Origin of the sequence: Cronobacter condimenti 1330, assembly GCF_001277255.1 — a bacterium.
Lineage (GTDB): Bacteria > Pseudomonadota > Gammaproteobacteria > Enterobacterales > Enterobacteriaceae > Cronobacter > Cronobacter condimenti.
Genome location: NZ_CP012264.1, coordinates 344715 through 402385, shown reverse-complemented (window position 1 = coordinate 402385; position 57671 = coordinate 344715). Strand labels below are relative to the sequence as shown.

Here is a 57671-nt window from a genome sequence, read left to right as displayed (position 1 = left end):
GAAACCCGCCTGTGGGGGGATACGGACGTCATCGGCCTGTTCGACGCAGAAACCGACATGCAGGACGTTATCGCCATGCTGGAAAACTACCCGCTACTGGGTGCCGGTTTCGCCCATAAAATCGAACAACTGGAAGACAAAGACTGGGAGCGTGAATGGATGGATAATTTTCATCCGATGCGCTTCGGCGAACGGTTGTGGATTTGTCCAAGCTGGCGCGATGTGCCGGACGAAAATGCCGTTAATGTAATGCTCGATCCGGGCCTGGCGTTTGGCACCGGCACGCACCCCACTACGTCCCTGTGCCTGCAATGGCTCGACGGACTGGATCTCGTCGGTAAAACCGTTATCGACTTCGGTTGCGGTTCCGGCATTCTCGCCATCGCCGCGCTGAAGCTGGGCGCGGCGATGGCAATCGGCGTCGACATCGATCCTCAGGCTATTCAGGCGAGCCGTGATAACGCCGAGCGTAACGGCGTTTCTGAGCGCCTTGAACTGTATCTGCCAGAGGATCAGCCAGCCGATATGCAGGCGGATGTTGTGGTTGCCAATATCCTCGCCGGCCCACTGCGCGAACTGGCGCCGCTTATCAGCGTATTGCCGGTTAAAGGCGGTCTGCTGGGGCTTTCCGGTATTCTGGCAAGCCAGGCGCAGAGCGTGTGTGAAGCCTATGAGCCGCTGTTTACGCTGGATCCAGTCGTAGAAAAAGAAGAGTGGTGTCGTATCACTGGCATGAAACGCTAAGGTTTCCCGACCCTGTTAAGAGGTCAGCACTTACAAAAAAGCGCGGCATTGGCCGCGCTTTTTATTTTTTTATACACCGTTTTGATTTTTGAGTGCGCCGCCATAACCTTATAATGAGTGCGTGAATTTCTTTCACGAATAAAAACACATTTATTATTCACGCAGGGAATTTGTTTATGGCTACGAAAATTGCTCGTTCCGTTATGCTCGCGCTGAGCATGGTGCCCGCACTGGCGATGGCTTCGCACTGGAGCTATGAAGGTGAAGGTTCTCCTGAACACTGGGGAGACCTGGACCCGGATTTTAGCCTGTGCCAGAAAGGCATGAACCAGTCACCCATTGATATCGACGCTACGTTAAAAGCCCATGTCGTTCCGCTGAATACACACTATATTGACGGGCCGTCGCTTATCCTTAACAACGGTCATACCATCCAGGCAAGCCTGCCCGATACCACGCACGATAGCGTCATGATCGACGGCGTTGCGTATCGTCTCCAGCAGTTCCACTTCCATGCGCCGAGCGAAAATACCCTTCACGGTAAGCATTACGATCTGGAAATGCATCTGGTACATAAAACCGAAGCAGGTGACATTGCGGTCGTCGCGGTCATGTTTAAAACCGGGGCGGCGAATGCGGAGCTTGAGAAACTCTGGCAGGCGCTGCCGGACCACGCCGACGCCAGCCAGCCGCTCAACGTGCCTGTTGATATCAATAAGCTATTACCGAAGGATAAAACCTATTATCGCTTTAGCGGTTCGTTGACCACCCCGCCGTGCAGCGAGGGGATCGCCTGGCTTGTGCTTAAGCACCCGCTGACGCTCTCCGCAGAGCAACTCAATAAATTCAAACAGATTATGCATCACGACAATAATCGTCCTGTTCAGCCGCTTCATGGACGCGTGATCGTAGAATAATTCACTACGGGCGGAAAACTCCGCCCGCCTTTTCTCCAGCATTGACGCCTTTCAACGAAGGATTCACCGCCCTGATAACGAGAGCCAGATCGCATTTTATCGCTAATTTCGCACATTTTATCGCCGTTTATCCCGTCTCTTATCCTGTCGTTTCGTTAAAAAAAGCATGATTTCCGGGATTTTTTTAGCGCGCACTTTTTCACCACCCTTCGTTAAGATAATGATTGTTAAGCCTAATTTATTAGGGGAATCGGTACAGGCACCGATTCATTGATCTGCCGCATCGGATTGTTCAAAGTTTGGCCTTTCATCTCGTGCAAAAAATGCGTAATATACGCCGCCTTGCAGGCACAGTATGGTCATTTCTTCACTCATGCGTATCGGACACTACCAGCTCAGAAATCGCCTGATCGCAGCCCCGATGGCTGGCATTACAGACAGACCGTTTCGGACGCTGTGCTACGAGATGGGAGCAGGCTTAACCGTTTCTGAGATGATGTCCTCTAACCCGGAAGTGTGGGCGAGTGATAAATCCCGGTTGCGGATGGTGCATGTGGATGAGCCTGGTATTCGTACCGTGCAAATCGCCGGCAGCGTACCAGAAGAGATGGCGGAAGCCGCACGTATTAACGTGGAAAACGGCGCCCAAATTATTGATATCAATATGGGCTGCCCGGCTAAAAAGGTGAATCGCAAACTGGCAGGTTCAGCCCTTCTGCAATACCCGGAACTGGTGAAGTCTATCCTGACCGCGGTAGTTAACGCAGTGGACGTTCCCGTTACGTTGAAGATTCGCACCGGCTGGGATCCCGCTCACCGTAACTGTGTAGAAATTGCCCAATTGGCTGAAGAATGTGGTATTCAGGCGCTGACGATACATGGCCGAACCCGTGCCTGTTTGTTTCAGGGTAACGCGGAATACGACAGCATTCGGACAGTTAAGCAGAAGGTTTCCATTCCGGTTATTGCGAATGGCGACATTACTTCCCCGCATAAAGCCAGAGCTGTACTCGACTATACAGGGGCGGATGCTCTGATGATAGGACGTGCGGCTCAGGGAAGACCCTGGATCTTTCGGGAAATCCAGCACTATCTGGACACTGGGGAGCTGCTGCCCCCCCTGCCTCTGGCAGAGGTTAAGCGCTTGCTATGCGCGCACGTTCGGGAATTGCATGACTTTTACGGCCAGGCAAAGGGGTACCGGATTGCGCGTAAACATGTGGCCTGGTATCTCCAGGAACATGCTCCAGATGACCAGTTTCGGCGCACATTCAACGCCATTGAGGATGCCAGCGAACAGCTGGAGGCGTTGGAGGCATACTTCGAAAATTTTGCGTAAACAGAAATAAAGAGCTGACAGAACTATGTTCGAACAACGCGTAAATTCTGACGTACTGACCGTTTCTACCGTTAACTCTCAGGACCAGGTGACTCAAAAGCCCCTGCGTGACTCGGTAAAACAGGCACTGAAGAACTATTTTGCTCAACTGAACGGTCAGGATGTGAATGACCTGTATGAGCTGGTACTGGCTGAAGTAGAACAGCCCCTGTTGGACATGGTGATGCAATACACCCGCGGCAACCAGACCCGCGCTGCGCTGATGATGGGTATCAACCGCGGTACGCTGCGTAAGAAATTGAAAAAATACGGCATGAACTAAGTTCGCTTAGTAAATTGCTGATTAAAAAGGCGCTAACCGGCATGGGGAAGCGCCTTTTTTGTTACCCGCCTCCTGCCGCTCCCCTTCTGCCGTCTGGCCTGACAAAACGCGTCCCCGCGCTACACTAATGGCAGTATCGTGCCAGAAATATCGGCGCCGTAGCGGCATCGCTGAACACGTTTATACCTGTCAAATCCATTGTCATTAAGGGGTCTTAAATCGCTTTCGCCGGGTTTTCGCCAGTGATAATGTTCAGCTCCCTTTTTCCCCCTACAGGCCCGCCTGGCAAGGCCTGCGGGTGCAGCGACCCTTTTTTGGATGAGACGCCATGCTGGTTAGTCATTACGACAATGTCCTTGTTGTGACCTCTTTTATTGTGGCCATTCTGGCTTCAAGCACCGCGCTGAATATGGCCGGTCGTGTGACCACCAGCACCGGTTATGTGGCGCGCGTCTGGTTGCTGGGCGGCAGTGTCGCTATGGGGATTGGCATCTGGGCGATGCATTTTATCGGCATGCTGGCGATGAGCCTGCCGGTCACGCTGAGTTATGACCCGCTTATCACCGCCGTATCGCTGCTCATCGCTATCGGCTCCTCGCTGTTCGCCTTATGCCTGGTGTGCGGCACCGAGCTGACTTTTGCGCGGCTTATCCCCGGTTCACTGGTACTGGGCTGCGGGATTGCCGCCATGCACTATACCGGTATGGCCGCGCTGTTGGTGGAACCGGGCATCGTCTGGGCATGGGGATGGGTGGCGTTGTCCATCGTCATCGCATTACTGGCCTCGGTGGCCGCATTATGGCTCACGTTTCGCCTGCGTCAGGACGTCGGTCATGTTGCACTGATGCGCGCAGGCGCCGCGATCATCATGGGTATCGCCATCGCCGGCATGCACTACACCGGCATGCTGGCAGCGAATTTCCCTGGCCATACACACGCGACACATATGGGCGTTAATACGCGCTGGCTGGCGCTGGTCGTGACGCTGGTGACGCTCGCCATTCTTGGCATCACGTTACTGGTCTCTATGTTCGACGCTCGTCTGCAGGCGCGTACATCGCTGCTAGCCTCCTCCCTTGCCGAAGCGAATAAAGAACTGGCCCAGTTGGCGCTGCACGATACGCTGACCCGACTGCCGAATCGCATATTGCTGGAGGATCGTCTCGATCAGGCTATCCATAAAGCCGATCGTGAAGGGAGCCGCTTCGCGCTGATGTTTATGGATCTTGACGGTTTTAAGGCGATAAACGACGCCTATGGCCATAATACAGGCGATCGGCTGCTGGTGGCGGTAACAGAACGCCTCTCGGTGCTGTTAAAGGGACAATTTACACTGGCGCGCCTTGGCGGGGATGAGTTTGTACTGCTTGCCGAAACCGATCAGCCCAACGACGCGGCGGCACTCGCCGACGCTCTGGTGCATGCGATCGATAAGCCATTCGCCATCGCGCCTTATGAACTGGTGGTGACGCTAAGTATCGGCATCGCGTTCTACCCAAGTGACGGAAAAAATGGCCGGGAGCTGATGTTCAACGCGGATGCCGCGATGTATCACACCAAACATACGGGCCGGAACCACTACAGTTTCTTTCAGCCGTCAATGAACACCCAGGCGCAAACGCAGCTGCAATTGATGAACGATCTGTGGCTCGCACGCGATCGGAAAGAGCTGCGCCTGATGTACCAGCCGAAATTCCAGGCACCGTCGGGGCCGGTTATCGGCTTCGAGGCGCTGCTGCGCTGGCAACATCCGCAGTACGGCCTCCTCTCGCCCGATGCCTTCCTGCCCCTTGCGGAAAAAACCGGCATGATTATCAGCATCGGCGAATGGGTGCTCGATGAGGCCTGTCGCCAGCTTAATGAATGGCATCAGGCGGGCCATGAACACTGGTCGGTTGCGGTTAATCTCTCCACCATGCAGTTCGAACAGCCGGGTCTGGTGGAAGTTGTCATGGGGTGCCTTGAACGCCACCGGGTCGCGCCGGATAAACTGATTCTGGAGGTCACGGAAACTACCGCCATGAGCAATCCGGATGAGAGCGTGCGCCTGCTGACGCGACTGACCGAACTTGGCGTAAAAGCCTCGATTGATGACTTCGGCACTGGCTATTCCAGCCTGCTCTATCTGAAGCGGCTACCCGCCAGCGAGCTGAAAATCGACCGGGCGTTTGTGAATGAATTACGTGCTGAAGGTGAAGATGCCACGATTGTTTCTGCTATCGTCGCGCTGGCGAAAACGCTTAATCTGCGCGTCGTCGCGGAAGGCGTGGAAACGGTCGAACAGCAACAGTTTCTCACACAACTGGGCTGCAACACCTTACAGGGTTATCTCCTGGGCAGGCCACTGGCACCGGAGTTCATTACGCGCGAAGGTGATAATCTGGCGCACCCGCAGCCGGCACGCGAAACAGAGCACAACGATCCGGTTTAATGCAGCCGCCAGCCGCATGGCTGGCGACAAGTTTTACGCGATGTCAGGCAAAAATATCCTGTTTTTCCGGGCGCGGCAGCATGCGCAACATATTGTCCACCAGCGCGGGCGCTTGTCTGAAAAGATCGCAGGCGTCGGGCTGGAATAACCAGTTTTTAAGAATACCACTCAGGCAACCGTGCAAAATGGTGAGCGTAATATCGATATCCATCGTCTCGGCAAACTCTTTTTCCGCTATCCCCTTTCGCAGCAGCTCACCTATATAACGTCGATTAAATCCAATTCGCTCACGGATTTCACGTTCCGGCATCATCTCGTCATCAAATTCGCATTTACGGTAAAGAATTTGTAATAGCGCACGCTGTCGCGCATCGCGGGCGATATATTGCAATACCGCAATGAACGTTTCCCGCAATAACCGTAACGGATGTGGCCAGACTTCCTCAGGAATGGAAGCGCGAATAATCTCCCTCACCGGCACCTGTTGCATCCAGATTTCATTAAATAATTCGGCTTTACTGGCGAAGTGCCAGTACACCGCGCCGCGCGTCACCTGCGCGGCCTGCGCGATATCCGAGAGCGTGGTGTGCGCGACGCCGCGCTCGGCAAAAAGATGAATAGCGGCTTCAATCAGCTGCTGGCGCGTTTTCAGCGCTTCCTGTTTCGTTCTCCGGGCCATAAGTCACCTTGCCTTTTCCTGGCGGGCAATAAATTAAAAGGGGAGCGCGAATTTTTTATCACACCTTTTCTTTTACAGGATCTGATTTTTATATATAGATTTAAAGAATACATTTAAAATTAAAATAGATAATAAAAATATATTTCCTGCGTGCGAGATTTTCCGCACTCCGTAACAAACCCTTTTCAGAAATCATCAAAAGAAACACAAATGAAGTAGTTCCTTTGCCTTCTGGTGCTTTTACGCGTCCGAATAAATAAGGATGACTGACATTCGCGCACAATTATTTGTACGATAGCGCTCTGTTATTTCATCTCACCCTTATTCCTGCTACCGGCCTGACGGTGGATATCGTATTAATGCTAATAAAGGAACAGCAATGACCAATTATGCCAGGCTTTTGTTTATGCCTCTTGGCCTGTACCTCTGTGTGTCAGGGATGACAGGCTGTGATAATCAAACCGATAACACGCCTGCAGCGACTGCACCGCAGGTCACCGTACATATCGTACATCCCTCCGCGGTGGCGGTCGTTACCGAACTGCCGGGCCGAACTCGTGCGTTTCGCGTAGCGCAGGTTCGCCCACAGGTAGGCGGCATTATCCTCAAACGCCACTTTACCGAAGGCGCAGATGTTCAGGCGGGCGATTCGCTCTATCAGATCGATCCGGCGATGTATCAGGCGGCATGGCAGAGTGCAAAAGGCGCGCTCGCTAAAGCGCAGGCTGCGGCAGAAATGGCACGCCTCACAGTACAGCGCTACGCGGCGCTAAACGATACGCAATACATCAGCAAACAAGAGTATGACCAGGCGGTGGCTGACGCGCATCAGGCTGAGGCGAACGTTGTGGCAGCGCAGGCAGCACTCGAAAGCGCCAGAATTAATCTCGCGTGGACCAAAGTCACCTCACCCATTAGTGGCCGCATCGGCAAATCCAGCGTCACCGAAGGCGCGCTGGTCACCAGCAGCCAGGCAAGTGAACTCGCGACCGTTCAACAGCTCGACCCGATTTATGTAGATGTGACGCAATCGAGCACCGATTTTCTGCGCCTGAAACAGGCCATGGCGCAAGGCCAGGTCGAAAAAGAGAGCGCTGACGGTAATGTCGATCTGGTTATGGAAAATGGCGACAGTTACCCGCTGAAAGGTAAGTTGCAGTTCTCCGACGTGACGGTTGATGAAAGCACAGGCTCCATTACGCTGCGTGCAATTTTCCCAAACCCACAGCATCTCCTGCTGCCAGGCATGTTTGTCCGCGCCCGCATTCATGAAGGCGTCCAGCCAGACGCTATCCTTGTGCCGCAACAGGGTGTCACACGCACCCCGCGCGGTGAGGCGATGGTCATGGTGGTGAATGAGAAAAACGAAGTGGAAAACCGCACCGTGACCACAAGCCAGGCTATCAAAGAGGACTGGCTTGTCACCCACGGGCTGAAAACGGGCGAGAAAGTCATTATTAGCGGCCTGCAAAAAGTCCATCCGGGTGCCGTGGTCACGCCAGTGACTGCGCCTGTGAAGTAAGGTGACGCTATGGCTAACTTTTTTATTCAGCGTCCCATTTTCGCCTGGGTGCTTGCCATCATCATGATGATGGCTGGCGCACTGGCAATCCTTCAGCTTCCGGTCGCGCAATATCCAACGATTGCACCGCCTGCCATTGCCGTCTCGGCGACCTATCCGGGCGCAGACGCGCAGACAGTACAGGACACCGTCACCCAGGTTATCGAGCAGAACATGAACGGCATCGATAACCTGATGTATATGTCCTCCACCAGCGATTCCGCAGGCGGTGTCACCGTCACGTTAACCTTTACGTCTGGCACCGACCCGGATATCGCGCAGGTGCAGGTGCAGAACAAACTGCAGCTGGCGATGCCGCTACTGCCGCAGGAAGTCCAGCAACAGGGCGTCAGCGTCGAAAAAGCGAGCAGCAGCTTCCTGCTGGTGGCCGGTTTTATCAGCGATAACCCGCAGCTTACCCAGGAGGATATCGCCGACTACGTCTCTTCGGATGTCAAAGATACCATCAGCAGGACGAATGGCGTGGGTGATGTACAGTTATTCGGCGCGCAGTATGCCATGCGCATCTGGCTGAATACGCATGCGATGAATAACTATCAGCTCACGCCGCTGGACGTTATTAATCAGTTAAAAGCGCAGAATAATCAGATAGCGGCCGGCCAGCTGGGCGGCACACCCGCTCTGCCCGGGCAACAGCTCAACGCGTCGATCATCGCCCAGACGCGCCTGAAAGATCCGCAGGCTTTTGGCCGCGTGATGCTGAAGGTCAATCCGGACGGCTCACAGGTGCGTCTGCGTGATGTGGCGCGCATTGAGCTCGGCGGCGAAAACTACAACATGCTGACCAAAATCAACGGTCAGCCCGCCACGGGGCTTGGGATTAAACTCGCTACCGGCGGCAACGCACTCGATACGGCGCAGGCCATTAAAACTACGCTTGCTGATTTACAGCGCTATTTCCCGCAAGGCATGAAAGTGGTGTATCCCTACGACACCACACCCTTTGTGAAAATCTCTATTCACGAAGTGGTGAAAACGCTCTTCGAAGCCATAATCCTGGTTTTCCTGGTGATGTATTTGTTCCTGCAGAACTTCCGCGCCACGCTTATTCCGACCATTGCCGTGCCGGTCGTGTTGCTGGGGACGTTTGCGGTGCTGGCGGCATTCGGCTATTCCATCAACACCCTGACAATGTTCGGTATGGTGCTCGCAATAGGCCTGCTGGTGGATGACGCCATTGTTGTGGTTGAAAACGTCGAGCGTGTGATGGCGCAAGAGAAACTGCCGCCCAAAGAGGCAACGCAGGTATCGATGGCGCAGATCCAGGGCGCACTGGTTGGCATCGCGATGGTGCTGTCTGCGGTGTTTGTGCCGATGGCGTTTTTTGGCGGTTCTACCGGTGCTATCTACCGGCAGTTCTCCGTGACCATCGTCTCCTCAATGGCGCTTTCCGTGCTGGTGGCGCTCATCCTCACCCCTGCCTTGTGCGCTACGCTGCTAAAGCCTGCGAGTGACGTGGAGCACGCCCATAAAGCGAAGTTTTTCGTCTGGTTCAACGCACGGTTCGATCTTAGCGTGAATCACTACACGCAGAGCGTAGGCGGTATTTTGCGTAAAACCGGGCGCTACCTGCTGCTCTATCTGCTGATCGTGGTGGCAATGACGGTACTGTTTGTCCGCTTACCGACCTCGTTTCTGCCAGAAGAAGATCAGGGCGTTTTCATGACGATGGTGCAGCTACCGTCCGGCGCGACACAGGCCCGTACGCAGCAGGTACTCGATCAGGTAACGCAGTATTACCTCAATGACGAAAAGGCTAATGTGGAGTCGGTGTTTACGGTCAGCGGCTTTAGTTTCAGCGGACAGGGGCAAAACGCCGGTGTCGCGTTTATTAGCCTGAAACCCTGGGAGGAACGCCCCGGCCACGACAACAGCGTTGAGGCCATCGTCGCCCGCTCCGGTAAGGCGTTCAGCAAAATAGAAGACGGGCTTATCTTTCCGTTTAACCTTCCGGCCATTCTTGAACTTGGCACCGCGACCGGCTTCGATTTTGAACTTAAAGACCAGGCTAACCTTGGCCACGACACGTTGACGCAGGCACGTAACCAGTTGCTCGGCATGGTGCGCGAACATCCGGAGCTGCTGACGCGTGTACGCCCGAACGGGCTTGAAGATACGCCACAGTTCAAGCTGGATGTCGATCAGGAAAAAGCGCAGGCGCTGGGCGTGACTATTGCGGATATCAATCAGACAATCATGACGGCGCTTGGCGGTACCTATGTGAACGACTTCATCGACCGGGGCCGCGTGAAAAAGGTTTATGTACAGGCCGATGCGCCGTTCCGTATGTTGCCGTCGGATATTGATACGATTTACGTGCGCGGCAGCGGCGGCGATATGGTGCCGCTTTCCGCCTTTACGACGTCGCGCTGGATTTACGGCTCGCCACGTCTTGAGCGCTACAACGGTATGCCATCAATGGAGATCCTCGGTGAGGCAGCGCCGGGCAGAAGTACCGGCGAAGCGATGGCGCTGATGGAAAGTCTGGCCAGCAAATTGCCCACAGGCATCGGCTACGACTGGACCGGTCTTTCTTATCAGGAGCGACTCTCCGGCAATCAGGCGCCAGCGCTGTACGCCATTTCGCTGGTTGTTGTGTTCCTGTGTCTGGCTGCTCTCTATGAAAGCTGGTCGATCCCGTTCTCGGTCATGCTAGTCGTGCCGCTTGGGATTATTGGCGCGCTACTGGCAGCCACGCTGCGCGGGCTAAACAACGATGTTTATTTTCAGGTGGGCCTGCTGACAACCATTGGCCTGTCGGCAAAAAACGCCATCCTGATTGTTGAATTCGCAAAGGATTTGATGGAGAAAGAAGGCCGGAGCCTGACGGAGGCGACGCTTGAGGCCGTACGCTTACGCCTGCGCCCCATACTGATGACGTCGCTGGCGTTTATTCTCGGCGTAATGCCGTTGGTACTGAATAACGGCGCAGGCAGCGGCGCGCAGAACGCAGTCGGCACTGGCGTAATGGGCGGCATGTTGAGCGCCACATTACTCGCCATCTTCTTCGTGCCGGTATTTTTCGTAGTCATCCGGCGGCGGTTTATCAAGCCTGATCCACAGGCATGATGCGAATAATCGGGGCGTCTGACTGGCGCCCTGTTTTTATTTTGCTTATCTTAATTTTTCGACCGCAACACCTTAAAAGACTCGCAACCCCTTATCATTATTAGTTTATTATTCCCGTTACACTTTCGGTGCCATTATGTCGGTACGCTTTATTCTCCATAATCTCTTCACATTATGCCGCGCTTATCCATCATTTTTACAATCCACATGAATTGCAATTATTGTCTGCTCAACGCCTGCGCAGACGCGTGATAATCTTCTTTTATTGCCAACGCCCGCCCCTTTATTTATTAGCTCATATCGTTTCGGGAAGGCAGTTTATTCTGAAGAGGTGAATAATGAACAAATTAGTTCCCGCCGCGCTGTTATGTACCTTACTGGCCGGCTGCGCACATGATTCTCCCTGCGTACCGGTTTATGACGATCAGGGGCGCCTGGTTCATACCAATACGTGTATGAAGGGCACAACTCAGGATAACTGGGAAACCGCAGGCGCCGTCGCGGGTGGAGCCGCCGCCCTTGCCGGGCTGACAATGGGGATTATTGCGCTAAGTAAATAAGACCACTGGCGGGCCGGTATCGGCCCGCTGCGTTAAAACGGTGCAGCCTTTTGTCATAAGGTAAAATTTTGGCATTGCTTTGGCGCATAATAAAAAATAACGCGTGTGCCGGTTCGCTTTTTTACGGTAGCCTTTTTTATATTTTCTTCGACTGCGTGAGTTATCTCACAGGCTTTCTCATTACTTCTCTTCTTAATATTAACGCCAGAAACCACCTGCCCGTATTCCTGATATCACGCGTATTATTTTGCTCCAAAATGTGGCGTGCATTGTCTTTTTGCACTGTTTCAGTGCGCTTATTTTTTTCTTTTATGTCTACACTTCGCTTAATACATCAGCGCACTGCTTTTCGCGCCTGATGTAAACCTGGCATTCCCTTTGCTTTACCCCCTATGGCTCAGGCCACAGACAGCAAACTGGCGCCTCCCAAACGCCTTATATCTATAACGATAATTCTCGCCACACAGGATGCATTATGAAGAAGATGATGATCGCCACTCTGGCCGCCGCTGGCGCGCTGTTCGCCGTTGCTAATCAGGCCCATGCTGGTGCCACGCTGGACAGTGTGAAAAAGAAAGGTTTTGTGCAGTGCGGCATCAGTGACGGTTTGCCGGGCTTTTCCTATGCGGACGCCAATGGCAAATTTACCGGTATCGACGTTGACGTTTGCCGCGGCGTCGCGGCCGCAGTCTTTGGCGACGCGTCTAAAGTGAAGTACACCCCGCTAACCGCGAAAGAGCGCTTTACGGCACTGCAATCCGGCGAAGTTGACGTGCTTTCTCGTAATACTACCTGGACCTCCTCCCGCGACGCCGGCATGGGTATGTCGTTTACGGGCGTAACGTATTACGACGGCATCGGCTTCCTGACGCATAACAAAGCCGGTCTTAAAAGCGCAAAAGAACTCGACGGCGCCACCGTCTGTATTCAGGCAGGCACGGATACCGAGCTTAACGTGGCGGATTACTTTAAAGCCAACGGTATGAAATACACGCCGGTAACCTTCGATCGCTCCGATGAATCGGCCAAAGCGCTGGAATCCGGGCGCTGCGATACGCTCGCTTCTGATCAGTCTCAGCTTTATGCGCTGCGCATTAAGCTCAGCGACCCGGCTGAGTGGATTGTCCTGCCGGAAGTTATCTCTAAAGAGCCGCTGGGCCCGGTAGTTCGTCGTGGCGATGAAGAGTGGTTCTCCATTGTGCGCTGGACGCTGTTCGCAATGCTGAATGCTGAAGAGATGGGAGTGGATTCCAAAAACGTGGATGCGAAAGCGGCTAACCCCTCAACGCCGGACATGGCGCACTTGTTAGGTAAAGAAGGCGACTACGGTAAGGATCTGAAGCTCGATAACAAGTGGGCTTATCACATCATTAAGCAAGTCGGTAACTATGCCGAGATCTTTGAGCGCAACGTCGGCCAGGAAAGCCCGCTTAAGATCAAACGCGGCCAGAACAACCTCTGGAACAAAGGCGGTATTCAGTACGCGCCGCCGGTGCGTTAAGCCTTTTGTCGTTACGGGCGTCGCAATAGCGGCGCCCAGCCCAGAGTTATGGTTGCCTGAGGTTTACCTATGTTCCATCGACGCCCTGGCGTGAAAGGACCTCTCACCCTTTCCAGCCCTGCGGTTCGCGCATGGCTGTACCAGATTGTGGCGATTGTCGTCGTGCTTGGTATCGCCGCATATTTGATTCACAACACGATTACCAATCTGAATAACCGGGGCATTACGTCGGGATTTGCGTTTCTCGATCGTAGCGCCGGGTTTGGCATCGTTCAGCACTTGATCGATTACGAGGAAGGCGACACCTATGGTCGCGTTTTCCTGGTCGGCCTGATGAATACGCTGCTGGTTTCTGCGCTCTGCATTGTTTTTGCCTCCTTTTTGGGCTTTTTTATCGGGCTTGCGCGCCTGTCCGATAACTGGCTGCTGCGTAAACTTTCCACGATTTACATCGAAACCTTCCGTAACGTTCCGCCTTTGTTGCAGATCTTCTTCTGGTACTTCGCTGTACTGCGCAATCTGCCTGGTCCGCGTCAGGCCGTCAGCGCGTTTGATCTGGCGTTCTTAAGTAATCGTGGGCTTTACCTGCCCTCGCCGGAGGCAGGCGAAGGCGCGCTGGCGTTTGTCGCTGCGGTGGCGATGGCGCTGTTGCTGTCAGCCGGGCTTTACCGCTTCAATAAAAAACACCAGATGAAGACCGGACAACTGCGACGCACCTGGCCTACGCTCCTTTTACTTATCGTAGTGTTACCGCTAATAGCGCATCTGGCGTTCGGCCCGGCATTGCACTGGGACGTGCCCGCATTGCGCGGGTTTAACTTCCGTGGCGGGCTGGCGCTGATCCCGGAACTGGCGGCGCTGACGCTGGCGTTATCCGTTTATACCTCCGCTTTTATTGCCGAGATTATTCGCGCCGGGATTTTGTCAGTGCCGCACGGTCAGCATGAGGCTGCGCGATCGCTGGGCCTGCCAAATCCGGTGACGCTGCGCCAGGTGATTATCCCGCAGGCGATGCGCGTGATAATCCCGCCACTCACCAGTCAGTATCTCAACATTGTGAAAAACTCATCGCTCGCCGCCGCTATCGGTTATCCCGATATGGTGTCGCTGTTTGCGGGTACGGTGCTGAACCAGACCGGGCAGGCAATTGAGACTATCGCCATCACCATGTCTGTTTACCTCATTATCAGCCTGTCGATTTCGCTGTTGATGAACCTCTATAACCGGCGTATAGCTCTGGTGGAGCGCTAAACCATGACGATAAAAGCGATATCGCCAGCCTCTGCTCGCCCCCTAAACCGCGGCGCGGTGGGGTGGATGCGCAAAAATCTGTTTTCCAGCCTGGGTAACAGCCTGCTGACGCTGTTTTGTATCTGGATGCTATGGGAACTGATCCCGCCACTGCTGAACTGGGCGCTATTTCAGGCTAACTGGGTGGGCAACACACGGGCGGATTGTACGAAGGAAGGTGCGTGCTGGGTTTTTATTCATGCCCGCTTCGGCCAGTTTATGTATGGACTTTATCCACATGATGAACGCTGGCGCATTAATCTGGCGCTCGTGATTGGTCTGCTTTCCATTGTCCCCATGTTCTGGAATGCGCTGCCGCGGCGTGGTCGATACATCGCCTGCTGGGCCGTAATTTATCCCGTTGTCGTGTGGTGGCTGCTCTATGGCGGTTTTCTTGGGCTGGAGCGCGTGGAAACCCGTCAGTGGGGCGGCCTGACGCTGACGCTCATTATCGCCTCGGTAGGGATAGCCGGTGCACTGCCGCTCGGCATTCTGCTGGCACTCGGACGCCGCTCCAGAATGCCGGTCGTGCGCGTGCTGTCGGTAATTTTTATTGAGTTCTGGCGCGGTGTGCCGCTTATCACAGTGCTGTTTATGTCATCCGTGATGCTGCCGCTATTTATGGCGGAAGGAACCAGCATCGACAAGCTCATCCGCGCGCTGGTCGGGGTTATTCTCTTCCAGTCCGCCTATGTGGCGGAAGTGGTTCGCGGCGGTTTGCAGGCGCTGCCCAAAGGGCAGTACGAGGCAGCAGAATCACTGGCGCTCGGTTACTGGAAAACCCAGGGGCTGGTTATTCTTCCGCAAGCCCTGAAGCTTGTCATACCGGGCCTGGTGAATACCATCATCGCCCTTTTCAAAGACACCAGTCTGGTCATTATTATCGGGCTATTCGATCTGTTTAGCAGCGTGCAGCAGGCAACCGTCGACCCGGCATGGCTTGGCATGTCGACGGAAGGTTATGTATTTGCCGCGCTAATTTACTGGATTTTCTGCTTTAGCATGTCGCGCTACAGCCAGCATCTGGAAAAGCGCTTTCACACCGGGCGTACGCCGCACTGAGGATAACCATGAGTCAAATAACGATGCAGCCTGCCGACGCGATGATTACGCTGGAAAACGTGAATAAATGGTACGGCCAGTTTCATGTATTAAAAGATATTAATCTGAAGGTAAAACAGGGTGAGAGGATCGTGCTTTGCGGGCCGTCAGGCTCCGGAAAATCGACGACAATCCGCTGTATTAATCATCTGGAAGAGCATCAACAGGGCCGAATTGTTGTCGATGGCATTGAGCTGAATGATGACCTGCGTAATATCGAAAAAGTACGTACCGAAGTGGGGATGGTATTTCAGCACTTTAATCTTTTCCCGCATCTGACTGTCTTGCAGAACTGTACGCTGGCACCGATTTGGGTACGTAAACTTCCTAAAAAAGAAGCGGAAGCGCTGGCGATGCATTATCTCGAAAGAGTGCGGATCGCAGAACACGCGCATAAATTCCCGGGGCAGATTTCTGGCGGTCAGCAACAGCGCGTGGCTATCGCCCGTTCGCTGTGTATGAAGCCAAAAATTATGCTGTTTGATGAGCCTACCTCGGCGCTGGATCCGGAGATGGTGAAAGAAGTGCTGGACACAATGATTGGTCTCGCGGAGTCCGGCATGACGATGCTGTGCGTGACCCATGAAATGGGGTTTGCCCGTACCGTCGCAGACAGGGTGATTTTTATGGATCGCGGGGAGATCGTCGAGCAGGCCCCGCCGCAGGACTTTTTCTCCAATCCGGAATCAGAGCGCACCCGCGCGTTTCTGTCCCAGGTGATTCACTAATCCTTATCTGCCCCGTCGTTCTGGCGGGGCGTTTTTTGCTTTTTTCAGGTATGTGTTGTGGCAGGCATGGCGTTTACTTCAGACAGGCGCGGTTGTCTGTCGCTGCGGGACGTCATGCAGAAACAGCGACGCGCAGCGGATGCACCGGCGCTGGTGTACCCTGAAGCGGCAGGCAGTAAATTAGTGCCTGAGCAACAGCAACGGAAGCCGTATGAAGCGGCTGTGATGACAGGAGCCGGAAGGTAATGACGCCCCGCAGGCCGTACCCCGGGCGCAAAAAGCAAAAACCCCTCAGCAGTGCTGAGGGGTTCTTTATTTGATGCCTGGCAGTTCCCTACTCTCGCATGGGGAGGCCCCACACTACCATCGGCGCTACGGCGTTTCACTTCTGAGTTCGGCATGGGGTCAGGTGGGACCACCGCGCTACAGCCGCCAGGCAAATTCTTTTTAAATGCCGAACTTTAACCGAAAAAGTGGTGCTGATACCCAGAGTCGAACTGGGGACCTCACCCTTACCAAGGGTGCGCTCTACCAACTGAGCCATATCAGCACGCTTAATTTGATGCCTGGCAGTTCCCTACTCTCGCATGGGGAGACCCCACACTACCATCGGCGCTACGGCGTTTCACTTCTGAGTTCGGCATGGGGTCAGGTGGGACCACCGCGCTACAGCCGCCAGGCAAATTCTGTTTCCCGCCGCCTTCCGGCCACAGGATTTATCCGTCACAAGCTGAATTGTCTCTCAACACGCCAGACTTCTTTGGCGTTGTAAGGTTAAGCCTCACGGTTCATTAGTACCGGTTAGCTCAACGCATCGCTGCGCTTACACACCCGGCCTATCAACGTCGTCGTCTTCAACGTTCCTTCAGGAGACTTATAGTCTCAGGGAGAACTCATCTCGGGGCAAGTTTCGTGCTTAGATGCTTTCAGCACTTATCTCTTCCGCATTTAGCTACCGGGCAGTGCCATTGGCATGACAACCCGAACACCAGTGATGCGTCCACTCCGGTCCTCTCGTACTGGGAGCAGCCCCCCTCAATTCTCCAGCGCCCACGGCAGATAGGGACCGAACTGTCTCACGACGTTCTAAACCCAGCTCGCGTACCACTTTAAATGGCGAACAGCCATACCCTTGGGACCTACTTCAGCCCCAGGATGTGATGAGCCGACATCGAGGTGCCAAACACCGCCGTCGATATGAACTCTTGGGCGGTATCAGCCTGTTATCCCCGGAGTACCTTTTATCCGTTGAGCGATGGCCCTTCCATACAGAACCACCGGATCACTATGACCTGCTTTCGCACCTGCTCGAGCCGTCACTCTCGCAGTCAAGCCAGCTTATGCCATTGCACTAACCTCCTGATGTCCGACCAGGATTAGCTGACCTTCGTGCTCCTCCGTTACACTTTGGGAGGAGACCGCCCCAGTCAAACTACCCACCAGACACTGTCCCCACGCCGGATCACGGCGCCAGGTTAGAACATCAAACATTAAAGGGTGGTATTTCAAGGTTGGCTCCACGCAGACTGGCGTCCACGCTTCAAAGCCTCCCACCTATCCTACACATCAAGGCTCAATGTTCAGTGTCAAGCTGTAGTAAAGGTTCACGGGGTCTTTCCGTCTTGCCGCGGGTACACTGCATCTTCACAGCGAGTTCAATTTCACTGAGTCTCGGGTGGAGACAGCCTGGCCATCATTACGCCATTCGTGCAGGTCGGAACTTACCCGACAAGGAATTTCGCTACCTTAGGACCGTTATAGTTACGGCCGCCGTTTACCGGGGCTTCGATCAGGAGCTTCTCTTGCGATAACCCCATCAATTAACCTTCCGGCACCGGGCAGGCGTCACACCGTATACGTCCACTTTCGTGTTTGCACAGTGCTGTGTTTTTAATAAACAGTTGCAGCCAGCTGGTATCTTCGACTGACTTCAGCTCCACCCGCAGGGGCTTCACCTACATGTCAGCGTGCCTTCTCCCGAAGTTACGGCACCATTTTGCCTAGTTCCTTCACCCGAGTTCTCTCAAGCGCCTTGGTATTCTCTACCTGACCACCTGTGTCGGTTTGGGGTACGATTTCGTGTTACCTGATGCTTAGAGGCTTTTCCTGGAAGCAGGGCATTTGTTACTTCAGCACCGTAGTGCCTCGTCATCACGCCTCAGTGTTAAAGTGAACCGGATTTACCTGGAACACACACCTACACGCTTAAACCGGGACAACCGTCGCCCGGCCAACATAGCCTTCTCCGTCCCCCCTTCGCAGTAACACCAAGTACAGGAATATTAACCTGTTTCCCATCGACTACGCCTTTCGGCCTCGCCTTAGGGGTCGACTCACCCTGCCCCGATTAACGTTGGACAGGAACCCTTGGTCTTCCGGCGAGCGGGCTTTTCACCCGCTTTATCGTTACTTATGTCAGCATTCGCACTTCTGATACCTCCAGCATGCCTCACAGCACACCTTCGCAGGCTTACAGAACGCTCCCCTACCCAACAACACATAAGTGTCGCTGCCGCAGCTTCGGTGCATGGTTTAGCCCCGTTACATCTTCCGCGCAGGCCGACTCGACCAGTGAGCTATTACGCTTTCTTTAAATGATGGCTGCTTCTAAGCCAACATCCTGGCTGTCTGGGCCTTCCCACATCGTTTCCCACTTAACCATGACTTTGGGACCTTAGCTGGCGGTCTGGGTTGTTTCCCTCTTCACGACGGACGTTAGCACCCGCCGTGTGTCTCCCGTGATAACATTCTTCGGTATTCGCAGTTTGCATCGGGTTGGTAAGCCGGGATGGCCCCCTAGCCGAAACAGTGCTCTACCCCCGAAGATGAGTTCACGAGGCGCTACCTAAATAGCTTTCGGGGAGAACCAGCTATCTCCCGGTTTGATTGGCCTTTCACCCCCAGCCACAGGTCATCCGCTAATTTTTCAACATTAGTCGGTTCGGTCCTCCAGTTAGTGTTACCCAACCTTCAACCTGCCCATGGCTAGATCACCGGGTTTCGGGTCTATACCCTGCAACTTAACGCCCAATTAAGACTCGGTTTCCCTTCGGCTCCCCTATACGGTTAACCTTGCTACAGAATATAAGTCGCTGACCCATTATACAAAAGGTACGCAGTCACCCTCTTACGAAGGCTCCCACTGCTTGTACGTACACGGTTTCAGGTTCTGTTTCACTCCCCTCGCCGGGGTTCTTTTCGCCTTTCCCTCACGGTACTGGTTCACTATCGGTCAGTCAGGAGTATTTAGCCTTGGAGGATGGTCCCCCCATCTTCAGACAGGATATCACGTGTCCCGCCCTACTCATCGAGCTCACAACCTGTGTGCCTTCGTGTACGGGGCTGTCACCCTGTATCGCCGGCCTTTCCAGACCGTTCCACTGACACACAAGCTGATTCAGGCTCTGGGCTGTTCCCCGTTCGCTCGCCGCTACTGGGGGAATCTCGGTTGATTTCTTTTCCTCGGGGTACTTAGATGTTTCAGTTCCCCCGGTTCGCTTCACAGCACTATGTATTCATGCTGAGATAGTGCAACGAATTGCACTGGGTTTCCCCATTCGGACATCGCCGGCTATAACGGTTCATATCACCTTACCGGCGCTTTTCGCAGATTAGCACGTCCTTCATCGCCTCTGACTGCCAGGGCATCCACCGTGTACGCTTGTTCGCTTAACCTCACAACCCGAAGAAGTCTTCGTGCTGCGAGTTTGAGAGACTCTGACACACCGCGCATTCCTGATTACGGAAGAATGCAACAGCATGTCTGTTTCAATTTTCAGCTTGTTCCGGATTGTTAAAGAGCAAATATCTCAAACATGACCCGCAGGTCAGTTTTGAGATATTAATCGGTAACGCCTTTCACTCATTACCAGCAGGTGGCGTCCCTTAGGGGATTCGAACCCCTGTTACCGCCGTGAAAGGGCGGTGTCCTGGGCCTCTAGACGAAAGGGACTTCGCTTTCGCAGACAACCCTGCTTCTTTACTTTCTATCAGACAATCTGTGTGAGCACTACGAGGTTGTATCTTTACAGGTAAGGAGGTGATCCAACCGCAGGTTCCCCTACGGTTACCTTGTTACGACTTCACCCCAGTCATGAATCACAAAGTGGTAAGCGCCCTCCCGAAGGTTAAGCTACCTACTTCTTTTGCAACCCACTCCCATGGTGTGACGGGCGGTGTGTACAAGGCCCGGGAACGTATTCACCGTGGCATTCTGATCCACGATTACTAGCGATTCCGACTTCATGGAGTCGAGTTGCAGACTCCAATCCGGACTACGACGCACTTTATGAGGTCCGCTTGCTCTCGCGAGGTCGCTTCTCTTTGTATGCGCCATTGTAGCACGTGTGTAGCCCTGGTCGTAAGGGCCATGATGACTTGACGTCATCCCCACCTTCCTCCGGTTTATCACCGGCAGTCTCCTTTGAGTTCCCGGCCGAACCGCTGGCAACAAAGGATAAGGGTTGCGCTCGTTGCGGGACTTAACCCAACATTTCACAACACGAGCTGACGACAGCCATGCAGCACCTGTCTCAGAGTTCCCGAAGGCACTCCCGCATCTCTGCAGGATTCTCTGGATGTCAAGACCAGGTAAGGTTCTTCGCGTTGCATCGAATTAAACCACATGCTCCACCGCTTGTGCGGGCCCCCGTCAATTCATTTGAGTTTTAACCTTGCGGCCGTACTCCCCAGGCGGTCGACTTAACGCGTTAGCTCCGGAAGCCACGCCTCAAGGGCACAACCTCCAAGTCGACATCGTTTACGGCGTGGACTACCAGGGTATCTAATCCTGTTTGCTCCCCACGCTTTCGCACCTGAGCGTCAGTCTTCGTCCAGGGGGCCGCCTTCGCCACCGGTATTCCTCCAGATCTCTACGCATTTCACCGCTACACCTGGAATTCTACCCCCCTCTACGAGACTCAAGCTTGCCAGTTTCAAATGCAGTTCCCAGGTTGAGCCCGGGGATTTCACATCTGACTTAACAAACCGCCTGCGTGCGCTTTACGCCCAGTAATTCCGATTAACGCTTGCACCCTCCGTATTACCGCGGCTGCTGGCACGGAGTTAGCCGGTGCTTCTTCTGCGAGTAACGTCAATGAATGAGCGTATTAAGCTCACTCCCTTCCTCCTCGCTGAAAGTACTTTACAACCCGAAGGCCTTCTTCATACACGCGGCATGGCTGCATCAGGCTTGCGCCCATTGTGCAATATTCCCCACTGCTGCCTCCCGTAGGAGTCTGGACCGTGTCTCAGTTCCAGTGTGGCTGGTCATCCTCTCAGACCAGCTAGGGATCGTCGCCTAGGTGAGCCTTTACCCCACCTACTAGCTAATCCCATCTGGGCACATCTGATGGCATGAGGCCCGAAGGTCCCCCACTTTGGTCTTGCGACGTTATGCGGTATTAGCTACCGTTTCCAGTAGTTATCCCCCTCCATCAGGCAGTTTCCCAGACATTACTCACCCGTCCGCCGCTCGTCACCCGAGAGCAAGCTCTCTGTGCTACCGCTCGACTTGCATGTGTTAGGCCTGCCGCCAGCGTTCAATCTGAGCCATGATCAAACTCTTCAATTAAAGTTTGATGCTCAAAGAATTAAACTGTTAGTTCGTAATGAATTAACTGTTGTTCACTTGAGACTTGATATTCATTTATCGTCCGAAGACGTTAAGATATCAGTGCCCCGAGTGCCCACACAGATTGTCTGATAAATTGTTAAAGAGCGGTGCGACGCGGCCTGCAGCCTGCTGTCGCGAGGTGGCGTATATTACGCTTTCCTCTTTCAGAGTCAACCCTTAATTTCAGGTTTTTCTCTTTCCGACTTACCGTCGCTGTATGATGTTTCGCATCAGCGCCGTGTCGATGGAGGCGCATTATAGGGAGTTCTCTTTTCACCGCAACAGAAAAATGTCACAAAAATGACTGACTGCTGCATTCCCCAGCAAAACCCTTGGTTATACGCATTTGCGCACAGAGTTATCCACAAAGCCCTTATAAACCGAAATTTCGCGAGCGGCACGCAAACGTTTTCGCTACAATATCGCGCTATTATTGATAATGTATCCTCGAGGTGCATTAGCCAGATTTCTGCCCACAAACGCAGGAATTTCGCTCACGCTCTTCTGTAATGATCAAATCCAGGGGATTTATACATGCAACAACGTCGTCCTGTACGCCGCGCTCTGCTCAGCGTTTCTGACAAAGCCGGTATCGTCGAATTCGCCCGCGCACTTTCTGAACGCGGCGTCGAGCTGCTCTCTACTGGCGGCACTGCGCATCTGCTGGCAGAGGCCGGATTGCCGGTGACTGAAGTATCTGACTACACCGGTTTTCCGGAGATGATGGATGGACGCGTTAAAACGCTGCACCCGAAAGTGCATGGCGGCATTCTCGGGCGTCGTGGCCAGGATGATGACATCATGGCGCAGCACGGTATCTCTGCGATTGATATGGTCGTGGTAAACCTCTACCCGTTTGCACAGACCGTGGCGCGCGATGGCTGCACGCTGGAAGATGCCGTAGAGAATATTGATATCGGCGGCCCAACCATGGTGCGCTCGGCTGCCAAGAACCATAAAGATGTCGCGATTGTTGTTAAGAGCAGCGATTACACCACCATCATTGAAGAGCTAGATGCCAATGACGGTTCGCTGACCTTCAACACCCGTTTCGATCTGGCCATTAAAGCCTTCGAACATACTGCCGCCTACGACAGCATGATTGCGAATTACTTCGGAAGCCTGGTGCCCGCCTATCATGGCGAGACGAAACAGCCCGCCGGTCGCTTTCCGCGTACGCTAAACCTGAATTTCATTAAGAAGCAGGATATGCGTTATGGCGAAAACAGCCATCAACAAGCTGCCTTCTATATAGAAGAAGAAATTAATGAAGCGTCCGTCGCAACGGCGCTGCAGGTTCAGGGGAAGGCGCTCTCTTATAACAACATCGCCGATACCGATGCCGCGCTGGAGTGCGTTAAAGAGTTCAGCGAGCCCGCCTGCGTTATCGTCAAGCATGCCAATCCGTGTGGCGTGGCGGTAAGCCACTCGATTCTGGACGCGTATGACCGCGCCTATAAAACCGATCCGACTTCCGCATTCGGCGGCATCATCGCGTTTAACCGCGAACTGGATGCCGAAACCGCGCAGGCGATTATTGCTCGTCAGTTCGTTGAAGTCATTATCGCGCCGTCTGCCAGCGAAGAAGCCCTCGCGATCACCGCGGCGAAGCAAAACGTGCGCGTGCTGGTTTGCGGCGAATGGCAGTCTCGCGTGCCGGGGCTGGATTTCAAACGTGTTAACGGCGGCCTGCTGGTTCAGGACCGCGATCTCGGTATGGTGGCGCAAAACGATTTGCGCGTGGTTACCAAACGCCAGCCGACTGAGCAGGAGCTACGCGACGCTCTCTTCTGTTGGAAAGTGGCGAAGTTCGTAAAATCGAACGCTATCGTATACGCCAAAGAGAATATGACTATCGGCATCGGCGCCGGTCAGATGAGCCGTGTGTACTCCGCAAAGATAGCAGGCATCAAGGCGGGTGACGAAGGGCTGGAAGTAAAAGGCTCTGCCATGGCGTCTGATGCGTTCTTCCCGTTCCGCGATGGCATCGACGCCGCCGCTGCCGTCGGCATTACCTGCGTGATTCAGCCGGGCGGTTCGATTCGCGATGAGGAAGTTATCGCCGCCGCCGACGAACACGGCATTGCCATGATCTTCACCGACATGCGCCATTTCCGCCATTAATAACGGAGCCACGATGAAAGTATTAGTGATTGGCAACGGCGGGCGCGAACACGCGCTGGCCTGGAAAGCGGTTCAGTCGCCGCGGGTTGAAACTGTGTTTGTCGCACCGGGTAACGCTGGTACGGCGCTGGAACCTGCGCTGCAAAACGTCGCTATCAACCCGACCGACATTCCCGCGCTGCTGCGCTTTGCACAACGTGAAAACATTGACCTGACGATTGTCGGGCCGGAAGCGCCGCTGGTTATCGGCGTGGTAGATGCGTTCCGCGCAGCGGGCCTGAAAATCTTCGGACCGACGAAAGGTGCCGCGCAGCTGGAAGGCTCCAAAGCTTTTAGCAAAGATTTTCTGGCGCGCCATCGTATCCCGACCGCGGAATACCAGAACTTCACGGAAACCGAACCGGCGCTGGCTTACATCCGTGAAAAAGGCGCGCCTATTGTGATTAAGGCTGACGGTCTGGCGGCGGGAAAAGGCGTTATCGTTGCAATGACGCTCGCTGAAGCCGAGGCGGCCGTACTCGACATGCTGGCCGGCAACGCCTTTGGCGACGCAGGACACCGCATCGTCGTCGAAGAGTTCCTGGATGGCGAAGAAGCCAGCTTCATCGTGATGGTAGACGGCGAGCACGTTGAGCCGATGGCCACCAGCCAGGATCACAAACGCGTGGGCGACGGCGACACGGGCCTGAACACCGGCGGTATGGGCGCATATTCCCCGGCACCGGTTGTGACCGACGAGGTTTTCCAGCGCACCATGGAGCGCGTCATATGGCCAACGGTGCGCGGCATGGCGGCGGAAGGTAATACCTACACCGGCTTCCTGTATGCGGGCCTGATGATCGATAAACAGGGCAATCCGAAGGTTATCGAATTTAACTGCCGCTTTGGGGACCCGGAAACACAGCCGATCATGATGCGTTTGCAGTCCGATCTGGTGGAGCTCTGTCTTGCGGCCTGCGACGGCAAACTCAATACGGTGAAGTCGCAGTGGGATCCGCGTCCGTCACTTGGCGTGGTCATGGCCGCTGGCGGTTATCCGGGCGATTACCGTACTGGTGATGTCATTCACGGCCTGCCCATTGAAGAGATTGCTAATGGTGACGGCAAAGTCTTTCATGCCGGGACCATGCTGCGTGATGACGACCGCGTCGTCACAAGCGGCGGTCGAGTGCTCTGCGTGACAGCCCTCGGCGACAGCGTGGCGCAGGCACAGGCACGCGCTTATCGCTTAGCGGAAGATATTCACTGGGATAACCGCTTCTGTCGTAAGGACATCGGCTACCGCGCGATTGCGCGCGAACAGGAAAAATAACCCACCGTAGGTCAGACAGGCTTAAACCCAAAAGCGACGGCAATACCGTCGCTTTTTTATTGAGCTCAAAAACTGTCAGGCTTCGGCTGCCAGGCGCAAAAGTCTTCGTTGGCGACCAGCAGAAGCTGAGTCCCTTCAGGCGCTTCGAGCCAGGCGGCGCTGACGCGCGCCTTCGCATGGCGCTGGCGTTCCTCCAGGCGTGAGAGCGCCCTTCTGTCCAGTTCGGGTTGCACCGTTTGCCCCTCGCAGGTGGTCATCGTGCCGTCAGGGTTCCAGCGCCCCTGACGCAACACCACGCGGCCCGCACGCAACGCGTCGCTGGTATTACGCATCTGGGTCGCACGATATTGCCACAAGGCAATCTGGTCGCTTGAGAGCTGCTGCTTTTGCCCGTTCACATCGCGTTGCATAAAGCTCAGCCCGCCATGGTCATCAAAACGCACTTTTACCTGCTCCGGGTGTTTACCCTCAAGACGGTAATCCACGGATGCCAGCGCATCATCCTGCCAGCGGTAATCGCTCAGTGACGTTTTATCACCAGACCACGGGCTGAATGCCGCCAGCAGATGAACAGAGCCATCATTATTATCTTTGCGCCACAGGCGCACGACGCCGTCATCGGCGAGATAGCCGCTGGCGGTAAAGGGGGGAATGTCCGGGGTAGAACGACAAGCACAGAGGAATAGCGCGCCTGCCAGCGCCAGCATACGCCAGCCAAACAAAAGGGGCGTTCTCGCCCCTTCGTTAAAACCTTTCACTGCCACGCGGTTTACTTAACAGCGTCTTTCAGTGCTTTGCCAGAAACGAAAGCCGGCACGTTAGCTGCAGCGATTTTGATTTCTTTACCAGTCTGCGGGTTGCGGCCAGTACGCTCAGCGCGGTGGTTCACTTTGAAGGTACCGAAACCAACCAGCTGTACAGCATCGCCTTCTTTCAGAGACTCAGTAATCGCAGCCAGAGTGGATTCCAGAGCAGCTTTCGCTTGCGCTTTAGACAGGTCAGCCTTGTCTGCAATTACATCAATCAGTTGAGTCTTATTCATAAGTTATCCTTACAATGTGTTTATCGCTTGCTAAGCATCGAGTGCGACGGAAATGCCTTGAAAGCACTCTCCTGCATACACGCACCGATAGCCACTTTTTTTCGCCTCCCAAATGTAGACCAGACGGGGGGCTAATTGGAAGCCTTCAGGTACGACAAAACAGGCTGTAAATCACGTTTTATTGTCTCATTGCTGCAAATTTATACCGATATTACTGGTTCCATCCTCGCGCAGGTCTGCACGCAGACCTTTTATCAGTTCAATATCGCGTTCTTCACAGGCCGCCAGCAGACGGAAAATTTCCCACTGGATATCCCATTCCTGCTCCACCGCCGGGTTCGCTTTCAGCTCGTCGTCGGTCATTTCGCGGCCCGCCTGCGTCATCTCCAGCATCGCAACCGTGGTGATAGAGGTTTCGCTGACGTCAATTGCATGCTCCAGCGTTTCACCGCTAAGACGTGAGTGAACCAGCTCGCTTAACGCCACGCAGGCGTCAATGGCCGGATACACGCCATACAGGTCATAATCTTCTGCCACGGGAATCGCCTCTTCGAGCTTTTCGAGCTGGTTGTCGAAATTCACTTTGGCATCTTTTACCGTCAGCGTTTCCCAGACCAGATCGAGAATGCGGCGGTAAAGCTGCGCATCACCGAAACCGGTCTGCTGGCAAAACATGGCGTAATTCGGGTACATGCGCTCGCACAGCGAGGCCATAAACGTCACATGCTGCCAGGCTTCCAGCTTTTCCAGCCGCAGGTGAATAGGGTTTTGTAACATAGTGGCGTCTCACAAACCGATAATGAGCGGCAGTGTACCTGAATCACCCCTGAATTTCCTGCCATCGTAGAAAGGCAGGCCGACCCGATGCGACCGCATCCGCCCAGCGCGTCGGTTCTGGCAGGCGGTAGCCTTTCGTGCAACGCTGCACCCAGCCCAGCGCGGTATCAATGCTGACCCTGTGCCCTGTGGAGACAAACAGCGGGTTACAGCGCGCCTTGCTGCGCCATACCCATGCCAGCTGCTCGCCTTTATCCATCAGCGGTGCGACAGCACCCGGTTCATCGGAGAGCGGCTCAAACTTACCGCAGAGCCGTTTTTTCGCAACGCCAATGGTTGGCACATCTACCAGCATACCGAAGTGGCTGGCCACGCCGAGACGACGTGGATGCGAAATACCGTGCCCGTCGACAAAGAGTAAATCCGGCTTTCTGGAGAGCATTTCCCAGGCGGCAAGCAGCGCCGGGTATTCGCGAAAGGACAGAAAGCCGGGAATATACGGCATGGTGGTAGGAATACGCGCTACCTGATACTCCAGCAGTTCCAGTGAGGGATATTTCAGTAGCACCATGGCCGCTCGCGTCACTTCGCCGCCCTGTTCAAACCCGACATCCGCCCCGCCGATAATTGTCGGCGGATCCTCATTTAACCGGTCCTCCCGGACCACATTTGAGGCCAGTTCGATTTGTTGTGCGCGTAGCGTCGCGAGATCCATAGTTTCTCCTTACTGATGATAAGGCGCCGATAAGCGGTGAACCGCCTCGACGAAGGCCCCCGCATGTTCCGGAGGCACATCCTGATGAATACCATGCCCCAGATTGAACACATGGCCTTCACCGTGGCCGAAACCAGCAAGTATAGACGCCACTTCTTCTTCGATACGGGCAGGAGATGCGTAAAGCATCGACGGATCCATGTTGCCCTGCAGCGCCACCTTGTGACCCACACGACGGCGCGCATCCGCGATATCCGTTGTCCAGTCGAGGCCCAGCGCGTCGCAACCGGTGTCCGCTATCGCCTCCAGCCACTGACCGCCGCCTTTAGTAAAGAGCGTCACCGGCACGCGACGACCTTCGTTTTCACGCAGTAATCCGTCGACGATCTTATGCATGTAATAGAGCGAAAATTGCTGATAGTCGCGCCCGGTCAACACACCGCCCCATGTATCAAAAATCATCACCGACTGCGCACCCGCGCGGATCTGCGCGTTCAGGTACAGCGTGACGCTTTGCGCAAGCTTATCGAGCAGCAGATGCAGCGTCTGTGGTTCGGCGTACATCATTTTCTTAATAACGGTAAACGCCTTGCTGCTGCCGCCTTCAACCATGTACGTTGCAAGCGTCCAGGGGCTTCCGGAAAAACCAATCAGCGGCACCTCGCCTTTGAGTTCGCGACGAATGGTACGCACCGCGTTCATCACATAGCCAAGCTCCTGCTCCGGGTCCGGCACCGGCAGTTTTTCGACATCCGCTTTGCCCGTAATCGGCGAGGTAAAACGCGGGCCTTCGCCTGCTTCAAAATAGAGTCCCAGCCCCATCGCATCCGGAATCGTCAGAATGTCCGAAAACAGGATCGCCGCATCAAGCGGATAACGGCGCAGCGGCTGTAGCGTCACTTCGCACGCCAGCTCAGCGTTTTTGCAAAGTGACATAAAATCGCCCGCCTGCGCGCGAGTGGCCTTATATTCCGGCAGATAGCGCCCCGCCTGCCTCATCATCCACACCGGCGTGACATCTACAGGCTGGCGTTGCAGGGCACGCAGGTAACGATCGTTTTTCAGTTCGGTCATTTTTCTTATTCCTCAAGCGTCAGGGCGCCATTGTATCACGTCATTCGTAGTCTGCCCGGCAGCGCGCCACCGTATCTTCTATCAGGCGGCGCGCCACGGTGCCTGGCGCGGGCAACAACGGCAACTGGTCATAGCGGTACCAGCCAGCGTCGATAAGCTCTTTCGGGTCGATGTTAATTTCGCCGCTGTCATACTCTGCGGTAAAGGCGGTCATCAGCGACTGCGGGAACGGCCACGGCTGGGAGGTCACGTAGCGCAGGTTTTTTACACGAATGCTGCTCTCTTCCATCACCTCGCGCGCGACCGCCTGCTCAAGCGTCTCGCCCACTTCGACAAACCCGGCCAGCACGGTGTAAACGCCGTTGCGGTGACGCGCATGCTGCGCCAGCAAAATTTTATCGTCACGGCGGATTGCGACGATAATGCACGGCGCGATTTGCGGATAGTAGCGTTCGCGGCAGTGTCCGCAGAGCATCGCCCATTCCGTTTTGCTCGGATGCATCTCATGCCCGCAGTAGCCGCAATATTTATGCGAGCGGTAAAACTCGGCGAGCTGCACTCCGCGACCGGCAAGCTGAAACAGCCCGGCCTCCTGATCGATGAGCTGTCGTACCGAGCCCATCTCCTCGTCACGCTTTTGCAACACCAACCATACCGGCGCGTCTTCCCAGGTGCCGATTTGGAGCGCTTTTTCGCCCACAAGACCAAAATCCGCCGCATGGCCGTAAGGTAATTCTGCTTTTGGCAGCCATAATTTCTGTTCTTGGCTGACTATCCACCAGCCATGGTCTAAATTTTCTAGTGTACGTTCCATAATTGATTGCACTACCTCTGCGTCACTGGCACGTTATTAACATTGTTCTTACATATTTTGGGTCATTTGCGTTTTTACATCTTATATCTCATGGAGTCGATCATGCTAAACCAGCTAAAAAGTCTGACGGAACGCGTTGGTGGGAGTAATGAGTTAGTTGATCGTTGGCTTGGTGCCCGCAACCATCTGTTAGTCACCTATTACAAGATGGTCGGCATCAAGCCCGGCAAGGAGCCGATGACTACGCTGAATGAACAAGCGCTGGACGATTTTTGCCACTGCCTGGTGGATTATCTTTCCGCCGGTCATTTCAATATTTACGAACGTGTCATCAGCGAAATGGAAGGCACCAGCCCGCTGGTCGCCGCCACGCAAATCTATCCTCAGCTGGAATCTAACACCCAGCAGATCATGGATTTCTACGATACCCATCTGGAAAGCGCCATTGATCACGATAACTGCCTGGAGTTTCAGGAAGCGCTTTCCGGTATCGGCGAGGCGCTTGCCGCCCGTTTCGCGCTGGAAGATAAGCTTATCCTGCTGGCGTATGACCATAACCTTAGCGAAAGCGCTAATGACGAAGCAGGCCTTGCCCGTCCGGCTTGAGTTCGGCGGCATTAACGAGTAATTTACCTTTACCCCCGCGGTTGACGCGGGGTTTATCTTGTCGGAGTGCCTAGCGCGTAAGCACAGGCTGAGACCGTTAATTCGGGATCCGCGGAACCTGATCAGGTTAAGACCTGCGAAGGGAACAAGAGTAATTCTATTTTGCCCCGCTCAGGGTGCTTTTCATCCCTGAATCTGCCAGCACGGGCGCGGGCGCATCGCCATTACTCCTCCGTTGTTCTGACAAGCCACTTCCTGACTGATGACTGGAATGCGCTATGTCTGTATCAAACAAACCTGGCCGTCGCGAACAACGCGCCGCCGCACAACACTTTATCGACACGCTGGAAGGCACTGCTTTCCCGAATTCTCATCGCATTTATCTCACCGGCTCGCGCGACGATATTCGCGTACCAATGCGAGAAATCCGCCTGAGCCCGACGCTTGCGGGTGGCACAAAAGACGATCCTCGTTATGAGCCGAACGAACCTGTACCCGTCTACGACACCTCCGGCCCTTACGGCGATCCGGCGGTACGCATCGACGTGCGCGAAGGACTCGAAAAAATGCGCAGCGGCTGGATAGCGGCACGCAACGATACCGAGACCCTCAGCGCGCGCAGCTCGGCTTACACCCGGGAACGACTGGCCGACGACGGGCTGGACGACCTGCGCTTTCACGGCCTGCTGACGCCGAAACGCGCAAAAGCGGGTCAGCGCGTCACGCAATTGCATTACGCTCGCCAGGGCATCGTGACCCCGGAAATGGAATTTATCGCTATCCGCGAAAACATGGGCCGTGAGCGCATCCGCGGTGCCGTGCTGCGCCAGCAGCATCCGGGCGAAGGCTTCGGTGCGCGCCTGCCGGGTAACATCACGCCAGAATTTGTACGTGACGAAGTGGCAGCCGGACGCGCCATTATTCCGGCCAACATCAACCACCCGGAATCGGAGCCGATGATCATCGGGCGCAACTTCCTGGTGAAGGTGAACGCCAATATCGGCAACTCTGCCGTTACCTCATCCATTGAAGAAGAAGTCGAAAAACTGGTCTGGGCTACTCGCTGGGGCGCCGACACGGTGATGGACCTTTCCACCGGGCGTTACATCCATGAAACCCGTGAATGGATCCTGCGCAATAGCCCGGTGCCGATCGGCACAGTGCCGATCTACCAGGCGCTGGAGAAGGCCAACGGGATCGCCGAAGATCTCAGCTGGGAAATGTTCCGCGACACGCTGCTTGAGCAGGCGGAACAGGGCGTCGATTACTTCACCATCCACGCAGGCGTACTGCTGCGCTACGTGCCGATGACCGCAAAACGCCTGACGGGCATCGTCTCGCGCGGCGGTTCTATCATGGCGAAATGGTGCCTGTCACATCACAAAGAAAACTTCCTCTACGAGCATTTCCGCGAGATTTGTGAAATCTGCGCGGCCTATGATGTCTCGCTGTCGCTTGGCGATGGCCTGCGCCCCGGCTCTATTCAGGACGCAAACGACGAGGCGCAATTCGCTGAGCTCCACACGCTTGGCGAGCTGACAAAAATCGCCTGGGAATATGACGTACAGGTGATGATTGAAGGCCCAGGACATGTGCCGATGCAGATGATCCGCCGCAACATGACCGAAGAGCTGGAACACTGCCATGAAGCGCCGTTCTATACGCTTGGTCCGCTGACCACCGACATCGCGCCCGGTTACGACCATTTCACGTCCGGGATTGGCGCAGCCATGATCGGCTGGTTCGGCTGTGCCATGCTCTGCTACGTGACGCCAAAAGAGCACCTCGGCCTGCCGAATAAAGAGGATGTTAAACAAGGGCTCATTACCTACAAAATCGCGGCCCACGCCGCCGATCTTGCCAAAGGCCATCCGGGCGCGCAGATCCGCGATAACGCCATGTCTAAAGCGCGCTTCGAATTCCGCTGGGAAGATCAGTTCAACCTGGCGCTTGATCCTTTCACCGCGCGCGCCTATCACGACGAAACGCTGCCGCAGGAATCCGGCAAAGTGGCACATTTCTGCTCCATGTGTGGCCCCAAATTCTGCTCAATGAAAATCACCCAGGAAGTCCGCGACTACGCCGCGAAGCAAGCCATCGACGCCGGTATGGCGGACATGTCCACCAGCTTCCGCGCCCGCGGCGGCGACATCTACCTGCGTCAGGAGGAGGTGGAATAATGGAACCGCTTTTCGCCCCTGTACCGCGCCGCCTCGGGCTTTATCCGGTCGTGGACAGCGTCGACTGGATTGCGCGTCTGCTGGAGGCGGGCGTGCGCACAATCCAGCTGCGCATCAAAGATAAAACGGATGAGGACGTCGAGGAGGACGTGCGCGCCGCCATTGATCTCGCCCGCCGTTACGACGCCCGACTCTTTATCAATGATTACTGGCGCCTGGCCATTACGCATCAGGCGTACGGCGTTCACCTTGGTCAGGAAGATCTGGAAACCGCAGACCTTGAGGCGATCCGCGCCGCTGGTCTGCGGCTTGGCGTCTCCACCCACGATGATATGGAAATCGACGTGGCGCTGGCGGTGCGCCCGTCTTATATCGCACTCGGCCATGTCTTTCCCACGCAAACGAAACAGATGCCCTCTGCGCCGCAGGGGCTGACGCAACTGGCTGCACACGTGAAGCGGCTCGGTGATTATCCGACCGTCGCTATCGGCGGCATTAGCCTCGCCCGCGCGCCGGCGGTACTGGAAACCGGCGTCGGCAGCATCGCGGTGGTGAGCGCTATCACCCATGCGCCAGACTGGCGCGCCGCCACGCAGCAGTTACTGGAACTGGCGGGGGTGGGTGATGAATGACGTGGACTTTATGCGCTATAGCCGCCAGCTGCTGCTGGAGGATATCGCCATCGACGGCCAGCAAAAGCTGCTTTCAAGCCGTGCTTTAATTATCGGCCTCGGCGGGCTTGGCTCCCCCGCCGCGCTTTATCTGGCGGGCGCAGGGGTGGGCACGTTGTGGCTTGCAGATGACGACGCGGTACACCTCAGTAATCTCCAGCGTCAGATCCTGTTTGGCATGAACGATATTGAGCAGTCGAAATCACTGGCGGCGGTGCGGCGTTTGAAAGCGCTTAACCCCGCCATTGACACCGTGGCGCTGAACCAGCGGCTGGAAGGCGACGCGCTGCGCGAGGCCGTCGCGGGCGTCGATGTCGTGCTCGACTGCAGCGATAACATGACCACCCGGCAGGCCATTAACGCCGCCTGCGTGGCGCACGGCACGCCGCTCATCACGGCCAGCGCCGTCGGCATGGGCGGGCAGATAGCGACGTTCGCTCCCCCTTTCGATTACGGCTGCTACCGCTGTCTGTGGCCCGACGACAGCGAGCCGGAACGCAACTGCCGCACCGCAGGTGTACTCGGCCCGGTCGTGGGTCTGATGGGCACGCTACAGGCGCTGGAAGCCATCAAGCTATTGTGCGGCGTGCTGCCTCACGCCAGCGAGTTACGCCTCTTCGACGCGCGCGCCAACCACTGGCGCACGCTGACCTTACAGCGGGCACCAGGCTGTCCGGTATGCGGAGGCGGTCATGCGCATTGAGTTAAATGAGGAATCGATGCAGTGCGAGGACGGCTTAAGCGCAGCACAACTGCTGGAGCAGTTAACGCTCGACAAGCCCGGCACGGCGCTCGCGGTCAACCAGACCATTCTCCCGCGTCGTCAGTGGCCGGATTATACCCTGCAGGAAGGCGACAGCCTGCTGCTGTTTCAGGTTATTGCAGGAGGCTGAGATGTTACGTATTGCAGATAAAAGTTTTCAATCACGCCTGTTTACCGGCACTGGTAAGTTCGCCTCGTCCTCGCTGATGCTTGAGGCGATACGTGAAAGCGGCAGCGAGCTGGCGACGCTTGCGATGAAGCGCGTGGATCTGATGCGCCGCGATGACGCACTGCTGGGGCCGTTGCAGGCTTCTGGCGTCGCCCTGTTGCCGAACACGTCCGGCGCCAAAACCGCTGACGAGGCAATTTTCGCCGCGCAGCTCGCCCGCGAGGCGCTGGGCACCCACTGGGTCAAGCTTGAGATCCACCCCGATGCCCGCTGGCTGCTGCCGGACCCGATAGAAACGCTGCGGGCGGCGGAAAAGCTCGTCGCGCAAGGGTTTGTGGTGCTGCCCTACTGCGGCGCTGACCCGGTACTTTGCAAGCGTCTTGAAGAAGCGGGCTGCGCGGCGGTAATGCCGCTGGGTGCGCCGATTGGTTCTAATCAGGGGCTGCAGACACGAGCCTTGCTGGAGATAATCATCGCGCAGTCAACGGTGCCGGTCGTCGTCGATGCGGGCATTGGTGCACCAAGCCATGCAGCCGAAGCGCTGGAAATGGGCGCCGACGCGGTCCTGGTGAATACCGCCATTGCTGTCGCCCGCGATCCGGTGGCGATGGCGCGGGCATTCCGTCAGGCCGTTGAGGCCGGACGAACCGGATATGAAGCCGGGCTCGGCGCCCGATCGGTTCAGGCGCAAGCCACCAGCCCGCTAACCGGTTTTCTGGAGGCGCTGTCATGAAGACCTTTACCGACCACTGGCGCACGCTGGACTGGGACGATATCCGGCTGCGCATCCACAGCAAAACCGCGCGCGATGTAGAACGCGCACTGACGGCCTCCCATCCCGACCGCGACGATATGATGGCGCTGCTCTCCCCGGCCGCGCAGGGTTATCTGGAACCGCTGGCCCAGCGCGCGCAGCACCTCACCCGACAACGCTTCGGCAACACGGTGAGTTTTTATCTCCCGCTCTATCTCTCCAATCTGTGCGCTAATGAGTGCACCTATTGCGGTTTTTCCATGAGCAACCGCATCAAGCGCAAAACGCTGGATGATAAAGAGATAGCACGCGAGTGTGCGGCCATTAAAGCGCTGGGTTTTGAGCATCTGCTGCTGGTGACGGGCGAACATCAGAATAAAGTAGGTATGGATTATTTTCGACGCCATTTCCCGGCGATTCGCCGCCAGTTCGCTTCACTGCAAATGGAAGTACAACCGCTGTCGCAGGCGGAGTATGCCGAGCTAAAAACGCTTGGTCTTGATGGCGTACTCGTTTATCAGGAGACCTACCACGAAGCGGTATATGCGAAGCATCATCTGCGCGGCAATAAGCAGGATTTCTTCTGGCGGCTGGAGACGCCGGACAGGCTTGGACGCGCTGGGATCGATCGCATCGGGCTTGGCGCGCTGACGGGGCTATCAGACTGCTGGCGCACCGACAATTACATGGTGGCTGAGCATCTGCTCTGGCTGCAACAGCATTACTGGCAGAGCCGTTATTCGGTGTCATTTCCACGGCTGCGACCCTGCGCAGGCGGTATACAGCCCGCCTCGGTAATGGATGAGCGTCAGCTTGTGCAACTCATTTGCGCGTTTCGCCTGCTCGCTCCCGAAGCGGAGTTGTCGCTCTCGACCCGAGAATCCCCGCATTTTCGCGACAACGTCGTGCCGATCGCCATCAACACCGTCAGTGCGTTTTCCCGCACTCAACCTGGCGGCTACGCCGATGGACACGCCGAGCTTGAACAGTTCGCGCCACATGATGCACGCCGTCCGGAAGACGTGGCAGCCAGCCTCATGCAGCGCGGTCTTCAACCCGTGTGGAAAGACTGGGATGGATTTCTGGGAAGATCATCGCAAACGCCCTGAAACCTAACGCAAACTGCGCGATATCTTTCGGCATGTTGCGCAAACCGCGCGATTGCCGTTTGAATGAATACAGGCGCGCTTTTACTCTGCTCCTGCCGGTCCGGGATGATCGGCCGGGGCGGCTCCTGATGCTCTCTCTTCGCCGCCCCGCCTCTCAACGAGAGGGTGATAGCAAAAGAAACGCGCTTTGGTAACCGGTTTCCGTTTTTGCGGCTTTCTTTGTGATGGGTAACACACAAATACATCAAAGCGGTTGTTGGGACAGGAGGTGGGCGATAAATATCAATGAAACAACAGTCACAGAGAGCGGATTATGAAAAATATCGTTTTATGCTGTGCCGCTGGTATGTCCACCAGCATGCTGGTTCAACGAATGAAAGATGCTGCCCAGAAAAAGGGCGTCGAGGTGGATATTAAGGCCGTTCCGGTCGCGGAGTTTAAAGATATTATCGGCACCGCCGACATCGTGCTGCTTGGCCCGCAGGTCAAATATGAACAGCCTAAGTTTCAGGAAATTGCCGATCCGCTGGGCAAGACCGTTGCCGTTATCGACATGATGGATTACGGCATGATGAAAGGCGATGTGGTGCTGGATAAAGCCCTCAAAATGCTGGAGCAATAAATGGAAGATTTAGAGTCAATTATCATGGAGCTGCTGGTGAATGCCGGTAGCGCGCGCAGCCAGGCGCTGACTGCTCTTCAGCTGGCTCGTAAAGGGGACTTTGACGCCGCCGAAAAAGCGATGGAAGAATCCCACGAATTCGTAAAGCATGCGCATAAAATCCAGACGCAGCTTATCGGGCTCGACGAAGGCAGCGGCAAACTGCCGGTTAATTTGATTACGGTTCACTCTCAGGATCACCTGATGAACGCGATGGTGATTCAGGATCTGGCAGGCGACCTGATTGAGCTTTATCGCCGCCTGCCGCTGGTTAAATAGGGCGCGTTCAAAACCCTGCAAGATAGCCCGGCGCCGCCGGGCATTTTTATATCCATGGCCCAGGCGGATTTGCAAGCCGCTAAACCGGGCGGTGTCTTTTTTGCGCGCTTTATGGCACAACGGTATTCTTTCGTGCCCTACGGCGCCTGAATCACGATGCAGGTTACCGCCATGCCTTCTGTTCCCGTTCCGGTATTTACGCTCGCTATTCTGGTGATGCTGCTGGCGAAAGTATCTCTCACTGGCGCTGATCGTTACCGTCAGGTTGTTGGATTCCTTGCCGCTTGCTCACTGCTGGTTTTTCTCTCCGCGCTGCGCTGGTCGTTTGATCTCCCGCTGCTGCGTCAATTGCAGTCCCTGACGGCGATTGCCCTGCCGCCCCTTGCCTGGCAGTGCTTTAGCAAACTCACCTCACAACCACGACGGCGTCAAACCACTGTGATGCTGGTGCCCGCCGTCATGGCGTTATTCGTCAACCTGGCATTCCCCGTCGCGACAGATGTGGCTTTGACGGTGCTTTACTTCGGCTATGGCATCGCCTTGCTGTCTACCGCCCGGCATGGTGCGGATGCATTTTTACTGAGTCGCCTGAGTGAGGCGCCAGCGGCGGCGAAAATCGCGGCTGTGGCGGGCGCCTTTCTTTGCTTTTGTGGGTTAACCGATATCGCCATCGCCGCTGACTTCGGCTTTTTCGATGGTCGCCAGGCGCCGCTGCTGGTAGCCGTCTCGCAGATAATCCTGTTACCGTTTCTCTGCCTCGCCCTTTTACTGCCTTTCAGTAAACCCGTGGTACCAGATACCGTCACGTCTCCCCCTACAGCGTCCATAACCGAGCCTGAAGGTGAAAGCGTGGAAGACGCACAGCGCTGCGCCAGGCTGGAAGACATTCTTCACGCACGCTCGCTTTACCTTAACCCTGATCTCACACTCGATCTGCTGGCGCGAAAAACGGGTATTCCCGCACGCCAAATTTCGCGCGCCGTGAATGCGACGCGCGGTTGTAACGTCTCGCAGTGGATTAACGGTTTTCGTATCGCGCATGCACAATCGCTGCTGCGCCAGACCGATGCGCCCGTCACCCGCGTAATGCTGGAGTCAGGCTTTAATACCAAATCCAACTTCAACCGTGAGTTTGGGCGGATTGTGGGGATGAGCCCGGTCGACTATCGGCGCGCGGCGGTGAATAGCGCAGCGCCTGATTCAGAAACTGGCTTATCTGCTGCGTTAACTGCTGATGAATCGCCGCGCGGCTAAAACCCACGCCGTCGCGGCATACGATCCCTTCCCCCGGTTCCTGCGCCTCGATTACTGCTTCGGCACCCGGTTTGCAAAGCTGCATAAAACTAAAATGCGTGGCACCCGGAACGTGCACCGCGCGTGTATGTGCGTAGGATAATTGTGATACCAGGAAGCCGGATTCCAGCGCAGCGGGAACGTCATCGTTGTCTGCGCCCGCGCTCATCACCAGCACCGGAATGTTTACCCCTTTAAGACTTTGCGGTGTAAAGCCGCGCGCAAGGCCTAAATCTAACGACACGACGGCGTTGATCCGTGGGTCACGCAGGGGTTGCACAAGCCGGGCCTGAGCCTGCGGCAGGTGAAGTCCCAGCGTGCGGGCAACCTTACAGGCGCCAAGCGGGGCATGATGTTCGCAGTCGGCCATAAAATCTTTCGCAGAAAAGCGCGCGCCTGCCAGTTCCATTACCGTCCAGCCGCCTAATGAATGACCTGCCGCGGCGATACGCTGCTCATCTATCTTTCCGGCTATTTCAGGCCCGGCAATAAGCGCATTAAGTACGCGAGTCACGTCCTGTGGCCGCTGCCACAGCATCTGTGCCTGCGCGGCCTCTTTGTTACGGGTCGTGGTACCCGGGTGATCGACGGCGGCGACAATATACCCCTGCTCCGCCATTTGTTGTGCAAGCCAGTTCAGGTTGCGCCAGTTGCCGCCAAAACCATGCGAAAGCAGCAGTAGTGGATGCAGACCGGACGTAGGCGCAGCATCACGTTGGGCCTCAACACCGACAAAGACGATGTTATCGCCAACGTTTTCTGTCGGGCCAGTGGCATCGGTGGGATACCAGACCGCCACATCCAGTGGACGTGTGGCAGGCTCGTTAAGGGTGAACTGATGAAAACCGATGCTTGCCGAAGCGACGGCACTTAACAGCGCGCTGGTAATTAACAGGATAAATCGAAACATAGTCATGCTCTCCGTTTACAGGTCACAGAGTTGTAGCATCGGGGCGGTGCGCGGGCGTCCTGAAACGCGATCGAGGTCTTTTTCGTGAATGGCAGGCATAAAAAAACCCGCCGAAGCGGGTTTTTATTAAGGCAAAGGACGATTACTCGTTGTCGTTGCCGCCCAGACCAGCGTTCAGCAGTTCTGCCAGGCTTGCAGAAGCTTCTTCTGCGCTAACCTGCGGCGCTGCCGGGAGTTCACCCGCAGCACGACGACGCATACGATCCTGGTGGTACGCATAACCGGTACCTGCCGGGATCAGACGACCCACGATGACGTTCTCTTTCAGGCCGCGCAGTTCGTCGCGTTTGCCCGCAACGGCTGCTTCGGTCAGCACGCGAGTGGTCTCCTGGAACGATGCCGCGGAGATGAAGGACTCGGTGGCCAGAGACGCTTTGGTGATACCCAGCAGGTCGCGCATGTACGTAGCGCTGACTTTGCCGTTCGCTTCCAGTTCGCGGTTAGCGATCTTAACGCGAGAGTATTCTACCTGCTCACCTTCGAGGAACTCGGAGCTACCCGCGTTCATAATGGTGGCTTTACGCAGCATCTGACGAACGATGACTTCGATGTGCTTATCGTTAATCTTAACGCCCTGCAGACGGTAAACGTCCTGCACTTCGTTAACGATATAACGGGTCACAGCATGAACGCCACGCAGGCGCAGAATGTCATGCGGCGCTTCCGGACCGTCGGAAACTACGTCACCACGTTCTACGCGTTCACCTTCGAACACGTTGAGCTGACGCCATTTCGGAATCATCTCTTCGTACGGATCGCTACCGTCAACCGGGGTGATTACCAGACGGCGTTTACCTTTGGTCTCTTTACCGAAGGAAATAATACCGCTGATTTCAGCAAGGATTGCCGGCTCTTTCGGACGACGTGCTTCGAACAGGTCCGCAACGCGCGGCAGACCACCGGTGATGTCCTTGGTACCGCCGGATTCCTGCGGAATACGCGCCAGGGTGTCACCAGAGCTGATCTGTACGCCATCTTCCAGCTGAACAATCGCTTTACCCGGCAGGAAGTACTGTGCAGGCATATCTGTGCCTGGGATCAGTACGTCGTTGCCGTTGGCGTCAACGATTTTCAGTGCAGGACGCAGATCTTTACCGCCCGCGGTACGTTCAGCAGAATCCAGAACCACCAGAGAAGACAGACCGGTCAGCTCGTCGGTCTGACGAGTAATGGTCTGGCCGTCGATCATGTCAGTGAAGCGGATGAAACCACTCACTTCTGTGATAACCGGCATGGTGTGCGGATCCCAGTTTGCAACGGTTTCACCGCCGGCAACCTGCTCACCATCACCTTTCGCCATAACGGCACCGTAAGGCACTTTATAGCTTTCTTTGGTACGGCCGAATTCGTCGATAAGCTTCAGTTCGGTGTTACGAGAGGTCACCACCAGCTTGCCTGAAGAGTTAACAACAGACTTCGCATTGCTGAGCTTGATGCTACCTTTGTTTTTCACCTGGATGCTGGACTCAGCAGCCGCACGAGATGCCGCACCACCGATGTGGAACGTACGCATCGTCAGCTGTGTACCCGGCTCACCGATAGACTGTGCCGCGATAACGCCGATGGCTTCACCTTTGTTGATGATGTGGCCACGTGCCAGATCACGACCATAGCAGTGTGCACACACACCAAAGTCGGTGTCACAGGATACAACGGAACGCACTTTCACAGAGTCAACGGAGTTGGCTTCCAGGATGTCACACCACTGTTCGTGCAGCAGCGTGTTGCGTGGAACCAGAATATCCGCCGTACCCGGCTTCAGAATATCTTCCGCGGTAACACGACCCAGTACGCGATCGCGCAGCGGCTCTTTAACGTCACCACCCTCGATAACCGGGGTCATGGTGATGCCTTCCAGCGTGCCACAATCGTCTTCGGTGACGACCAGATCCTGCGCCACGTCAACCAGACGACGGGTCAGGTAACCGGAGTTCGCTGTTTTAAGTGCGGTATCCGCCAGACCTTTACGAGCACCGTGGGTCGAGATGAAGTACTGGAGTACGTTCAGACCTTCACGGAAGTTCGCGGTGATCGGCGTTTCGATGATGGAGCCATCCGGCTTCGCCATCAGACCACGCATACCAGCAAGCTGACGAATCTGTGCCGCAGAACCACGCGCACCGGAGTCGGCCATCATGTAGATGCTGTTAAAGGAAACCTGCTGCTCTTCAACGCCGTCACGGTTAATCACGGTTTCAGTCTGCAGGTTATCCATCATCGCTTTGGAGACGCGATCGTTCGCCGCAGCCCAGATATCGATAACTTTGTTGTAACGTTCGCCCGCGGTTACCAGACCAGACTGGAACTGCTCCTGGATCTCAGCAACTTCAGCTTCCGCTTCAGAGATGATCTCATGTTTTTTCTCCGGGATGACCATGTCATCGATACCGACGGATGCACCTGAGCGCGCTGCATAAGCAAAGCCGGTGTACATCGTCTGGTCCGCAAAAATAACGGTCGGTTTCAGGCCCAGAATACGGTAGCAAGTGTTCAGCATTTTGGAGATAGCCTTCTTGCCCAACGCCTGGTTGACGATGGAGAAAGGCAGACCTTTCGGTACGATCATCCACAGAATGGCACGGCCAACGGTCGTGTCTTTCAGACTGGTGTGCGCAACGAATTCGCCGTTAGCATCTTTTTCGTATTCAGTGATACGCACTTTAACGCGCGCATGCAGAGAGGCCAGGCCAGCGCGGTAAATACGCTCAGCTTCTTTCGGGCCAGTCAGCACCATGCCTTCGCCTTTGGCGTTAACACAGTCACGGGTCATGTAGTACAGACCCAGTACAACGTCCTGAGACGGAACGATAATTGGCTCGCCGTTCGCCGGAGACAGAATGTTGTTGGTAGACATCATCAGCGCACGCGCTTCCAGCTGGGCTTCCAGCGTCAGCGGTACGTGAACAGCCATCTGGTCACCATCGAAGTCGGCGTTGTATGCCGCACAAACCAGCGGGTGCAGCTGGATAGCTTTACCTTCGATCAGTACCGGTTCGAACGCCTGAATACCCAGACGGTGCAGGGTCGGCGCACGGTTCAGCAGTACCGGGTGCTCACGGATAACTTCGTCCAGGATATCCCAGACAACCGCTTCTTCACGCTCAACCATTTTCTTGGCGGCTTTGATGGTGGTCGCGAGGCCACGCAGTTCCAGCTTGCCGTAGATGAACGGTTTGAACAGTTCCAGCGCCATTTTCTTCGGCAGGCCGCACTGATGCAGACGCAGGTAAGGACCTACGGTAATTACGGAACGACCAGAGTAGTCCACGCGCTTACCGAGCAGGTTCTGACGGAAACGACCCTGCTTACCTTTGATCATGTCTGCCAGTGATTTCAGCGGACGCTTGTTGGAACCGGTGATCGCACGACCACGACGACCGTTATCCAGCAGGGCATCTACCGCTTCCTGCAGCATGCGTTTTTCGTTGCGTACGATGATGTCCGGCGCCGCCAGATCCAGCAGACGTTTCAGACGGTTGTTACGGTTGATCACGCGACGATACAGATCGTTCAGATCCGACGTTGCGAAACGACCGCCATCCAGCGGAACCAGCGGACGCAGATCCGGCGGCAGCACTGGCAGCACGGTCAGGATCATCCACTCTGGTTTGTTGCCAGACTGTACGAACGCTTCCAGCAGCTTAATGCGCTTGGTCAGTTTTTTACGCTTGGTTTCAGAGTTGGTTTCGTTCAGCTCTTCGCGCAGCTGTTCGCACTCCGCTTCCAGATCCATGCTTTTCAGCAGGGCCTGGATCGCTTCGGCGCCCATTTTTGCGTCGAATTCGTCGCCGAACTCTTCCAGTGCGTCCAGATACTGCTCTTCAGTCAGGATCTGGCTACGCTCGAGGTTGGTCATGCCACCCTCGATAACAACATAAGATTCGAAATACAGTACACGTTCGATATCGCGCAGCGGCATATCCAGCAGCAGACCGATACGGGACGGCAGAGATTTCAGGAACCAGATGTGCGCGGTCGGGGAAGCCAGTTCGATGTGGCCCATGCGCTCACGACGCACTTTAGTCTGGGTCACTTCAACGCCGCACTTCTCACAAATCACACCGCGGTGTTTCAGGCGCTTGTACTTACCGCACAGGCACTCGTAGTCTTTTACCGGCCCGAAAATACGGGCGCAGAACAGACCGTCACGCTCAGGTTTGAACGTACGGTAGTTAATGGTTTCCGGCTTCTTAACTTCACCAAAAGACCATGAACGGATCATGTCTGGCGAGGCCAGAGCAATTTTGATCGCATCAAACTCTTCGGTTTTAGTTTGCGCTTTCAGAAACTTTAATAAGTCTTTCACGGATTTGCTCCCGTCGGAGTTAGCACAATCTGGTGCCAGGGATTACCCCGGCACCAGTGACCTGTTTGAGCGAGGATTACTCGTCTTCCAGTTCGATGTTGATGCCCAGCGAGCGAATCTCTTTCAACAGTACGTTGAACGATTCCGGCATGCCCGGTTCCATCTGATGGTTGCCATCCACGATGTTCTTATACATCTTGGTACGGCCGTTCACGTCATCAGACTTAACGGTCAGCATTTCCTGCAGGGTGTAGGCTGCGCCGTAAGCTTCCAGCGCCCATACTTCCATCTCACCGAAGCGCTGGCCACCGAACTGCGCCTTACCACCCAGCGGCTGTTGAGTAACCAGGCTGTAAGAACCGGTGGAACGAGCGTGCATCTTGTCGTCAACCAGGTGGTTCAGTTTCAGCATATACATGTAACCTACGGTTACCGGACGCTCGAACTGTTCACCCGTACGGCCGTCGAACAGGGTAATCTGACCGGAAGTCGGCAGGTCGCCCAGCTGCAGCAGCTCTTTAATTTCAGCTTCTTTCGCGCCGTCGAAGACTGGCGTGGCGAGCGGCATACCTTTACGCAGGTTTTCAGCCAGACGCAGAACTTCATCATCGCTGAAGGTGTTCAGGTCGACTTTCTGACGAACGTCCTGGCCAAGGTCATAGGCTTTCTGGATGAATTCGCGCAGTTTTGCGACTTCTTCCTGACGCTTAAGCATGGCATTGATCTTATCGCCGATACCTTTCGCCGCCATACCCAGGTGAGTTTCCAGGATCTGACCGATGTTCATACGCGACGGTACGCCCAGCGGGTTCAGTACGATGTCTACCGGCGTGCCGTTTTCATCGTAAGGCATATCTTCGATCGGGTTGATCTTAGAGATAACACCTTTGTTACCGTGACGGCCTGCCATCTTATCGCCCGGCTGGATCTGGCGTTTCACGGCCAAATACACTTTAACGATTTTCAGCACGCCCGGTGCCAGATCGTCGCCTTGGGTAATTTTGCGGCGTTTCGCTTCGAGTTTTTTCTCAAACTCGTGCTTCAGCTCATCGTACTGTTCAGCCAGCTGCTCCAGCTGATTCTGCTTCTCTTCGTCGGTCAGACCAAGTTCCAGCCAACGGTCACGCGGCAGTTTGTCGAGCTTCTCAGCTTCAACGCCACCAGCGATCAATACAGCACGGATACGGCTGAACAAGCCTGCCTCGAGGATCTGCAGTTCTTCAGACAGGTCTTTCTTGGCCTGCTTGAGCTGCATTTCTTCGATTTCCAGGGCACGTTTGTCTTTTTCCACGCCATCGCGGGTAAAGACCTGAACGTCGATAACAGTACCGGAAACACCGTTTGGCACACGCAGAGAAGAATCTTTAACGTCAGACGCTTTCTCACCGAAGATAGCACGCAGCAGTTTTTCTTCAGGCGTCAGCTGGGTTTCACCTTTCGGCGTTACCTTACCAACCAGAATGTCACCGCCGGTGACTTCTGCGCCGATATAAACGATACCGGATTCATCCAGTTTGGAGAGCGCTGCTTCACCCACGTTCGGGATATCTGCAGTAATCTCTTCCGGCCCCAGCTTGGTGTCACGGGACACGCATGCCAGTTCCTGAATGTGAATCGTCGTGAAACGGTCTTCCTGAACTACACGCTCGGACACGAGGATGGAGTCTTCGAAGTTGTAACCATTCCACGGCATAAACGCTACGCGCATGTTCTGGCCAAGCGCCAGCTCACCGAGGTCGGTGGACGGGCCGTCTGCCAGCACGTCGCCGCGCTCTACCGGTTCATTCAGAGACACGCAAGGCATCTGGTTGATGCAGGTGTTCTGGTTAGAACGGGTGTATTTAGTCAGGTTATAGATGTCGATACCTGCTTCGCCCGGGTACATCTCGTCTTCGTTAACTTTGATAACGATACGAGAGGCATCCACGTACTGAACGGTACCGCCACGTTTTGCTACGGCAGTTACGCCGGAGTCAACGGCAACAGCACGTTCCATACCGGTACCTACCAGCGGCTTATCAGCGCGCAGAGTCGGAACCGCCTGACGTTGCATGTTCGCACCCATCAATGCACGGTTGGCGTCATCGTGCTCAAGGAACGGGATCAGGGACGCACCGACGGAAACCACCTGCTGGGTGGATACGTCCATATAGTCAACCTGGTCTGCGCTGAAAAGGCTGGATTCGCCTTTGCTGCGGCAGGTGACCAAATCGTCGGCGAAGCGGCCTTCTTCGGTCAGGTTGGTGTTCGCCTGAGCGATAACGTAGTTACCTTCTTCGATAGCAGAAAGGTAATGGATCTCGTCGGTGACCACGCCGTCAGTGACTTTACGGTACGGCGTCTCAAGGAAGCCATATTCGTTAGTCTGTGCATAAACGGACAGGGAGTTAATAAGACCGATGTTCGGACCTTCCGGCGTTTCGATAGGACATACGCGACCGTAGTGGGTCGGGTGTACGTCTCGAACTTCGAAGCCAGCACGTTCACGGGTCAGACCGCCCGGGCCAAGTGCAGAGATACGACGTTTGTGCGTAATCTCAGACAGCGGGTTGTTCTGATCCATAAACTGAGAGAGCTGGCTTGAGCCGAAGAACTCTTTCACCGCGGCCGAGATTGGCTTGGCGTTGATCATATCCTGCGGCATCAGGGTATCCAGATCGCCCAGAGACAGACGCTCTTTCACCGCACGCTCTACACGCACCAGACCAACACGGAACTGGTTTTCCGCCATTTCACCTACGGAACGGATACGACGGTTGCCGAGGTGGTCGATATCGTCCACTTCGCCTTTGCCGTTACGGATATCGATGAGCTTTTTCATCACGTCGATGATGTCAGCTTTGCTCAGGATACCGGAACCTTCAATCTCGTCACGCAGCAGAGAACGGTTGAACTTCATGCGGCCAACCGCAGAAAGATCGTAACGATCTTCAGAGAAGAACAGGTTCTCAAACAGGCTTTCTGCCGCTTCACGTGTCGGCGGCTCGCCAGGACGCATCATGCGATAGATTTCAACCAGCGCGCTCAAACGATCGGTGGTTGGGTCGACGCGAACGGTCTCAGACATGTACGGGCCATGATCCAGATCGTTAGTGAACAGCGTCTCGATGCGCTTGTGGCCAGACTGGCTCAGTTTCGCCAGGAGATCCAGGGACAGCTCCATGTTAGCCGGGCAAATCAGCTCACCAGTAGAGGTATCCACATAATCTTTCGCCGCAACCTTACCGGCAATATATTCCACCGGTACTTCAATGAGTTTGATCTCATCTTTTTCAAGCTGGCGAATGTGACGCGCAGTGATACGACGGCCTTTTTCTACGTAAATTTTACCGTTGGCTTCGATATCAAAAGATGCGGTCTCGCCACGCAGACGTTCCGGAATCAACTCCATCTGCAGCTTATTGTCGCGGATTTCGAAAACCACTTTTTCGAAGAACAGGTCAAGGATCTGTTCAGTGGTGTAATCCAGCGCGCGCAGGATGATAGTTGCCGGCAGTTTACGACGACGGTCAATACGGACAAACAGGTTGTCTTTCGGATCGAACTCGAAATCCAGCCAGGAACCACGGTAAGGAATGATGCGTGCGTTATAAAGCACCTTACCAGATGAGTGGGTTTTACCCTTGTCGCTGTCAAAGAAGACACCCGGGCTGCGGTGCAGCTGAGAAACGATAACACGCTCAGTACCGTTGATGACGAAGGTACCGTTATCGGTCATGAGCGGAATTTCGCCCATGTAAACTTCTTGTTCTTTGATGTCTTTAACGGTGCCTTCCGGCGCTTCGCGCTCGTAGATCACCAGGCGCAGCTTAACGCGCAGCGGTGCCGAATAGGTCACGCCACGAATCTGACATTCTTTTACATCAAAAACTGGTTCGCCAAGACGGTAGCTGACGTATTGCAGTTCCGAATTGCCGCTGTAGCTCTGAATCGGGAATACGGAACGAAAAGCCGCTTCCAGACCATACTGACCTTCAGGATCTTGCTCGATAAATTTCTGGAACGAGTCAAGCTGGATAGAAAGGAGATAGGGAACATCCAGAACTTGTGGACGTTTACCAAAATCCTTACGAATACGTTTTTTCTCGGTATAGGAGTAAACCATAGGGTTCCTCAGCTCGCTGACAAGTCGACCCACTCTGTCCATCGAAGGGACAGTTTATGCAGCACCATTTTGTTGACCGAAAAGTGGAACACTTTCCGCAATACCTGTTGCTATCACGCTTAAACCATTTCATTGCGATTTACACAGTGCCGAAGCGCTGTCGCAGTATATTAAGTCGTCGATAGAAACAAGCATTGACGGGTAACCAGCAGTAAAACAGTGTGAAACGCTACTGGTCCCCTAGCGCAAAAAGGCTGGTGACCAAAAAGTCACCAGCCATCAGCCTGATTTCTCAGGCTGCCACCAGAAGGGTTGGCTTATTTAACTTCAACTTCAGCGCCAGCTTCTTCCAGAGATTTTTTCAGAGCTTCAGCGTCATCTTTGCTCACGCCTTCTTTCAGAGCGGCCGGAGCAGATTCTACCAAGTCTTTAGCTTCTTTCAGACCCAGGCCAGTTGCGCCACGTACTGCTTTGATAACAGCAACTTTGTTAGCGCCAGCGGCTTTCAGAATAACGTCGAATTCAGTTTTCTCTTCAGCAGCTTCAGCCGGGCCAGCAGAGGCAACAGCTACAGCAGCAGCAGCAGAAACACCGAATTTTTCTTCCATTGCAGAAATCAGTTCTACAACGTCCATTACGGACATAGCGGATACTGCTTCAATGATTTGATCTTTAGTGATAGACATTTAATTGTTCCTGAATATCAGAATAAGTTTTATACGTAAGCAAATGCGTTGCGAGAGTAAGCGCTATTAAGCTGCTTCTTTTGCGTCGCGTACAGCAGCCAGAGTGCGAACCAGTTTGCCGGCAGCGGCTTCTTTCATGGTCGCCATCAGGCGTGCAATTGCTTCTTCGTAAGTCGGCAGAGTTGCCAGGCGATCGATCTGGGACGCCGGGATCAGCTCACCTTCAAAGGCAGCGGCTTTAACCTCAAATTTTGCATTCGCTTTCGCGAACTCTTTGAACAGACGAGCGGCAGCGCCCGGGTGTTCCATAGAGTATGCAATCAAGGTCGGACCAACAAACGCGTCTTTCAGGCACTCAAAAGCGGTACCTTCAACAGCACGGCGCAGCAGGGTGTTGCGAACAACACGCATGTAAACGCCAGCTTCGCGACCTGCTTTACGCAGTTCGGTCATTTTATCTACGGTAACGCCACGGGAATCCGCAACAACCGCAGACAGCGCGCCTTTGGCTACTTCGCTGACTTCAGCAACAATTGCTTGTTTGTCTTGAAGATTTAAAGCCATTAGCTTTTGCTCCTGGATTTTAGCCGGGACAAGGCCCCGGAACTCACTTCACTCAATCTAACGAAAGAGCGTCGAAATACGGTGAGCAGAAACAAGCCAAAGACTACTTAAAAAATATTCTTCAGGTTCTGTCACCGTCTACGCAGGGAATTAAGCTTCTTACGAAACACCTGCGGTCTTGGACGGAGGCCTGGATAAGGCCAGGCTCCAACCGAAAATCTTTTATGCTCTGCTTAGCAGAACAATGGGCGTAAGATTGTAGACAAATCCAACGCCCACGTAAAGAGGCGAATTAGTTCGCCACTGCGCTCAGACCAGACTGGTCTACCGCAACACCTGCGCCCATGGTGGTGGACAGGCTAACTTTCTTGATGTACACGCCTTTAGCAGAAGACGGTTTTGCTTTTTTCAGAGCAACCAGCAACGCTTCCAGGTTTTCTTTCAGTTTGTCAGTGTCAAAATCCACTTTACCAATGGTGGTGTGAATGATGCCGTTTTTGTCGTTACGATAACGAACCTGGCCCGCTTTAGCGTTCTTAACCGCTTCAGCAACGTTCGGCGTTACAGTACCTACTTTCGGGTTTGGCATCAGGCCACGCGGACCCAGAACCTGGCCAAGCTGGCCAACAACGCGCATTGCATCCGGAGAAGCAATAACAACGTCAAAGTTCATTTCACCTTTTTTGATCTGCTCTGCCAGATCTTCCATACCTACCAGCTCAGCGCCAGCAGCTTTTGCCGCTTCAGCGTTAGGACCCTGGGTAAATACAGCTACGCGTACGGAACGGCCAGTACCGTGCGGCAGTACAGTCGCACCACGTACGTTCTGGTCAGATTTACGAGCGTCGATGCCGAGGTTAACAGCAACGTCTACGCTTTCTACGAACTTGGCAGTAGCCAGTTCTTTCAGCAAAGTGATGGCTTCGTTGATGTCGTACTGTTTGGTTACATCAACTTTGTCACGGATCACACGCATGCGCTTGGTCAGTTTAGCCATTTCTTAGTCCTCCACTACCAGGCCCATGGAACGTGCAGTACCTTCGATGGAGCGAGTCATCGCTTCAATGTCGGCGCCAGTCATGTCAGCAGCTTTGGTCTGTGCGATTTCTTGCAGCTGAGCGCGGGTAATGGTACCCACTTTGTCTTTGTTCGGTTTACCGGAACCAGACTTGATACCAGCCGCTTTCTTCAGCAGTACAGCTGCCGGCGGGGTTTTGGTAACGAAGGTGAAAGAACGGTCAGCGTAAACGGTAATAACAACCGGAATCGGCAGACCTTTCTCCATGGAATCCGTTTTGGCGTTGAACGCTTTACAGAATTCCATGATGTTAACACCCTGCTGACCCAGAGCCGGACCAACCGGCGGACTCGGGTTAGCCATACCAGCTGCAACCTGCAGCTTAACGTAGGCTTGTACTTTCTTGGCCATGAAAATTTCCTCAGTTGGGTCTAACGCCTCAAGGAGGCTCCCCGTGATTTAAAACGTTTTATGGGCTGAGCCCATAAAAACAAAAGGCGCGAAATTGTATTCCAATTCCACGCCTTGTGCAACGGTTAACCGCTGCTTTTTCGAACTCAGCTTACGCTTTTTCGACCTGACCGAAATCAAGTTCAACCGGTGTAGCACGACCGAAAATAGATACTGATACTTTCAGGCGGCTCTTCTCATAGTCGACTTCTTCAACCACACCGTTAAAGTCAGCAAACGGGCCATCGTTAACACGGACCATTTCGCCCGGTTCAAACAGCGTTTTCGGACGCGGTTTATCACCAACTTGCTGCAGGCGATTCATAATAGCGTCCACTTCCTTGTCACTGATAGGCGCCGGACGATCCGATGTACCGCCGATAAAGCCCATCACGCGAGGTACGCTACGAACCAGGTGCCAGCTTGCGTCGTTCATGACCATCTGAACCAACACATAACCCGGGAAGAATTTGCGCTCGCTTTTGCGACGCTGACCGCCACGGATCTCCACAACCTCTTCGGTCGGAACCATGACTTCGCCAAACAACTCTTCCATGTTGTGTAATTTGATATGCTCACGCAGCGAAGTAGCTACGCGGCCTTCAAAACCGGAAAACGCCTGAACGACGTACCAGCGCTTTTTAGGTGCTTCAGACATCTCAGAACCTCAGGCCAGTGATAAAAGATACCAGGCGGACCAGAATACCATCCAGCCCCCACAGGATCAGTGACATAACGGCGGTCACTGCAGCCACAATTAACGTGGTGTGCAGCGTTTCCTGACGAGTAGGCCAAATAACCTTACGGACTTCGGTTCTTGCTTCACGGGCAAAAGCAACCGTTGCTTTGCCTTTCGTCGTCAACAGCGCGACACCGCCCGCTGCAGCAATCAGAATCACCACCGCAAGAGCACGCAGCGGCAGGGTAATCTCACGGTAAAGATAGTTGCCTACGATAGCTACAATCAGCAGCGCAGCGACAACCAACCACTTCATCACTTCCAGGCCGCGCCCGCTTCCTTGAGCTTCGGTATTCGCACTCATAAACCAACCTGTCATAGTAAATCAGACAAACATTTTTGCCCCGCACAAGCGAGGCAAGCCAGACCGAATTGCTCTTTTTACATTGCGCTTCGGGATTACGCTATCTGCAGAGCCTGTCTCAGCAATGATTATGTGTAATAAATCACTGATGAGCCAGGTTCTGGTTCGAGAGCGTGCAAAAAGGGCATCAAATGATGCCCTTTTATTGCGCATTGCGTCAAATGTTATCAGCGATTAGCCGAGAACTTTAGCAACCACGCCCGCGCCAACGGTACGGCCGCCTTCGCGGATTGCGAAACGCAGACCGTCGTCCATCGCAATCGGGTGGATCAGGGTAACAACCATTTTGATGTTGTCGCCCGGCATTACCATTTCAACGCCTTCCGGCAGTTCGATGGTACCGGTCACGTCAGTCGTACGGAAGTAGAACTGCGGACGGTAGCCTTTGAAGAACGGAGTGTGACGGCCGCCTTCGTCTTTGGACAGAATGTACACTTCAGATTCGAACTTGGTGTGCGGCTTGATGGAACCCGGCTTAGCCAGTACCTGACCACGTTCGATTTCTTCACGTTTGATACCACGCAGCAGAACACCTACGTTCTCGCCCGCACGGCCTTCGTCCAGCAGTTTGCGGAACATTTCAACGCCGGTACAGGTGGATTTCGCGGTGTCTTTGATGCCCACGATTTCAACTTCTTCACCCACTTTGATGATACCGCGCTCTACACGACCGGTAACAACGGTACCACGACCGGAGATGGAGAATACGTCTTCGATCGGCAGCAGGAACGGCTTGTCAATCGCGCGCTCCGGTTCCGGGATGTAGGAATCCAGGTGACCTGCCAGCTCGATGATTTTCGCTTCCCACTCTGCGTCGCCTTCCAGCGCTTTCAGCGCAGAGCCACGAACAATCGGAGTGTCGTCGCCCGGGAAGTCGTACTGAGACAGCAGCTCACGCACTTCCATCTCAACCAGTTCCAGCAGCTCTTCGTCATCAACCATGTCGCATTTGTTCAGGAACACGATGATGTAAGGAACGCCTACCTGACGACCCAGCAGGATGTGCTCACGGGTCTGCGGCATCGGGCCGTCAGTCGCAGCAACAACCAGGATAGCGCCGTCCATCTGAGCAGCACCGGTGATCATGTTTTTCACATAGTCGGCGTGGCCCGGGCAGTCAACGTGCGCGTAGTGGCGGGTCGGGGTATCGTATTCAACGTGAGAGGTGTTGATGGTGATACCACGTGCTTTTTCTTCCGGCGCGTTATCGATCTGGTCGAAGGCGCGGGCAGAACCACCGTAGGTTTTAGCCAGAACGGTAGTGATAGCAGCGGTCAGCGTTGTTTTACCATGGTCAACGTGGCCGATAGTACCGACGTTAACGTGCGGTTTTGTACGTTCAAACTTTTCTTTAGACATCGATTGTCCCTCTAAGACACGGATAAATCGGTGGTATCACCACATCAACCAGGCATCAGCCTGAACTAGTTGAATACATCTACAGAAGAGAAACAGGGAGGAGATTGAGAAGTGGTGCTGATAGGCAGATTCGAACTGCCGACCTCACCCTTACCAAGGGTGCGCTCTACCAACTGAGCTATATCAGCACATCCTGGAGCGGGCAGCGGGAATCGAACCCGCATCATCAGCTTGGAAGGCTGAGGTAATAGCCATTATACGATGCCCGCATCCTGAAACTCGGCTACCCAGTTCTTTCTGTACAAAAAAGAATTTCTTTTTTGATTGAGCTGGCAGTCTTACCGACCAACTCTGGTATCGCTATCGCGAAACCGAAAGTGGTGGTGGGGGAAGGATTCGAACCTTCGAAGTCTGTGACGGCAGATTTACAGTCTGCTCCCTTTGGCCGCTCGGGAACCCCACCTGAACTTGATGGTGCCGGCTACCGGAATCGAACTGGTGACCTACTGATTACAAGTCAGTTGCTCTACCTACTGAGCTAAGCCGGCATCAAGTAGCGCGCATTCTAGGAACAGCGGCGCGAGCATGCAACAAAAAAATTGCTTATTACGCTTTATTGCTCATATTTTGCGCATCACTGCGCATTTCTGATGCCTTTTCAGCCACTCATGCCTAAATAATCCACAGGTTTACGCTTCATTTTTTTATGCGGCTACCACTGTGAAACGAGCTCACACTTAAAATTGCCCCTGCCCCCACTATGCAGTTCTTTGATATAGGAAGTGGTTGTCTATCGAACTTGCCGTATGGGTGACCTGAGCACCATCGTTTTCTCAGGATTTTTGTTTTTATGCGTTGATGGCGAATAAGCTTTATACAACCCGTTAACAGAAGCGTGATGCTTTACAGAGAAAGGAAAGCGAGGGTGATTTTTTCTTATTATTCCTTTTAATCTGGTGTTACCCTCCTGCCCATTGTGAAATTCTCGCTTACACGGCGTGCCATCAAGCGATCTAAGATGAAAGTATCCTGCGCTGAGTCCGATGTTTTCATTTTGTCCTGAATGACAGGCAGAAGCATGCTTATGAGTAATAAAGATCAAACATTAACCTCTCCCTATCTCCAGTTTAACCGGAGCCAGTGGGCAGCTCTGCGCGATTCAGTGCCGATGACGCTTACTGAAGGTGAAATAGCGCGCCTGAAAGGCATTAACGAAGACCTTTCACTAGATGAAGTGGCTGAGATCTATCTACCGCTGTCGCGCTTGCTGAATTTTTATATCAGTTCGAATTTGCGTCGTCAGGCTGTGCTTGAACAGTTCCTTGGAACGAACGGGCAGCGAATCCCTTATGTTATTAGTATTGCAGGCAGCGTTGCGGTTGGAAAAAGTACGACAGCTCGTGTTTTACAGGCACTTCTGAGCCGCTGGCCTGAGCATCGTCGTGTCGAACTGATTACGACCGATGGTTTTCTTCACCCTAATGCCGTTCTTAAAGAACGTAATTTAATGAAGAAGAAAGGTTTCCCTCAATCCTACGATATGCATCGTCTGGTCAAGTTTGTTTCAGATATTAAGTCAGGCGTACCGAATGTGACTGCACCGGTTTACTCACATTTGATTTATGACGTGATCCCGGATGGCGATAAAGTCGTTAATCAGCCTGATATTCTCATCCTTGAAGGGCTTAATGTGCTGCAAAGCGGAATGGATTATCCTCACGATCCGCACCATGTATTTGTGTCTGATTTCGTGGATTTTTCTATTTATGTGGATGCGCCGGAAGAGCTTCTGCAGCGTTGGTACATTAATCGCTTCCTGAAATTCCGGGAAGGCGCGTTTACCGATCCCGACTCTTATTTCCACAACTACGCCAAACTTTCTAAAGATGAAGCAGTAAATATTGCCACGCAGCTTTGGGAAGAGATTAACTGGCTGAATCTTAAGGAAAATATATTACCTACTCGTGAACGTGCAAGCCTTATCATGACTAAAAGCGCTGACCATGCCGTCGACTGTGTACGGTTACGTAAGTAATGGTGATAATAAAAAAGGGAGCTATGCTCCCTTTTTTATTCGGCGCTGCGCAATGAAATTTCCCCACCAACCCAGGGCTTAATGATGCCGTTTTGCTCAAGCAACAATGCACCTTGATTATCGATGCCGCGTGAAATTCCATATATTTCACGTTCGCCAATAATAAGCTTAACCTGACGGTGAATAAAATTATCCAGTTTTTCCCAGCGGGATAAAAAAGGCGCAAGCCCATCATGTTCAAACTCATGCAGGGATGCACGTAACTTTTCAATCAATTTGACGGCAAGCTCGTTTCTGTCAACTTTGATTCCCGCTTCCTGAAGATTAATCCAGCCTTGATTAACAATATCGCTTTCAACCTGGCGCATCGCGAGATTGATCCCAGCGCCAATGACAATCTGTGCCGCATCACCGGTTTTACCTGTGAGCTCAACGAGAATACCGGCGAGCTTTTTGTCATTAAGATAGAGATCATTCGGCCATTTTACTCTTACTTGTCCGGCACCCAGCTCATGAAGAACTTCAGCCATAACGATACCAATAACCAGGCTTAACCCGATCGCAGCTGCCGGCCCTTGTTCAAGTCGCCAGTACATCGAAAGATAAAGATTCGCGCCAAAAGGAGAAAACCATTTACGGCCCCGACGTCCACGCCCGGCTTGTTGATACTCAGCAATACAGGCATCACCCGATTCAAGTTCAGAAAGACGACCAAGCAGATACTGGTTTGTGGAATCAATCACTGGTAATACTACTACCGAGCCTGATTGAATCTGTGAGTGGATGAAGGATGCGTCAAGAAGCTGTATTGGCCCCGGCAGACTATAACCCTTACCCGGCACCGTAAAAACATCGATCCCCCAGTCTCGGAGAGTCTGGATATGTTTGTTGATGGCCGCACGGCTCATGCCAAGCTTTTCGCCAAGTTGTTCACCAGAATGAAAATCGCCGTCAGCAAGCAGAGATATCAGTGTTAAAGGGATAGTATTGTCTTTCAAGCTATAGTCTCCACGGCATCCACCTCACCCCTGGCGCCAATGAATCGAACCTCGGGTTCAAGCCAGACATTAAACTTCTCACCCACGCGCTGACGCACTTCATGCGCAAGCTTCACGATATCCTCACTGGTCGCATTATTTTCATTTATGAGGACCAGGGCCTGTTGACGGTGCACGGCTGCGCCGCCGATACAGTATCCTTTCAGTTCACAGCGATCAATAAGCCAGCCCGCAGCCAGTTTTACCTGACCATCATTTTGTGGATAGCGTGGCGCATCAGGATAGTGAATAAACAAGGCACTTGCCTTTTCTGCGGATATCACTGGGTTTTTGAAAAAGCTGCCAGCATTACCGTATTCTTTTGGATCAGGAAGTTTTGTACGACGCATATGGCATACCGCATCGAATACCTGCCGTGGCGTAACGGTATCACGAGGAAGGCGGGTTAAATCGCCATATGTCAGCACTGGAGACCACTGTTTAGGTAAACGCAGGCCAATCCCCGTAATAGCGTATCGATCCTGATAATCATGTTTGAATATGCTGTCCCGATAACCAAACCGACAATCATCGTTGCCTAACCGCACAGATTGACCTGACACAAGGTTAATACAGTCCACGTATAAACAAAGCTGCTTAAATTCTACCCCATAAGCACCAATGTTCTGAATAGGCGAGGAACCTGCACAGCCTGGAATGAGAGCAAGATTCTCCAGACCTGACATATTATTGTCGAGCGTAAACTCGACAAGCCGGTGCCAGTTTTCACCGGCACCCGCGTGAATTATCCACGCATCCGGTTGTTCCTCAATCTGGATTCCTGTTATGCGATTCAAAATAATCGTACCGTCGAAATCATCAAGAAACAGCACATTGCTCCCTTCACCCAAAATTAAAACAGGCTGAGAAGTCGCTTGTGCCTGTTGCCATGCGTCAGTTAACTCGTGGGGAGTTAGCACCGTAACGACATGTCGGGCATTTTTATCAATACCAAAAGTATTGTAAAATTTAAGGGAGTTGTTCATACAATTAGTCCTGATCTCATAACCGGGACAGTTTAACTGATTAGTAATGTAATGGCTTGTTTATAGCGTCATTTGATCTGGTAAAGCAGGAAGGCTAAGACAGCATCGATTAGCGTGAAGACATAATAATGTTGAAGAGCTATAAAGCAACAACCCCTCAGCAGTGCTGAGGGGTTCTTTATTTGATGCCTGGCAGTTCCCTACTCTCGCATGGGGAGACCCCACACTACCATCGGCGCTACGGCGTTTCACTTCTGAGTTCGGCATGGGGTCAGGTGGGACCACCGCGCTACAGCCGCCAGGCAATTTCTGTTTCCCGCCGCCTTCCGGCCACAGGATTTTATCCGTCACAAGCTGAATTGTCTCTCAACACGCCAGACTTCTTTGGCGTTGTAAGGTTAAGCCTCACGGTTCATTAGTACCGGTTAGCTCAACGCATCGCTGCGCTTACACACCCGGCCTATCAACGTCGTCGTCTTCAACGTTCCTTCAGGAGACTTATAGTCTCAGGGAGAACTCATCTCGGGGCAAGTTTCGTGCTTAGATGCTTTCAGCACTTATCTCTTCCGCATTTAGCTACCGGGCAGTGCCATTGGCATGACAACCCGAACACCAGTGATGCGTCCACTCCGGTCCTCTCGTACTGGGAGCAGCCCCCCTCAATTCTCCAGCGCCCACGGCAGATAGGGACCGAACTGTCTCACGACGTTCTAAACCCAGCTCGCGTACCACTTTAAATGGCGAACAGCCATACCCTTGGGACCTACTTCAGCCCCAGGATGTGATGAGCCGACATCGAGGTGCCAAACACCGCCGTCGATATGAACTCTTG

43 protein-coding genes, 6 tRNA genes, 6 rRNA genes, 1 pseudogene and 1 riboswitch (2 of these 57 cut by a window edge) are annotated in these 57671 nt (G+C 54.2%); of the genes and pseudogenes, 25 read left to right on the top strand and 31 right to left on the bottom strand.

Going from position 1 to position 57671, the window contains the following annotated elements; genetic code table 11:
- The 5 genes from prmA to AFK62_RS01865 form a co-directional block, all read left to right on the top strand.
- A protein-coding gene (gene prmA / locus AFK62_RS01885) for a 50S ribosomal protein L11 methyltransferase (RefSeq protein WP_007673359.1) crosses the window boundary here: on the top strand, positions 1–744 show its 3' portion. 138 nt of this gene lie to the left of the window's left edge; only the last 744 of its 882 coding nucleotides appear in the window; its start codon lies beyond the left edge, outside the window; it ends in the stop codon at positions 742–744.
- Positions 745–920: 176 nt separating this feature from the next.
- A complete protein-coding gene (locus AFK62_RS01880; protein ID WP_007673363.1) occupies positions 921–1661 on the top strand; it encodes a carbonic anhydrase in 741 nt (246 codons plus the stop codon).
- 373 nt (positions 1662–2034) lie between these two features.
- Positions 2035–3000, top strand: a complete 966-nt coding sequence (gene dusB / locus AFK62_RS01875; protein ID WP_032984446.1) for a tRNA dihydrouridine synthase DusB — start codon at positions 2035–2037, stop codon at positions 2998–3000.
- Between the two features lie 25 nt (positions 3001–3025).
- Positions 3026–3322: a DNA-binding transcriptional regulator Fis gene (fis, locus tag AFK62_RS01870; protein ID WP_000462905.1), complete on the top strand. Its 297-nt coding sequence runs from the start codon at positions 3026–3028 to the stop codon at positions 3320–3322.
- 328 nt (positions 3323–3650) lie between these two features.
- The gene (locus AFK62_RS01865) at positions 3651–5753 is read left to right on the top strand and encodes a putative bifunctional diguanylate cyclase/phosphodiesterase (RefSeq protein ID WP_053531685.1); all 2103 of its coding nucleotides are present in this window, start codon (positions 3651–3653) and stop codon (positions 5751–5753) included.
- Between the two features lie 43 nt (positions 5754–5796).
- Here the strand turns inward: AFK62_RS01865 and envR are convergent, their stop codons facing one another.
- A complete protein-coding gene (gene envR, locus AFK62_RS01860) occupies positions 5797–6432 on the bottom strand; it encodes an acrEF/envCD operon transcriptional regulator (protein WP_007673385.1) in 636 nt (211 codons plus the stop codon).
- Positions 6433–6811: 379 nt separating this feature from the next.
- Between envR and AFK62_RS01855 the strand changes: the two genes are divergently transcribed.
- From AFK62_RS01855 to AFK62_RS01825, 7 genes are all read left to right on the top strand, one after another.
- Positions 6812–7954, top strand: a complete 1143-nt coding sequence (locus tag AFK62_RS01855; RefSeq protein ID WP_007673387.1) for an efflux RND transporter periplasmic adaptor subunit — start codon at positions 6812–6814, stop codon at positions 7952–7954.
- Between the two features lie 9 nt (positions 7955–7963).
- Positions 7964–11083, top strand: a complete 3120-nt coding sequence (locus AFK62_RS01850) for an efflux RND transporter permease subunit (RefSeq protein ID WP_007673389.1) — start codon at positions 7964–7966, stop codon at positions 11081–11083.
- A gap of 338 nt (positions 11084–11421) precedes the next feature.
- Positions 11422–11643 carry a putative periplasmic lipoprotein gene (locus tag AFK62_RS01845; protein WP_007673391.1) on the top strand — a complete coding sequence of 74 codons (222 nt, stop codon included), beginning with the start codon at positions 11422–11424 and terminating at the stop codon, positions 11641–11643.
- 475 nt (positions 11644–12118) lie between these two features.
- Positions 12119–13144 (top strand): amino acid ABC transporter substrate-binding protein, encoded by a 1026-nt coding sequence (locus AFK62_RS01840; RefSeq protein WP_007673394.1) that lies wholly within the window; start codon positions 12119–12121, stop codon positions 13142–13144.
- A gap of 69 nt (positions 13145–13213) precedes the next feature.
- Positions 13214–14395: an amino acid ABC transporter permease gene (locus AFK62_RS01835; RefSeq protein ID WP_007673396.1), complete on the top strand. Its 1182-nt coding sequence runs from the start codon at positions 13214–13216 to the stop codon at positions 14393–14395.
- Positions 14396–14398: 3 nt separating this feature from the next.
- A complete protein-coding gene (locus tag AFK62_RS01830; RefSeq protein WP_007673398.1) occupies positions 14399–15496 on the top strand; it encodes an amino acid ABC transporter permease in 1098 nt (365 codons plus the stop codon).
- 8 nt (positions 15497–15504) lie between these two features.
- Positions 15505–16263, top strand: coding sequence for an amino acid ABC transporter ATP-binding protein (locus AFK62_RS01825; RefSeq protein WP_032984443.1), 759 nt, complete (start codon positions 15505–15507; stop codon positions 16261–16263).
- A gap of 321 nt (positions 16264–16584) precedes the next feature.
- On the opposite strand, the gene rrf (AFK62_RS01820) is transcribed toward AFK62_RS01825, so the two are convergent.
- The 6 genes from rrf (AFK62_RS01820) to AFK62_RS01795 all read right to left on the bottom strand — a co-directional run bounded on the left by rrf (AFK62_RS01820) (position 16585) and on the right by AFK62_RS01795 (position 21835).
- Positions 16585–16700, bottom strand: a 5S ribosomal RNA gene (gene rrf / locus AFK62_RS01820).
- A 37-nt stretch (positions 16701–16737) separates the two neighbouring features.
- A tRNA-Thr gene (locus AFK62_RS01815) sits at positions 16738–16813 on the bottom strand.
- A gap of 14 nt (positions 16814–16827) precedes the next feature.
- Positions 16828–16943, bottom strand: a 5S ribosomal RNA gene (rrf, locus tag AFK62_RS01810).
- Between the two features lie 90 nt (positions 16944–17033).
- Positions 17034–19938: ribosomal RNA gene (locus AFK62_RS01805) — 23S ribosomal RNA — on the bottom strand.
- Positions 19939–20139: 201 nt separating this feature from the next.
- A tRNA-Glu gene (locus AFK62_RS01800) sits at positions 20140–20215 on the bottom strand.
- 80 nt (positions 20216–20295) lie between these two features.
- Positions 20296–21835, bottom strand: a 16S ribosomal RNA gene (locus AFK62_RS01795).
- Together the 16S, 23S and 5S rRNA genes with 2 tRNA genes alongside form the textbook arrangement of a ribosomal RNA operon.
- Before the next feature lie 576 nt (positions 21836–22411).
- Between AFK62_RS01795 and purH the strand changes: the two genes are divergently transcribed.
- Together purH and purD are read left to right on the top strand one after the other, a co-directional pair.
- Positions 22412–24001: a bifunctional phosphoribosylaminoimidazolecarboxamide formyltransferase/IMP cyclohydrolase gene (purH, locus tag AFK62_RS01785; RefSeq protein ID WP_007665958.1), complete on the top strand. Its 1590-nt coding sequence runs from the start codon at positions 22412–22414 to the stop codon at positions 23999–24001.
- 13 nt (positions 24002–24014) lie between these two features.
- Positions 24015–25313 carry a phosphoribosylamine--glycine ligase gene (gene purD, locus AFK62_RS01780; protein WP_053531683.1) on the top strand — a complete coding sequence of 433 codons (1299 nt, stop codon included), beginning with the start codon at positions 24015–24017 and terminating at the stop codon, positions 25311–25313.
- 65 nt (positions 25314–25378) lie between these two features.
- Here purD and AFK62_RS01775 read toward each other — a convergent pair whose 3' ends face one another.
- The 6 genes from AFK62_RS01775 to nudC all read right to left on the bottom strand — a co-directional run bounded on the left by AFK62_RS01775 (position 25379) and on the right by nudC (position 29735).
- Positions 25379–26071, bottom strand: coding sequence for a DUF1481 domain-containing protein (locus AFK62_RS01775; protein ID WP_193352467.1), 693 nt, complete (start codon positions 26069–26071; stop codon positions 25379–25381).
- Between the two features lie 11 nt (positions 26072–26082).
- Positions 26083–26355: a nucleoid-associated protein HU-alpha gene (hupA, locus tag AFK62_RS01770; RefSeq protein ID WP_002884342.1), complete on the bottom strand. Its 273-nt coding sequence runs from the start codon at positions 26353–26355 to the stop codon at positions 26083–26085.
- Positions 26356–26541: 186 nt separating this feature from the next.
- A complete protein-coding gene (locus AFK62_RS01765; protein WP_007665926.1) occupies positions 26542–27132 on the bottom strand; it encodes a YjaG family protein in 591 nt (196 codons plus the stop codon).
- Positions 27133–27175: 43 nt separating this feature from the next.
- Positions 27176–27847, bottom strand: a complete 672-nt coding sequence (nfi, locus tag AFK62_RS01760; protein WP_007665923.1) for a deoxyribonuclease V — start codon at positions 27845–27847, stop codon at positions 27176–27178.
- A gap of 9 nt (positions 27848–27856) precedes the next feature.
- Positions 27857–28921 (bottom strand): uroporphyrinogen decarboxylase, encoded by a 1065-nt coding sequence (hemE, locus tag AFK62_RS01755; RefSeq protein WP_007665920.1) that lies wholly within the window; start codon positions 28919–28921, stop codon positions 27857–27859.
- Positions 28922–28961: 40 nt separating this feature from the next.
- Positions 28962–29735 (bottom strand): NAD(+) diphosphatase, encoded by a 774-nt coding sequence (gene nudC / locus AFK62_RS01750; protein WP_007665917.1) that lies wholly within the window; start codon positions 29733–29735, stop codon positions 28962–28964.
- 102 nt (positions 29736–29837) lie between these two features.
- On the opposite strand from nudC, the gene AFK62_RS01745 reads away from it, so the two are divergent.
- From AFK62_RS01745 to AFK62_RS20710, 10 genes and pseudogenes are all read left to right on the top strand, one after another.
- Positions 29838–30341 carry an Rsd/AlgQ family anti-sigma factor gene (locus AFK62_RS01745; protein ID WP_007665914.1) on the top strand — a complete coding sequence of 168 codons (504 nt, stop codon included), beginning with the start codon at positions 29838–29840 and terminating at the stop codon, positions 30339–30341.
- A gap of 52 nt (positions 30342–30393) precedes the next feature.
- Positions 30394–30503, top strand: a riboswitch (TPP riboswitch).
- A 116-nt stretch (positions 30504–30619) separates the two neighbouring features.
- Positions 30620–32521 (top strand): phosphomethylpyrimidine synthase ThiC, encoded by a 1902-nt coding sequence (gene thiC, locus AFK62_RS01740; protein WP_007665911.1) that lies wholly within the window; start codon positions 30620–30622, stop codon positions 32519–32521.
- Entirely contained in the window at positions 32521–33153 is a 633-nt protein-coding gene (thiE, locus tag AFK62_RS01735; RefSeq protein WP_007665909.1) for a thiamine phosphate synthase, read from the top strand. The genes thiC and thiE overlap by 1 nt, the downstream gene beginning before the upstream one ends.
- The gene (locus tag AFK62_RS01730) at positions 33146–33895 is read left to right on the top strand and encodes a HesA/MoeB/ThiF family protein (RefSeq protein WP_053531682.1); all 750 of its coding nucleotides are present in this window, start codon (positions 33146–33148) and stop codon (positions 33893–33895) included. Before thiE ends, AFK62_RS01730 begins: the two co-directional genes overlap by 8 nt.
- Entirely contained in the window at positions 33885–34085 is a 201-nt protein-coding gene (gene thiS, locus AFK62_RS01725; RefSeq protein ID WP_032984024.1) for a sulfur carrier protein ThiS, read from the top strand. Before AFK62_RS01730 ends, thiS begins: the two co-directional genes overlap by 11 nt.
- 1 nt (position 34086) lies before the next feature.
- Complete coding sequence (thiG, locus tag AFK62_RS01720; RefSeq protein WP_032984023.1) at positions 34087–34857, top strand: thiazole synthase; 771 nt, start codon at positions 34087–34089, stop codon at positions 34855–34857.
- Positions 34854–35987 carry a 2-iminoacetate synthase ThiH gene (thiH, locus tag AFK62_RS01715; RefSeq protein WP_007665901.1) on the top strand — a complete coding sequence of 378 codons (1134 nt, stop codon included), beginning with the start codon at positions 34854–34856 and terminating at the stop codon, positions 35985–35987. Before thiG ends, thiH begins: the two co-directional genes overlap by 4 nt.
- Positions 35988–36300: 313 nt before the next feature.
- The gene (locus AFK62_RS01710; protein ID WP_032984022.1) at positions 36301–36609 is read left to right on the top strand and encodes a PTS sugar transporter subunit IIB; all 309 of its coding nucleotides are present in this window, start codon (positions 36301–36303) and stop codon (positions 36607–36609) included.
- Entirely contained in the window at positions 36610–36927 is a 318-nt protein-coding gene (locus AFK62_RS01705) for a PTS lactose/cellobiose transporter subunit IIA (RefSeq protein ID WP_007665898.1), read from the top strand.
- A 156-nt stretch (positions 36928–37083) separates the two neighbouring features.
- Positions 37084–38040: pseudogene (locus AFK62_RS20710) on the top strand (helix-turn-helix domain-containing protein); the annotation flags it as partial.
- Between the two features lie 7 nt (positions 38041–38047).
- On the opposite strand, the gene AFK62_RS01695 reads toward AFK62_RS20710, so the two are convergent.
- The 14 genes from AFK62_RS01695 to AFK62_RS01630 all read right to left on the bottom strand — a co-directional run bounded on the left by AFK62_RS01695 (position 38048) and on the right by AFK62_RS01630 (position 53329).
- Positions 38048–39130, bottom strand: a complete 1083-nt coding sequence (locus tag AFK62_RS01695; protein ID WP_007665896.1) for an alpha/beta hydrolase family protein — start codon at positions 39128–39130, stop codon at positions 38048–38050.
- 142 nt (positions 39131–39272) lie between these two features.
- Positions 39273–43496, bottom strand: coding sequence for a DNA-directed RNA polymerase subunit beta' (gene rpoC / locus AFK62_RS01690; RefSeq protein WP_007665894.1), 4224 nt, complete (start codon positions 43494–43496; stop codon positions 39273–39275).
- Positions 43497–43572: 76 nt separating this feature from the next.
- Positions 43573–47601, bottom strand: coding sequence for a DNA-directed RNA polymerase subunit beta (rpoB, locus tag AFK62_RS01685; protein ID WP_007665892.1), 4029 nt, complete (start codon positions 47599–47601; stop codon positions 43573–43575).
- A gap of 317 nt (positions 47602–47918) precedes the next feature.
- Positions 47919–48287, bottom strand: a complete 369-nt coding sequence (gene rplL / locus AFK62_RS01680; protein WP_007665890.1) for a 50S ribosomal protein L7/L12 — start codon at positions 48285–48287, stop codon at positions 47919–47921.
- A gap of 66 nt (positions 48288–48353) precedes the next feature.
- Entirely contained in the window at positions 48354–48851 is a 498-nt protein-coding gene (rplJ, locus tag AFK62_RS01675) for a 50S ribosomal protein L10 (RefSeq protein WP_007665888.1), read from the bottom strand.
- Between the two features lie 292 nt (positions 48852–49143).
- Positions 49144–49848: a 50S ribosomal protein L1 gene (rplA, locus tag AFK62_RS01670; RefSeq protein WP_007665885.1), complete on the bottom strand. Its 705-nt coding sequence runs from the start codon at positions 49846–49848 to the stop codon at positions 49144–49146.
- Between the two features lie 3 nt (positions 49849–49851).
- Positions 49852–50280, bottom strand: coding sequence for a 50S ribosomal protein L11 (gene rplK / locus AFK62_RS01665; protein WP_004387082.1), 429 nt, complete (start codon positions 50278–50280; stop codon positions 49852–49854).
- A 151-nt stretch (positions 50281–50431) separates the two neighbouring features.
- Complete coding sequence (gene nusG / locus AFK62_RS01660) at positions 50432–50977, bottom strand: transcription termination/antitermination protein NusG (protein ID WP_007665882.1); 546 nt, start codon at positions 50975–50977, stop codon at positions 50432–50434.
- Between the two features lies 1 nt (position 50978).
- On the bottom strand, positions 50979–51362 hold the full coding sequence (gene secE / locus AFK62_RS01655; RefSeq protein ID WP_007665874.1) for a preprotein translocase subunit SecE: 384 nt from the start codon (positions 51360–51362) through the stop codon (positions 50979–50981).
- A gap of 234 nt (positions 51363–51596) precedes the next feature.
- Entirely contained in the window at positions 51597–52781 is a 1185-nt protein-coding gene (gene tuf / locus AFK62_RS01650) for an elongation factor Tu (RefSeq protein WP_007872666.1), read from the bottom strand.
- A 112-nt stretch (positions 52782–52893) separates the two neighbouring features.
- Positions 52894–52969 (bottom strand) — tRNA-Thr (locus AFK62_RS01645).
- Between the two features lie 6 nt (positions 52970–52975).
- Positions 52976–53050, bottom strand: a tRNA-Gly gene (locus tag AFK62_RS01640).
- Positions 53051–53159: 109 nt separating this feature from the next.
- A tRNA-Tyr gene (locus tag AFK62_RS01635) sits at positions 53160–53244 on the bottom strand.
- A gap of 9 nt (positions 53245–53253) precedes the next feature.
- A tRNA-Thr gene (locus AFK62_RS01630) sits at positions 53254–53329 on the bottom strand.
- 536 nt (positions 53330–53865) lie between these two features.
- Here AFK62_RS01630 and coaA point away from each other — a divergent pair.
- A complete protein-coding gene (coaA, locus tag AFK62_RS01625; protein ID WP_085960974.1) occupies positions 53866–54816 on the top strand; it encodes a type I pantothenate kinase in 951 nt (316 codons plus the stop codon).
- Positions 54817–54851: 35 nt separating this feature from the next.
- Here the strand turns inward: coaA and birA are convergent, their stop codons facing one another.
- The 4 genes from birA to AFK62_RS01605 all read right to left on the bottom strand — a co-directional run.
- Complete coding sequence (gene birA, locus AFK62_RS01620) at positions 54852–55814, bottom strand: bifunctional biotin--[acetyl-CoA-carboxylase] ligase/biotin operon repressor BirA (RefSeq protein ID WP_007675289.1); 963 nt, start codon at positions 55812–55814, stop codon at positions 54852–54854.
- Positions 55811–56839, bottom strand: a complete 1029-nt coding sequence (gene murB / locus AFK62_RS01615; RefSeq protein ID WP_007675286.1) for a UDP-N-acetylmuramate dehydrogenase — start codon at positions 56837–56839, stop codon at positions 55811–55813. Before murB ends, birA begins: the two co-directional genes overlap by 4 nt.
- A 187-nt stretch (positions 56840–57026) precedes the next feature.
- Positions 57027–57142, bottom strand: a 5S ribosomal RNA gene (gene rrf / locus AFK62_RS01610).
- A gap of 91 nt (positions 57143–57233) precedes the next feature.
- A 23S ribosomal RNA gene (locus AFK62_RS01605) occupies positions 57234–57671 on the bottom strand; it runs 2467 nt beyond the window's last position.

What these genes read in the sequence shown, in the direction of transcription:
- hupA (WP_002884342.1), bottom strand. Translation starts at nt 26,355, where the DNA reads ATGAATAAGACTCAACTGATTGATGTAATTGCAGACAAGGCTGACCTG.
- AFK62_RS01880 (WP_007673363.1), top strand. Translation starts at nt 921, where the DNA reads ATGGCTACGAAAATTGCTCGTTCCGTTATGCTCGCGCTGAGCATGGTG.
- AFK62_RS01765 (WP_007665926.1), bottom strand. Translation starts at nt 27,132, where the DNA reads ATGTTACAAAACCCTATTCACCTGCGGCTGGAAAAGCTGGAAGCCTGG.
- AFK62_RS01840 (WP_007673394.1), top strand. Translation starts at nt 12,119, where the DNA reads ATGAAGAAGATGATGATCGCCACTCTGGCCGCCGCTGGCGCGCTGTTC.
- rplL (WP_007665890.1), bottom strand. Translation starts at nt 48,287, where the DNA reads ATGTCTATCACTAAAGATCAAATCATTGAAGCAGTATCCGCTATGTCC.
- AFK62_RS01845 (WP_007673391.1), top strand. Translation starts at nt 11,422, where the DNA reads ATGAACAAATTAGTTCCCGCCGCGCTGTTATGTACCTTACTGGCCGGC.
- AFK62_RS01855 (WP_007673387.1), top strand. Translation starts at nt 6,812, where the DNA reads ATGACCAATTATGCCAGGCTTTTGTTTATGCCTCTTGGCCTGTACCTC.
- thiE (WP_007665909.1), top strand. Translation starts at nt 32,521, where the DNA reads ATGGAACCGCTTTTCGCCCCTGTACCGCGCCGCCTCGGGCTTTATCCG.
- rplJ (WP_007665888.1), bottom strand. Translation starts at nt 48,851, where the DNA reads ATGGCTTTAAATCTTCAAGACAAACAAGCAATTGTTGCTGAAGTCAGC.
- AFK62_RS01825 (WP_032984443.1), top strand. Translation starts at nt 15,505, where the DNA reads ATGAGTCAAATAACGATGCAGCCTGCCGACGCGATGATTACGCTGGAA.
- purD (WP_053531683.1), top strand. Translation starts at nt 24,015, where the DNA reads ATGAAAGTATTAGTGATTGGCAACGGCGGGCGCGAACACGCGCTGGCC.
- rpoB (WP_007665892.1), bottom strand. Translation starts at nt 47,601, where the DNA reads ATGGTTTACTCCTATACCGAGAAAAAACGTATTCGTAAGGATTTTGGT.
- hemE (WP_007665920.1), bottom strand. Translation starts at nt 28,921, where the DNA reads ATGACCGAACTGAAAAACGATCGTTACCTGCGTGCCCTGCAACGCCAG.
- AFK62_RS01705 (WP_007665898.1), top strand. Translation starts at nt 36,610, where the DNA reads ATGGAAGATTTAGAGTCAATTATCATGGAGCTGCTGGTGAATGCCGGT.
- rplA (WP_007665885.1), bottom strand. Translation starts at nt 49,848, where the DNA reads ATGGCTAAACTGACCAAGCGCATGCGTGTGATCCGTGACAAAGTTGAT.
- AFK62_RS01730 (WP_053531682.1), top strand. Translation starts at nt 33,146, where the DNA reads ATGAATGACGTGGACTTTATGCGCTATAGCCGCCAGCTGCTGCTGGAG.
- thiS (WP_032984024.1), top strand. Translation starts at nt 33,885, where the DNA reads ATGCGCATTGAGTTAAATGAGGAATCGATGCAGTGCGAGGACGGCTTA.
- thiH (WP_007665901.1), top strand. Translation starts at nt 34,854, where the DNA reads ATGAAGACCTTTACCGACCACTGGCGCACGCTGGACTGGGACGATATC.
- nudC (WP_007665917.1), bottom strand. Translation starts at nt 29,735, where the DNA reads ATGGAACGTACACTAGAAAATTTAGACCATGGCTGGTGGATAGTCAGC.
- coaA (WP_085960974.1), top strand. Translation starts at nt 53,866, where the DNA reads ATGAGTAATAAAGATCAAACATTAACCTCTCCCTATCTCCAGTTTAAC.
- secE (WP_007665874.1), bottom strand. Translation starts at nt 51,362, where the DNA reads ATGAGTGCGAATACCGAAGCTCAAGGAAGCGGGCGCGGCCTGGAAGTG.
- AFK62_RS01695 (WP_007665896.1), bottom strand. Translation starts at nt 39,130, where the DNA reads ATGTTTCGATTTATCCTGTTAATTACCAGCGCGCTGTTAAGTGCCGTC.
- thiC (WP_007665911.1), top strand. Translation starts at nt 30,620, where the DNA reads ATGTCTGTATCAAACAAACCTGGCCGTCGCGAACAACGCGCCGCCGCA.
- fis (WP_000462905.1), top strand. Translation starts at nt 3,026, where the DNA reads ATGTTCGAACAACGCGTAAATTCTGACGTACTGACCGTTTCTACCGTT.
- AFK62_RS01835 (WP_007673396.1), top strand. Translation starts at nt 13,214, where the DNA reads ATGTTCCATCGACGCCCTGGCGTGAAAGGACCTCTCACCCTTTCCAGC.
- tuf (WP_007872666.1), bottom strand. Translation starts at nt 52,781, where the DNA reads ATGTCTAAAGAAAAGTTTGAACGTACAAAACCGCACGTTAACGTCGGT.
- nusG (WP_007665882.1), bottom strand. Translation starts at nt 50,977, where the DNA reads ATGTCTGAAGCACCTAAAAAGCGCTGGTACGTCGTTCAGGCGTTTTCC.
- AFK62_RS01865 (WP_053531685.1), top strand. Translation starts at nt 3,651, where the DNA reads ATGCTGGTTAGTCATTACGACAATGTCCTTGTTGTGACCTCTTTTATT.
- envR (WP_007673385.1), bottom strand. Translation starts at nt 6,432, where the DNA reads ATGGCCCGGAGAACGAAACAGGAAGCGCTGAAAACGCGCCAGCAGCTG.
- nfi (WP_007665923.1), bottom strand. Translation starts at nt 27,847, where the DNA reads ATGGATCTCGCGACGCTACGCGCACAACAAATCGAACTGGCCTCAAAT.
- AFK62_RS01745 (WP_007665914.1), top strand. Translation starts at nt 29,838, where the DNA reads ATGCTAAACCAGCTAAAAAGTCTGACGGAACGCGTTGGTGGGAGTAAT.
- dusB (WP_032984446.1), top strand. Translation starts at nt 2,035, where the DNA reads ATGCGTATCGGACACTACCAGCTCAGAAATCGCCTGATCGCAGCCCCG.
- rplK (WP_004387082.1), bottom strand. Translation starts at nt 50,280, where the DNA reads ATGGCCAAGAAAGTACAAGCCTACGTTAAGCTGCAGGTTGCAGCTGGT.
- AFK62_RS01830 (WP_007673398.1), top strand. Translation starts at nt 14,399, where the DNA reads ATGACGATAAAAGCGATATCGCCAGCCTCTGCTCGCCCCCTAAACCGC.
- purH (WP_007665958.1), top strand. Translation starts at nt 22,412, where the DNA reads ATGCAACAACGTCGTCCTGTACGCCGCGCTCTGCTCAGCGTTTCTGAC.
- AFK62_RS01850 (WP_007673389.1), top strand. Translation starts at nt 7,964, where the DNA reads ATGGCTAACTTTTTTATTCAGCGTCCCATTTTCGCCTGGGTGCTTGCC.
- murB (WP_007675286.1), bottom strand. Translation starts at nt 56,839, where the DNA reads ATGAACAACTCCCTTAAATTTTACAATACTTTTGGTATTGATAAAAAT.
- AFK62_RS01710 (WP_032984022.1), top strand. Translation starts at nt 36,301, where the DNA reads ATGAAAAATATCGTTTTATGCTGTGCCGCTGGTATGTCCACCAGCATG.
- thiG (WP_032984023.1), top strand. Translation starts at nt 34,087, where the DNA reads ATGTTACGTATTGCAGATAAAAGTTTTCAATCACGCCTGTTTACCGGC.